Source organism: Lysinibacillus sp. NPDC086135 (assembly GCF_044746345.1).
Taxonomy (GTDB): Bacteria; Bacillota; Bacilli; order Bacillales_A; family Planococcaceae; genus Lysinibacillus.
The window spans coordinates 1-57,671 of the sequence record NZ_JBIVCA010000018.1 but is presented as its reverse complement, the minus strand read 5'-3'; the positions used below and the strand labels follow the sequence as shown (position 1 = coordinate 57,671).

Annotated in this window: 56 protein-coding genes, 1 rRNA gene and 1 riboswitch (1 of these 58 running past the window's edge); of the genes, 42 read left to right on the top strand and 15 right to left on the bottom strand. The window is 37.7% G+C overall.

The window, feature by feature from the left end; all coding sequences use genetic code 11:
* Positions 1–254, bottom strand: partial view of a metallophosphoesterase family protein gene (locus tag ACIPKN_RS20575; protein ID WP_400939701.1) — the start only. The gene continues 343 nt to the left of window position 1, outside the view; the window shows 254 of its 597 coding nt (coding positions 1–254); the start codon lies at positions 252–254; its stop codon lies off the left edge, out of view.
* Positions 255–850: 596 nt separating this feature from the next.
* Here ACIPKN_RS20575 and ACIPKN_RS20570 point away from each other — a divergent pair.
* The 10 genes from ACIPKN_RS20570 (at position 851) to ACIPKN_RS20525 (ending at position 13,816) form a co-directional block, all read left to right on the top strand.
* Positions 851–2,353, top strand: coding sequence for a class I adenylate-forming enzyme family protein (locus ACIPKN_RS20570; protein WP_400939699.1), 1,503 nt, complete (start codon positions 851–853; stop codon positions 2,351–2,353).
* Between the two features lie 6 nt (positions 2,354–2,359).
* The gene (locus tag ACIPKN_RS20565) at positions 2,360–2,536 is read left to right on the top strand and encodes a hypothetical protein (protein WP_400939595.1); all 177 of its coding nucleotides are present in this window, start codon (positions 2,360–2,362) and stop codon (positions 2,534–2,536) included.
* A 217-nt stretch (positions 2,537–2,753) separates the two neighbouring features.
* A complete protein-coding gene (locus tag ACIPKN_RS20560; RefSeq protein WP_400939592.1) occupies positions 2,754–3,743 on the top strand; it encodes a C39 family peptidase in 990 nt (329 codons plus the stop codon).
* A gap of 120 nt (positions 3,744–3,863) precedes the next feature.
* Positions 3,864–5,093: a carboxylate--amine ligase gene (locus ACIPKN_RS20555; RefSeq protein ID WP_400939589.1), complete on the top strand. Its 1,230-nt coding sequence runs from the start codon at positions 3,864–3,866 to the stop codon at positions 5,091–5,093.
* A complete protein-coding gene (gene cuyB / locus ACIPKN_RS20550) occupies positions 5,093–5,806 on the top strand; it encodes a cysteate racemase (RefSeq protein ID WP_400939586.1) in 714 nt (237 codons plus the stop codon). Before ACIPKN_RS20555 ends, cuyB begins: the two co-directional genes overlap by 1 nt.
* Before the next feature lie 235 nt (positions 5,807–6,041).
* Positions 6,042–7,190, top strand: coding sequence for a DEAD/DEAH box helicase (locus ACIPKN_RS20545; RefSeq protein ID WP_387085170.1), 1,149 nt, complete (start codon positions 6,042–6,044; stop codon positions 7,188–7,190).
* Position 7,191: 1 nt separating this feature from the next.
* The gene (locus ACIPKN_RS20540) at positions 7,192–8,421 is read left to right on the top strand and encodes an aminopeptidase (protein WP_400939582.1); all 1,230 of its coding nucleotides are present in this window, start codon (positions 7,192–7,194) and stop codon (positions 8,419–8,421) included.
* Positions 8,422–8,451: 30 nt separating this feature from the next.
* Entirely contained in the window at positions 8,452–9,390 is a 939-nt protein-coding gene (locus ACIPKN_RS20535) for an SGNH/GDSL hydrolase family protein (protein WP_400939579.1), read from the top strand.
* A 191-nt stretch (positions 9,391–9,581) separates the two neighbouring features.
* Entirely contained in the window at positions 9,582–10,739 is a 1,158-nt protein-coding gene (locus tag ACIPKN_RS20530) for an exonuclease SbcCD subunit D (protein ID WP_400939577.1), read from the top strand.
* Positions 10,736–13,816, top strand: coding sequence for an AAA family ATPase (locus ACIPKN_RS20525; protein WP_400939574.1), 3,081 nt, complete (start codon positions 10,736–10,738; stop codon positions 13,814–13,816). The genes ACIPKN_RS20530 and ACIPKN_RS20525 overlap by 4 nt, the downstream gene beginning before the upstream one ends.
* 211 nt (positions 13,817–14,027) lie before the next feature.
* On the opposite strand, the gene ACIPKN_RS20520 is transcribed toward ACIPKN_RS20525, so the two are convergent.
* Positions 14,028–14,363 (bottom strand): magnetosome magnetite crystal formation protein family, encoded by a 336-nt coding sequence (locus ACIPKN_RS20520; RefSeq protein WP_400939571.1) that lies wholly within the window; start codon positions 14,361–14,363, stop codon positions 14,028–14,030.
* Positions 14,364–14,488: 125 nt separating this feature from the next.
* A riboswitch (TPP riboswitch) is annotated at positions 14,489–14,597 on the top strand.
* 127 nt (positions 14,598–14,724) lie between these two features.
* On the opposite strand from ACIPKN_RS20520, the gene thiT reads away from it, so the two are divergent.
* The 5 genes from thiT to map all read left to right on the top strand — a co-directional run bounded on the left by thiT (position 14,725) and on the right by map (position 19,788).
* Positions 14,725–15,285, top strand: coding sequence for an energy-coupled thiamine transporter ThiT (gene thiT / locus ACIPKN_RS20515; RefSeq protein ID WP_400939569.1), 561 nt, complete (start codon positions 14,725–14,727; stop codon positions 15,283–15,285).
* Between the two features lie 139 nt (positions 15,286–15,424).
* On the top strand, positions 15,425–15,742 hold the full coding sequence (locus ACIPKN_RS20510) for a hypothetical protein (RefSeq protein WP_400939566.1): 318 nt from the start codon (positions 15,425–15,427) through the stop codon (positions 15,740–15,742).
* A 339-nt stretch (positions 15,743–16,081) separates the two neighbouring features.
* A complete protein-coding gene (locus ACIPKN_RS20505; RefSeq protein WP_142510140.1) occupies positions 16,082–16,276 on the top strand; it encodes a hypothetical protein in 195 nt (64 codons plus the stop codon).
* Between the two features lie 691 nt (positions 16,277–16,967).
* Positions 16,968–18,530 carry a glycoside hydrolase family 10-like protein gene (locus ACIPKN_RS20500; protein ID WP_400939563.1) on the top strand — a complete coding sequence of 521 codons (1,563 nt, stop codon included), beginning with the start codon at positions 16,968–16,970 and terminating at the stop codon, positions 18,528–18,530.
* A 502-nt stretch (positions 18,531–19,032) separates the two neighbouring features.
* A complete protein-coding gene (map, locus tag ACIPKN_RS20495) occupies positions 19,033–19,788 on the top strand; it encodes a type I methionyl aminopeptidase (protein ID WP_400939697.1) in 756 nt (251 codons plus the stop codon).
* Positions 19,789–19,814: 26 nt separating this feature from the next.
* Here the strand turns inward: map and ACIPKN_RS20490 are convergent, their stop codons facing one another.
* Positions 19,815–20,528, bottom strand: a complete 714-nt coding sequence (locus ACIPKN_RS20490) for a hypothetical protein (protein WP_323655633.1) — start codon at positions 20,526–20,528, stop codon at positions 19,815–19,817.
* Positions 20,529–20,728: 200 nt separating this feature from the next.
* Between ACIPKN_RS20490 and ACIPKN_RS20485 the strand changes: the two genes are divergently transcribed.
* On the top strand, positions 20,729–21,553 hold the full coding sequence (locus ACIPKN_RS20485) for a polyphosphate kinase 2 family protein (RefSeq protein WP_400939560.1): 825 nt from the start codon (positions 20,729–20,731) through the stop codon (positions 21,551–21,553).
* Positions 21,554–21,715: 162 nt separating this feature from the next.
* Positions 21,716–22,303 carry a GNAT family N-acetyltransferase gene (locus tag ACIPKN_RS20480; RefSeq protein WP_142510759.1) on the top strand — a complete coding sequence of 196 codons (588 nt, stop codon included), beginning with the start codon at positions 21,716–21,718 and terminating at the stop codon, positions 22,301–22,303.
* A 49-nt stretch (positions 22,304–22,352) separates the two neighbouring features.
* On the opposite strand, the gene ACIPKN_RS20475 is transcribed toward ACIPKN_RS20480, so the two are convergent.
* Both ACIPKN_RS20475 and ACIPKN_RS20470 read right to left on the bottom strand, forming a co-directional pair.
* Positions 22,353–22,916, bottom strand: a complete 564-nt coding sequence (locus tag ACIPKN_RS20475) for a beta-class carbonic anhydrase (RefSeq protein WP_142510760.1) — start codon at positions 22,914–22,916, stop codon at positions 22,353–22,355.
* A 203-nt stretch (positions 22,917–23,119) separates the two neighbouring features.
* Positions 23,120–23,254, bottom strand: a complete 135-nt coding sequence (locus ACIPKN_RS20470) for a hypothetical protein (protein WP_255505301.1) — start codon at positions 23,252–23,254, stop codon at positions 23,120–23,122.
* Between the two features lie 868 nt (positions 23,255–24,122).
* Here ACIPKN_RS20470 and motA point away from each other — a divergent pair.
* Complete coding sequence (gene motA / locus ACIPKN_RS20465) at positions 24,123–24,926, top strand: flagellar motor stator protein MotA (protein ID WP_400939556.1); 804 nt, start codon at positions 24,123–24,125, stop codon at positions 24,924–24,926.
* Positions 24,910–25,680: a flagellar motor protein MotB gene (gene motB, locus ACIPKN_RS20460; protein WP_400939553.1), complete on the top strand. Its 771-nt coding sequence runs from the start codon at positions 24,910–24,912 to the stop codon at positions 25,678–25,680. Before motA ends, motB begins: the two co-directional genes overlap by 17 nt.
* A gap of 67 nt (positions 25,681–25,747) precedes the next feature.
* Here the strand turns inward: motB and ACIPKN_RS20455 are convergent, their stop codons facing one another.
* Positions 25,748–25,969 carry a DUF1128 domain-containing protein gene (locus tag ACIPKN_RS20455; protein ID WP_142510762.1) on the bottom strand — a complete coding sequence of 74 codons (222 nt, stop codon included), beginning with the start codon at positions 25,967–25,969 and terminating at the stop codon, positions 25,748–25,750.
* Positions 25,970–26,404: 435 nt separating this feature from the next.
* Between ACIPKN_RS20455 and ACIPKN_RS20450 the strand changes: the two genes are divergently transcribed.
* Positions 26,405–26,731, top strand: a complete 327-nt coding sequence (locus ACIPKN_RS20450) for a YtxH domain-containing protein (protein WP_400939551.1) — start codon at positions 26,405–26,407, stop codon at positions 26,729–26,731.
* A 23-nt stretch (positions 26,732–26,754) separates the two neighbouring features.
* The gene (locus ACIPKN_RS20445; protein WP_400939548.1) at positions 26,755–27,693 is read left to right on the top strand and encodes a YihY/virulence factor BrkB family protein; all 939 of its coding nucleotides are present in this window, start codon (positions 26,755–26,757) and stop codon (positions 27,691–27,693) included.
* A gap of 55 nt (positions 27,694–27,748) precedes the next feature.
* Here the strand turns inward: ACIPKN_RS20445 and ACIPKN_RS20440 are convergent, their stop codons facing one another.
* Together ACIPKN_RS20440 and ACIPKN_RS20435 are read right to left on the bottom strand one after the other, a co-directional pair.
* A complete protein-coding gene (locus ACIPKN_RS20440; protein WP_400939546.1) occupies positions 27,749–29,653 on the bottom strand; it encodes a heavy metal translocating P-type ATPase in 1,905 nt (634 codons plus the stop codon).
* A gap of 512 nt (positions 29,654–30,165) precedes the next feature.
* On the bottom strand, positions 30,166–31,704 hold the full coding sequence (locus tag ACIPKN_RS20435) for a fumarate hydratase (protein WP_400939544.1): 1,539 nt from the start codon (positions 31,702–31,704) through the stop codon (positions 30,166–30,168).
* Between the two features lie 263 nt (positions 31,705–31,967).
* On the opposite strand from ACIPKN_RS20435, the gene ACIPKN_RS20430 reads away from it, so the two are divergent.
* Positions 31,968–32,759 carry a YwqG family protein gene (locus tag ACIPKN_RS20430; RefSeq protein WP_400939541.1) on the top strand — a complete coding sequence of 264 codons (792 nt, stop codon included), beginning with the start codon at positions 31,968–31,970 and terminating at the stop codon, positions 32,757–32,759.
* A gap of 188 nt (positions 32,760–32,947) precedes the next feature.
* On the opposite strand, the gene ACIPKN_RS20425 is transcribed toward ACIPKN_RS20430, so the two are convergent.
* Entirely contained in the window at positions 32,948–33,133 is a 186-nt protein-coding gene (locus tag ACIPKN_RS20425; RefSeq protein WP_049668848.1) for an SE1561 family protein, read from the bottom strand.
* A gap of 364 nt (positions 33,134–33,497) precedes the next feature.
* Between ACIPKN_RS20425 and ACIPKN_RS20420 the strand changes: the two genes are divergently transcribed.
* The 3 genes from ACIPKN_RS20420 to ACIPKN_RS20410 are packed head-to-tail and all read left to right on the top strand — an operon-like array spanning position 33,498 to position 34,647.
* Positions 33,498–33,725 carry a hypothetical protein gene (locus tag ACIPKN_RS20420; protein ID WP_400939539.1) on the top strand — a complete coding sequence of 76 codons (228 nt, stop codon included), beginning with the start codon at positions 33,498–33,500 and terminating at the stop codon, positions 33,723–33,725.
* A complete protein-coding gene (locus ACIPKN_RS20415; RefSeq protein WP_400939537.1) occupies positions 33,713–34,216 on the top strand; it encodes an MFS transporter in 504 nt (167 codons plus the stop codon). Before ACIPKN_RS20420 ends, ACIPKN_RS20415 begins: the two co-directional genes overlap by 13 nt.
* Positions 34,114–34,647 (top strand): MFS transporter, encoded by a 534-nt coding sequence (locus ACIPKN_RS20410; protein ID WP_400939534.1) that lies wholly within the window; start codon positions 34,114–34,116, stop codon positions 34,645–34,647. Before ACIPKN_RS20415 ends, ACIPKN_RS20410 begins: the two co-directional genes overlap by 103 nt.
* Before the next feature lie 411 nt (positions 34,648–35,058).
* Here ACIPKN_RS20410 and rlmD read toward each other — a convergent pair whose 3' ends face one another.
* Positions 35,059–36,438, bottom strand: coding sequence for a 23S rRNA (uracil(1939)-C(5))-methyltransferase RlmD (gene rlmD, locus ACIPKN_RS20405; protein ID WP_400939532.1), 1,380 nt, complete (start codon positions 36,436–36,438; stop codon positions 35,059–35,061).
* 44 nt (positions 36,439–36,482) lie between these two features.
* Positions 36,483–37,301, bottom strand: a complete 819-nt coding sequence (locus ACIPKN_RS20400) for a polysaccharide deacetylase family protein (protein WP_400939529.1) — start codon at positions 37,299–37,301, stop codon at positions 36,483–36,485.
* A 258-nt stretch (positions 37,302–37,559) separates the two neighbouring features.
* On the opposite strand from ACIPKN_RS20400, the gene recX reads away from it, so the two are divergent.
* Genes recX through ACIPKN_RS20385 form a run of 3 tightly spaced genes read left to right on the top strand, consistent with a single transcriptional unit; the run spans position 37,560 to position 38,959 of the window.
* On the top strand, positions 37,560–38,363 hold the full coding sequence (gene recX, locus ACIPKN_RS20395; protein WP_400939527.1) for a recombination regulator RecX: 804 nt from the start codon (positions 37,560–37,562) through the stop codon (positions 38,361–38,363).
* Positions 38,360–38,689 carry a YfhH family protein gene (locus ACIPKN_RS20390; RefSeq protein ID WP_142510770.1) on the top strand — a complete coding sequence of 110 codons (330 nt, stop codon included), beginning with the start codon at positions 38,360–38,362 and terminating at the stop codon, positions 38,687–38,689. The genes recX and ACIPKN_RS20390 overlap by 4 nt, the downstream gene beginning before the upstream one ends.
* Entirely contained in the window at positions 38,690–38,959 is a 270-nt protein-coding gene (locus tag ACIPKN_RS20385) for a YfhJ family protein (protein ID WP_142510771.1), read from the top strand.
* A 39-nt stretch (positions 38,960–38,998) separates the two neighbouring features.
* On the opposite strand, the gene ACIPKN_RS20380 is transcribed toward ACIPKN_RS20385, so the two are convergent.
* On the bottom strand, positions 38,999–39,985 hold the full coding sequence (locus ACIPKN_RS20380) for a metal-dependent hydrolase (RefSeq protein WP_142510772.1): 987 nt from the start codon (positions 39,983–39,985) through the stop codon (positions 38,999–39,001).
* A gap of 208 nt (positions 39,986–40,193) precedes the next feature.
* Here ACIPKN_RS20380 and mutY point away from each other — a divergent pair, with 208 nt between their 5' ends.
* From mutY to nikC, 9 genes are all read left to right on the top strand, one after another.
* On the top strand, positions 40,194–41,228 hold the full coding sequence (gene mutY / locus ACIPKN_RS20375; RefSeq protein ID WP_400939522.1) for an A/G-specific adenine glycosylase: 1,035 nt from the start codon (positions 40,194–40,196) through the stop codon (positions 41,226–41,228).
* Between the two features lie 84 nt (positions 41,229–41,312).
* Positions 41,313–41,492 carry a gamma-type small acid-soluble spore protein gene (locus ACIPKN_RS20370; protein WP_142510774.1) on the top strand — a complete coding sequence of 60 codons (180 nt, stop codon included), beginning with the start codon at positions 41,313–41,315 and terminating at the stop codon, positions 41,490–41,492.
* A 376-nt stretch (positions 41,493–41,868) separates the two neighbouring features.
* Positions 41,869–42,414 (top strand): nucleoside tri-diphosphate phosphatase, encoded by a 546-nt coding sequence (ntdP, locus tag ACIPKN_RS20365; RefSeq protein ID WP_132363336.1) that lies wholly within the window; start codon positions 41,869–41,871, stop codon positions 42,412–42,414.
* 203 nt (positions 42,415–42,617) lie between these two features.
* Positions 42,618–44,363 (top strand): ABC transporter ATP-binding protein, encoded by a 1,746-nt coding sequence (locus tag ACIPKN_RS20360; RefSeq protein ID WP_400939519.1) that lies wholly within the window; start codon positions 42,618–42,620, stop codon positions 44,361–44,363.
* Positions 44,364–45,129: 766 nt separating this feature from the next.
* Entirely contained in the window at positions 45,130–46,143 is a 1,014-nt protein-coding gene (locus ACIPKN_RS20355; protein ID WP_400939517.1) for an ABC transporter ATP-binding protein, read from the top strand.
* The gene (locus ACIPKN_RS20350; RefSeq protein ID WP_400939515.1) at positions 46,118–47,107 is read left to right on the top strand and encodes an ABC transporter ATP-binding protein; all 990 of its coding nucleotides are present in this window, start codon (positions 46,118–46,120) and stop codon (positions 47,105–47,107) included. The genes ACIPKN_RS20355 and ACIPKN_RS20350 overlap by 26 nt, the downstream gene beginning before the upstream one ends.
* Before the next feature lie 21 nt (positions 47,108–47,128).
* A complete protein-coding gene (locus ACIPKN_RS20345; RefSeq protein WP_400939513.1) occupies positions 47,129–48,745 on the top strand; it encodes an ABC transporter substrate-binding protein in 1,617 nt (538 codons plus the stop codon).
* Between the two features lie 282 nt (positions 48,746–49,027).
* Positions 49,028–50,032 (top strand): ABC transporter permease, encoded by a 1,005-nt coding sequence (locus tag ACIPKN_RS20340; RefSeq protein WP_400939511.1) that lies wholly within the window; start codon positions 49,028–49,030, stop codon positions 50,030–50,032.
* A 15-nt stretch (positions 50,033–50,047) separates the two neighbouring features.
* A complete protein-coding gene (gene nikC / locus ACIPKN_RS20335) occupies positions 50,048–50,941 on the top strand; it encodes a nickel transporter permease (protein ID WP_142510780.1) in 894 nt (297 codons plus the stop codon).
* A 169-nt stretch (positions 50,942–51,110) separates the two neighbouring features.
* Here the strand turns inward: nikC and ACIPKN_RS20330 are convergent, their stop codons facing one another.
* Positions 51,111–52,199, bottom strand: a complete 1,089-nt coding sequence (locus tag ACIPKN_RS20330; RefSeq protein WP_400939508.1) for an FUSC family protein — start codon at positions 52,197–52,199, stop codon at positions 51,111–51,113.
* Positions 52,200–52,393: 194 nt separating this feature from the next.
* Positions 52,394–53,680 (bottom strand): glutamate-1-semialdehyde 2,1-aminomutase, encoded by a 1,287-nt coding sequence (locus ACIPKN_RS20325; RefSeq protein WP_400939506.1) that lies wholly within the window; start codon positions 53,678–53,680, stop codon positions 52,394–52,396.
* A 131-nt stretch (positions 53,681–53,811) separates the two neighbouring features.
* On the opposite strand from ACIPKN_RS20325, the gene bcp reads away from it, so the two are divergent.
* The 3 genes from bcp (at position 53,812) to perR (ending at position 55,778) form a co-directional block, all read left to right on the top strand.
* The gene (gene bcp / locus ACIPKN_RS20320; RefSeq protein WP_400939504.1) at positions 53,812–54,288 is read left to right on the top strand and encodes a thioredoxin-dependent thiol peroxidase; all 477 of its coding nucleotides are present in this window, start codon (positions 53,812–53,814) and stop codon (positions 54,286–54,288) included.
* A complete protein-coding gene (locus ACIPKN_RS20315; RefSeq protein WP_400939502.1) occupies positions 54,285–55,229 on the top strand; it encodes a D-2-hydroxyacid dehydrogenase in 945 nt (314 codons plus the stop codon). The genes bcp and ACIPKN_RS20315 overlap by 4 nt, the downstream gene beginning before the upstream one ends.
* Before the next feature lie 105 nt (positions 55,230–55,334).
* On the top strand, positions 55,335–55,778 hold the full coding sequence (perR, locus tag ACIPKN_RS20310; RefSeq protein ID WP_142510785.1) for a peroxide-responsive transcriptional repressor PerR: 444 nt from the start codon (positions 55,335–55,337) through the stop codon (positions 55,776–55,778).
* Between the two features lie 25 nt (positions 55,779–55,803).
* Here the strand turns inward: perR and ACIPKN_RS20305 are convergent, their stop codons facing one another.
* Positions 55,804–56,154, bottom strand: coding sequence for a YgzB family protein (locus ACIPKN_RS20305; protein ID WP_400939499.1), 351 nt, complete (start codon positions 56,152–56,154; stop codon positions 55,804–55,806).
* A 209-nt stretch (positions 56,155–56,363) separates the two neighbouring features.
* On the opposite strand from ACIPKN_RS20305, the gene ACIPKN_RS20300 reads away from it, so the two are divergent.
* Entirely contained in the window at positions 56,364–57,257 is an 894-nt protein-coding gene (locus ACIPKN_RS20300; protein WP_400939497.1) for a nucleotidyltransferase-like protein, read from the top strand.
* 341 nt (positions 57,258–57,598) lie between these two features.
* Positions 57,599–57,671 (top strand): 16S ribosomal RNA (locus ACIPKN_RS20295); the annotation flags it as partial.

Sequence of the window (57,671 nt, the reverse complement as noted above, 5' to 3'; positions counted from 1 at the left end):
CGTGTAATACGCTCTTCCTGATTGCCACGAATAGAGGGGAATGTTAGTAAAACTTCAAAATCATTTTCTACTATTGCAGCTTTTTGTAGCGGTATACCCGACATTGTTTGAGCCTTTTTCTTACTTACAGTACATTCGTATAAATCACCTAATCCCAATACCTTTGCATCTTTCGCACATTGCTGAATATGGGCTAGAACCGCCTTAGTATCTTCTATATTAGAATGTAAATCTCCTAAAAGTGCGTACAGCATTTTAATCATGCCTTTCATTAATTATGCCTCGGCATAATTCTGTAACATCCGCCGGGCTTTAACTTCTTTCAACAAGTGTTTGGACACCTACTGAAAAGTGACTTAAAACCGCTTTCATCTCGAGGCTACGCTTTCGCTACAAAAGACACTTGTTGAAAGAAGTTAATCATTATACAAATATCATACACCTAACAGAAATTGATAGAAAAGTAAAATGTATAAATATATTTAGTTACATATGGATTATATGTTGGTTCATCACCATAACCGAGTTGATTTCCGTTCTGAGCTGTATGCTTTCCTAGAATCGTCCGATGAGCCGCTTAGGCCAATAGATGTTAGTCACAAAGGCGTTATCATAGGACGTGATGTATTTAGCCTTCATTCCTCTATTGCTAATCGCAAAGAGTCATCTGTCTCCCTCCATTCAATTTTTCCGTATGACAAATGATTTAACAAAATGAGCCTTAATAAGTGTAGAAAAATTGCCAACAATTTCATAGATTGATAGAATATAATTGTAATTTTCTGAATTTTTTAACAGTAATTCTACATGGTATGAGGGACATGAATATTAATAATTTGGGGGGCTTATGATGACGATGTTAATGACAGATATTCTACAAAAATATGCTATACAGCAACCAAATAGGATTGCAACAGTTTACGATGGGACAAAGCTATCCTATAGTGAATTTTATAAAAGTGCAGAAACATTTGCTGCATACTTACAAGAGCAAGGTTTTAAAAAAGATGATGTAATTGCATTATATATGCTCAACTCAGATTTATTTTTAATCGCTTATATCGGTGTTCAGTTAGCGGGCTATGTTGTCATGCCCATTAATACAAAACTAGCAGCTCCAGAGGTCGAATTTATTTTTAATCATTCAGAAGCTAAAGGGCTTATTAATGATGAAAGGTTAGAGGATGTACTTGCAACTATTGGCTATCCGTTTCAACATATTGTAGGGCTCGAAGAGATGAAAGACGTCATTAAAAACTATCCAGGTCAAAGAAAAGCTGTCAAATTGGAGCCTCATGATACTAGTGTTGTTATGTATACTTCTGGGACGACGGGTAAACCAAAAGGAGTAATGCTAACTCATCAAAATATTGTATCAACTGCGGAAATATGGTCGTCCTCAATGGATATGACCAATGAGGATAGAATGTTTATTTGTACGCCTTTATTTCATTGTGCAGGTCTTCATGTATTTGCGATGCCGATGTTTTATAAAGGCGGTTCAATGGTTATAGAAGAGGCTTTTTCTTCGACAAACACAATAGAACAATTAGTCGTTACAGATTCAACAATTTTCTTTGGTGTTCCGTCAATGTATACAATTATTTTAAATACACCTAACTTTAAGGAACATACATTTAAAAATTTACGTTTATTATGTTACGGAGCGGCACCGATGCCTTATGAGCTTGTTAAGCAAGTGAAGGAGGCATTTCCTAATGTGAAAGTACAAAACCTGTATGGACAAACTGAAAATACTCCTGCCACCACTTCTCTTTTAGATGCCGATGCATTGACAAAAATTGGGTCAGTAGGAAAACCATTAGCCCAAACGGACGTCCGTGTTGTTGATAGCTTTGGTGAAACGGTGCCAGCGGGTGAGGTAGGAGAAATTTGTGTCAAAGGGCCACAAGTCATGAAAGGTTATTTACGTAATCCTGAAGAAACAGCTAGAGCAATTAAAGATGGTTGGCTCTATTCAGGAGATTTAGGGCGTTTTGATGAAGACGGTTATCTCTATATTGTTGATCGTAAAAAAGATATGATCATTCGAGGTGGCGAAAATATTTATCCTATCGAGGTTGAAGAGGTTTTATATCAACTGCCAGAAATTTTAGAAGCAGCCGTTGTAGGTTTTCCACATGAAGTATATGGCGAAGTTCCGAAAGCATTTGTCGTATTGAAGGAGGGAAAGTCTTCTGATGAAGAGGCGATATTGGCGTATTGTCGGACTCAGCTGGCAAAGTATAAAGTGCCACATGAAATTGAATTTTTAACTGAATTACCACGTAATGCTTCTGGGAAAGTTTTGAAACATACATTACGACCAAGAGTAAGTACGCCAAACGTGTAAAACGGTTTGAGAAAATTCGAAAATAGCAAACAAAGTAATACCTTAATCGGACGCACACTAAATTTAGAGATGCTTTTGTGTAGTGGAAATATGTTAGGTCTCTGCGCAATTGCGTTCGAGGCTTTAGGTCAACAGATGTTTATGGCGCAAAAGCGTAGTGCTATCGTAGCGGCAGCGGCATGAAATTGGTCACTCAGTCGTTGTTGTTGTTGTTGCTGTCGCTTCGCTTTCGCACAGATAAATTGCCACAGGACGTGACGTTCTTAGAGTGTTTGGACAACCGCTTATAGAAGTTAAAAATAGGAACGTCTATGAAATTAGCGTATAATAGAGTCTGCGACAAATTGAAATAATAGAATTGAAGTAATTGTCTTCAAACAAGATAGGAGCGGAATTTGTCTTGTGGACGCGGGATAAACGCCTTTTACTAATAGGTTTAATGATAATCATGCTACTACTTTCGGGTTGCCATCCGTTTTCGCAGCAGGAAATACAAAACAAAGGATTAACTGTGTTAACGGTAGAGTTTAACAGTGGTGCGCCCATACCTAACCTTTATATAACTGCTACAGATGTAGAGTCAGGTGAGGTAGTAGAGGATGCGGTTGGCTCTGAAGAGGGTGAAGCAATATTTTCGAAGCTAATAGCGGGACGGAAATATGCTATAGCTGCAACTACGCTTGAAAATAGTACGAAAAATGATGGTTATACGACAATCGAAAATTTTACATATGATGCGACAAAGCCGTATTATCGATTGGAGACACATTTTTCAAGGGACGAGCAAGAGCTGGATGTACCAGTTGTTATGCAAAAACCTGAACTACCACATGGCTGTGAAATAACATCATTAACAGCTGTATTAAATTATTATGGGCTAGATGTTACGAAGCTGGAAATGGCTGATAACTATTTACCAAAGCAAAAGATTAGAACTATAGACGGACAACGATTTGGTCCAAATCCAACTCAGGCTTTTGCAGGGAATCCTCGTGAAAAAGCCAGCGGTATGTATGTCTTTGCAGCGCCAATTGTCAAAGCCGCAGAGGCGGTAATAGCAGATAAACAGGCAGATTTACGAGTGACAAATAAGAGTGGTGCCACGCAGGACGAAATTTTACAGCTTGTTCGAGAGGGAGTCCCTGTTGTAACTTGGGTTACATTAGATTTATCAGAGCCAAAAAGAAATCTAGCTAAGGGCTGGATCTATGAAGGTGAAAAAGTGCCGCATGCCGCGTATATGAACTTGCATGCTGTTGTTTTAACCGGGCATTTAGGCGATAAAGTTGTTGTTATGGACCCATTAAAAGGCTTTGTCACTTATAATGTGGATCAGTTTTTTAAAAGCTATAGAGAGTTAGGTGAACAAGCTGTAGCCGTTCATAAATGATTCAAAGAAGAGTTATAAGGCGTACAAGGAAAGTATGATACACTTGTAAAAAAGGCTTGTTACTGGGGATGCCCCCACGTTATGTGAGAGCCTAATAAAAGCTAAAGTGAGTTGAGTAGAATGGCCATTGAGCACGCTTTTTTACCGGTTTTATTAGGAGATGAAATGAATGCTTACGGCATGGCAAGAGCATTTTACGAGTCCTATGGCGTTAAACCACTTGCATTAAATCATACGAATATGGAGAAAATACAGCAGAGTGATTTATTAATATTTCGTGAAGTTCCAAAACTCCATATTGAAGAACGTTTTATCGTTGCGTTAAAGGCAATTGCAGAGGAATTTGCAGGTAAAAAATTGCTGTTATTAGCCTGCGATGAATTTTACGTGAAAAAAATTGTGCAACATAAAGCGGAGCTAGCAGAGTATTTTGTAATTCCTTATGTGGATGCAAACCTTGCTAACGAGCTATTAACACGTGAGAGCATGTATGAACTTTGTGCGAAGTTCGGCTTTCACTATCCGGCAATGCATGTTTGCACCGTCAATGATTACGAGGAATTTGTCATCCCTTTTGAATTCCCAGTTGTCATTAAACCTTTGAATATGACAAAGTATGCTACATGTATTTTTCCGGGCAAGAAAAAAGTGTATATTGCCAAAGATAACGACGAAAAGGATGCTATTTTCCATGCCATTTATAAGGAATCGGCATACCGAGATGATTTAATGTTACAGCAATATATTCCTGGCGAAGATGCTCATATGTACGTCGTAAATGCTTATGTTGGGCAAGATAGTAAAGTACAGCTATTATCTGTAGGTAACTCAATTTTAGAGGAGCATTCCCCAGAGGGGATTGGTCGCTATGTAGCCATCATGACAGCATACGATAAAGACTTAATGGACCGCGTAAAATTGTTTCTAGAGGAAATGCGATTCCAAGGCTTTGCCACGTTTGATATGAAGTACGATGAACGTGACGGTCAATATAAGTTATTAAGTATTGAATTACATAATGAACTTTCAAATTATTATGTGACAGCAAGTGGCTATAATTTAATGCAATATGTTGCGGATGATTTTATCCGTGGAAGTAAAAAACAGCTAACATATGTTCAGAATAAGCATCTTTGGACAATTGTGCCGAATGGTGTCCTCTTTAAATATGTACAAAATGAACAGCTTGTGATTGAAGCGAAAAGTCTTATTCGCCAAGGGATGGCTACGGATTCCATCTTTAATTATAAGGATATGAATGCGAAGCGTTGGTTAAATATAACACTAGATAATTTAAGCTTTTATCGCCAATATAAGAAATATTTTAACAACAAAGGTCTGTCAAACTAATGAAAAAACAAACTTTAGGTATAATTGGTGGCGTTGGTCCACTAGCAACGATGTTTATCGGTGAAATGATTGTAAGACGTACGAAGGCAACGAAAGATCAGGAGCATTTACATACAATCATTGATAATGATACGAATATTCCTGATCGTACTGCCTTTATTTTAGATAGTACAAAAGAAAATCCCGTACCAGTGATAGTCGCAGATGCTAAAAAGCTTGCTTCTGTTGGAGCAAATCTGATTGCTATTCCATGTAACACGGCACATACCTTTTATGATGAGATAGTTGAAGGTTCTCCAGTTCCCGTCTTACATATGATAAGGGAAACAGCAAAGCGAGCTTCTGACTTAGGGGCAGAGCGTGTAGGGATTTTAGCGACAACGGGTACATTAACCTCACGCATGTATCAAGATGCGTTAGAGGAATTTGGTATAACACCTGTTGTTCCAGACGATGTGATGAAAGAGAAAGTCATGTCTATTATTTACGATTATGTAAAGGCTGGAAAAGATGTCTCTTGGGAGGATTGGCAGCCGATAGAAGAAGCAATGCTTGCACTTAATTGTGATCGTATTGTATTAGGATGTACTGAATTATCAATCGTCAATCGAGATTTAAAACTAAGTGACAAATATATCGACTCATTAATCGTTTTAGCAGAACGTGCCATATTAGCATGTGGCTATGAAATTGTAGATGAACAATCGTATTAACCAAATAAAATCTGCACGCTTTTCGCAGGTAAGTTGTAAACCTTCAAAAGATCTCAAGTATATAAGAGCTTGAAGGCTGGCAACCCCGTGATAAGTCGTGCAGATTTTTTTATCTGTAGGGAGATTAAGAAAGCCTCATTTTTGAAACGATTATACAAAGGTTTACGTACATATGAAGTAGGAAAATGATTAGTGTGTTAAACTAGTGTCAAGCAGATAGAAGGTGGGAAATTACATGTCAGTAATAAATTTATTAAATGAAGATTTACAAGCAAAATGGAAATTTGAAGAGCCGATGAAAATTCAAGAAGAAATGATTCCAGCAATGCTTGAGGGCAAAGATATTGTAGCCGAGTCGCCGACAGGGTCGGGGAAGACTTTAGCTTATGTACTTCCTTTATTAAAAAAAGTAAACGGTTCAAAAAAACAAACACAAGGACTTATCGTAGCTCCATCACAGGAGCTAGCGATGCAAATTGTAGAGGTTATCCGTGAATGGACAGCAGGTTCTGATATTACGGTTCAACAACTAATTGGTGGCGCGAACTCTGCACGTCAAATTGAAAAGTTAAAGAAAAAACCGACGATCGTTGTAGGTACACCTGGCCGATTAAATGAATTAGCGCGTGCTGGAAAACTAAAGTTAAAAGAAATTGAAACAGTTATTTTAGACGAGTGCGATCAGTTACTAAGTCGTGAATACCGTGTTGTCGTAAAATCTTTTATCGAAGGGTCAGCATATGGGCGACAAGTAGTTGTTGTTTCAGCAACAATTACGGAGGAAATTGAATTAGTGGCTAGTCGTATGATGTTCGAGCCAGTACGCTTCAAAATTAAACCTGAGGATATGTTAAAGGTTGGTAAAGTTGTACACTCTTTCGTGAAAGTAGAGGAGCGAGATAAAACTGATTTCCTACGTCGACTATCACATACAGAAGGATTACGTGCACTTGCTTTCGTCAACAATATCGATCAATTGCTGATGAAAGAAACGAAATTACAATATCGTTCGGCACCGATTGTGACATTACATTCTGACATGAAGAAGGAAGAACGTAAAAAGGCGTTAGATGCATTCCGTAAAGGTGACGCGCGTATTTTAATCGCTACAGATATTGCAGCACGCGGTTTAGATATTGAAGGTTTAACACATGTTATTCATGTTGATGTACCGAGAACAATTGAGCAGTATTTGCATCGTTCTGGTCGTACGGGTCGTGCTGGAGCAGATGGTGAAGTATTAACATTATTATCTTATCGTGATGAGAAAACGTACAAAAAATGGACAAGAGAAATTTCTGCGAAACCTGTACAGAAAATATGGCATGAAGGCAAGCTAGTGGAGGGTAATTCAAAAACAATTGGACAGAAGCGAGGTAAATAATATGACGTTTGAAGAAAAATTACAAGCATATGCAGAACTTGCGGTAAAAGTCGGTGTCAATATTCAACCTGGGCAATACTTATTAGTTAATACTTCCGTGGAAGCATTAGATTTCGCCCGTTTAGTCGTGAAAGAGGCTTATAAAGCTGGTGCAGGACGTGTTCATGTTAATTTTTCAGATGATGAAATGGATCGTGCTTACTTTGAGCATGCTTCAGATGAAGAATTTAATCGTTTCCCAGAATGGGTAGTTAAAATGCGTGATGAGGTAATCGAACGTAAAGGAGCAATATTATTGATCGATGCTGCAGATCCTGATAAATTAGCAGGTATTTCAGCAGATCGTCTAGCTACCCATCAAAAAGTATCAGGCGCTGCTCTTAAAAATTATCGCAACGCCGTAATGAAAGATTTAATAGCTTGGTCAATTGTTGCTGTCCCTTCACCAAAGTGGGCATCGAAGGTATTCCCAAACTTAGCGGCTAAGGAACAAGTACCAGCATTATGGGAAGCTATTTTTAAAACTGTTCGTATTGGTGAAGGCAATGCTGTTGAAAACTGGCATGAGCACGTAGTAAATTTAGAATCTCGCGCGGCCCTACTGAACAATAAAAAATATGCGAAACTTCACTATACAGCACCAGGTACTGACTTAACAATTGCCTTAGCGCCACAGCATAAATGGCTTACTGGGGGTAGTAAAACGCCAGGTAATACTACCTTTATTGCTAATATGCCGACAGAAGAGGTCTATACGTTACCGATGAAACAAGGTGTAAATGGCTATGTAAGCAATACAAAACCATTAGTTTATCAAGGGAATATTATCGATGGCTTTAAACTGACATTCGAAGAAGGAAAAATTGTTCAGGCTGAAGCACAGGTAGGACATGATTTATTACAGGAGCTTCTGAATGTGGATGAAGGCTCTTGTTATTTAGGTGAGGTCGCACTTGTACCGCACGAATCACCAATTTCAGCATCGGAGATTTTATATTTTAATACATTGTTTGACGAAAATGCATCGAACCATTTAGCGATTGGCGAAGCTTATCCAACTTGCTTAGAAGGTGGAAGAGATTTAGAAAACGGACAGCTTGAAGCGTTAGGTGCCAATATTTCAGTGACACATGAGGACTTTATGATTGGTAGCGGTGAGATGGACATTGACGGTATTTTACCAGATGGAACTGTAGAGCCAATTTTCCGCAAAGGTAGCTGGGCATTTTAAGTTCTTCATTTGAAGAAAGGAGCTGAGCAGATGAAACGATTACTAAGCATAATTGGTGCAACTATACTCATAATGGCATTAGGTGTTTCATCTGCTTTTGCTCAGATTGAAAACTACCTATCAATCGGAGATTCCTTGGCGGCTGGTCAAACACCTTATCAACAGATTGATACAGGCTACAGTGATTTAATTGCCATGAAATTAGGAATGACTGGGCAATTACATTTCTATACAAAGGAGCTCGCTTTCCCAGGCTATACAACAGCTGATGTCTTGAAACGAGTGCAATCAGAGGAAGCAAGTGACTTACTAGCTAATGCAACACTTATTACTGTTTCGGCAGGTGCCAACGATTTACTGCGTCTAGTGCAGGTCAATCCAACAGCAGGTACATTAGCCTTTACGCAGTTGCAAACGGATTATGCATTAAACATTGCCAGAAAAAATATGGCGGAGATTTTGGATGAGTTGAAAGTGCGCGCACCTAAGGCAAAGATCTATGTAATGGGCTATTACTTTGCGTATCCAAATGTTCACGCTACGCAAAAAGAAGGCACAAATGCACAGCTTGTAAAGCTAAATAAGATTTTACAGCAACAGGCAGAGCATGCTGGAGTAGTTTATGTAGACGTCTATGATGCTTTTGGGATAAACGCTACAAACTTTTTACCCAATATCTCTGACGTACATCCAAATTTTGAAGGCTATCGCCAAATGGCAAATGCTTTTTTACATGAATATAGCGGAAATAAAGCACTAGCCATTGCTTCAAAAGAACTGCCAAAGCCTAACCCTATGTCATTTGAGCACATTTTAGAACAACTAGCGAAGGCAGAGCAGAAACAAGAAGCAAAAGAGCAAGAAAATGAAAAGCCAAAACCTACTGCGCGTACCATTCAAGGTTTTACAGGATACGCTGCTTTTATGGAGAAGGTAAGAGCAACACGTTTTAATCATAACTATTTGTAACAGGGCATCGACAGTGATGCTCTTTTTTATGTTAAATATCTATAAAAATCAGCGACGGAAAGGACTGAAGCGACGGATAGCCCGCCCCTTAGTTCCCCACGTTATGATGAGGAACCTTTATCAAACTAATAAAAGGAAAAACAATCAATCCATCAGCCGTGATAAAATAAAATAAACAGGAGGCGCAAAGAATGAAAATATTTCATACAGCAGATTGGCATTTAGGAAAGCTTGTACAAGGCGTCTACATGACAGAGGATCAACATTATATTTTACAGCAATTTATGCTAGCCATTGATGAGGAAAAACCGGATGTTATCGTTATAGCAGGTGATTTATATGACCGTTCGATGCCCCCTATTGAGGCAGTGAATTTACTAAATGATATTTTGGCGGAAATTGTACTTGATAAAAAAATTCCTGTGTTAGCGGTTGCGGGGAACCATGATAGTGCAGGTCGATTGAATTTTGGCAGTAGTTTAATGAGTGATAGTGGATTACATATTAAAGGCCAATTTACGAAAGATCATGCGCCGATAGTTCTCCATGACGAGTATGGTGAAGTACATTTTCACCTCGTACCATATGCAGAGCCGGCTTCAGTACGGACTATTTTAGAGGATGATTCCATTCGATCTCATCAAGAGGCGATGGAAAAAATTATCGACCATATTGGGCAAAGTTTAGATCCAACAAAACGTAATTTTTTTGTAGGACATGCCTTTGTGACGAAGTATGGGGAAGAGGAAGCGAACACGAGTGATTCTGAGCGGCCCTTATCAATAGGAGGCTCGGATTGCATAAATGCAGCGTTATTTAAGCCTTTTAATTACACAGCACTTGGCCATTTGCATAAAGCACACTTTGTGTTGAATGAAACGATTCGATATGCCGGTTCTCCTTTGAAATATTCATTATCTGAGCACTTACATGAGAAGGGCTTTTTAATAGTGGAGCTAGATGCACAAGGGGAAGTCACTATCACAAAACGTAAGCTTATAGCGAGACGGGATTTACGTGTGGTAGAGAGCTTAATGGATGATTTATTGCAATTACCACCTAGTGATGATTATGTATTTGTACGTTTAACAGATGCTACGTCAGTAACCTCGCCGATGGAACGTATTCGTACGGTGTTTCCTCATGCAATGCATGTTGAGCGCAAAGTAGCACGCCAAGAGGTATCACATGAAATTCAGACGGTTGAGACAGAGAAAATAGAAGACATCGATTTATTCCGATCATTTTTTACAGATATAATTGGCGTACAGCCAGATCAAGATACAGAACGTCTATTTACAGAGATGCTACAAGAATTATTAGATGAGGAGCGGGAGACAGTAAAATGAAGCCTTTAAAGTTAACGATTACTGCATTCGGTCCATATAAAAATACAGAGGTTATTGATTTTCAACAGCTTGGTGAACATCGTCTATTTGCGATTTCCGGAAAAACAGGCGCAGGTAAAACGACGATTTTTGATGCGATATGCTATGCACTTTACGGATCGGGTAGCGGTGAAGATCGTCAGGATACTGCTATGCTTCGAAGCGGGTTTGCGGATGATGATGTGTATACTGCAGTGGAGCTCGTTTTTGAAATGCATGATAGAGTCTATCAAATTTTACGTCAGCCAGGTCATATTAAAGCAACAAACAAAAGTGTCACTGGCAAGAAAATTGAACTGGCTGAAATCAAAGGAACCACGCTTGATTATAATATTGTAGAAAAGCAGCAAACGCTTGAGGTAGATAAAAAGCTACAGGATATAATCGGCCTCACAAAGGATCAGTTTAGTCAAATTGTTATGCTACCACAAGGTGAATTTCGCAAGCTGTTAACCTCAGATTCTACGAATAAAGAAGTTATTTTACGCAAAATTTTTAAAACAGATCGCTTTGGTGCGATGACAAAAAGACTTGATGCGAAACGAAAAGAGGCGGAAAGTGATTTACTGCATGCTCAACAATTAAAGGAACATCTTCTTGGCCAAATTGCAGGTGCTTTACCACAGCGTTCGTCATCTTTATTTACTTGCATTACTAATAATACTGACAATATGCATCAGCTGAAGAAGGCTCTAGAAGAGGAGCAAACCTATTATACGGAATGTATACAATTGGAATTGCAACGCTATAAAGAGGCTTATGCGCATCATCAAAAAGAGCAGGAATTTTATAGTAGAGCGAAAACACTAAATGAGCAATTTGATGAGCAAACTAATCGTCAGAATCGCCTACAAGCATTGCTACAAGAACAAGATATATATAGCGCAAAAGAACGCGAAATTGCATTAGCAGAGAAAGCAGAGCGACTTGTCATACTTGAGCAACAATGTATCGATTTACGTGCTGAGCAAAATCGTAAAGAACAATCCTATCAGCAAGCAATGACAGAGCAGAAAAACACAGAAGCTCAGTTAAAAATAGCGCAGGAAAAGTTTAACGTTGAAGAGGCGAAAGAATCTGAGCGTCAACACGTTTTACAGCAGGAATTACAGCTACAAGCATTATTACCGACGTTCGAGACGTATGAGAATAATCTGCAGCAAATGCAAATAGCTGAACAATATGTTGCAACAGCAAAGCTAGCTGTAGACGATAATAGTAAAATCGTAGAAACAGGACAAATGCAAGTTCAGCAATTAACAAAAACAATTGAACAATATGAAAAACAACTTGAGCCATATGAAAGTTATTTAGAACAGCTACCTAAGTTAAAAGAGCAAGTATCATTACTAGCGCAAGTTGAAAAATATACGAGAGCAGTTGCAACAGCGGAGCAGGATGTAGCCACTACTAATGTCCATTATCAAGAAAGTAAGCAGGCTCTTCAAAAGTTGGAGCAACAATGGATTGCGAGTCAAGCAAGTATTTTAGCACAGCAACTTAAGGACGGAAAGCCTTGTCCAGTGTGTGGTAGTACAACACACCTCGAAACACATCGTGAGCAATTAGAGATGATTGAATTAGCAGAGGTGGAGGCTTTACGAGCAAAGGCTAGTACTGATGAGCGCAAGTTTTTAGAGAAAGAAGCTTTATTGAATTCTACAAAGCATCTTCTACAAGAGGCGCTAGAACAGTTAGACACGAATGAGATTGATCAATCGAATCAAGCACAAATTGTAGCTTCTTTGCAAAACGTAGAGCAACAAATAACGATCTTAAAAGTAGTGAGCCATCAATTATCTGATGTACGTATGCAACAAAAGGATCATCGTGCACGAATGGAGCAGTTACAAGAAAAGCAAATAAAACTTGAGCAATATTTAGTTGAGAAGACGAAGGAATTGACTAAACAACAAGCAATTGTAGAAGAGCAGCAAAAGCATATTCCAGAAAATCTTACGACGCTACAAGCATTGCAACAGGCAATCGCTCATATAGGATCACAAAAACTTGCATTACAAACTGCGTGGAATAGTAGCCAACAAAGTTTGCAATCTGCCAAGGAAGCCGCAAATAATGCTAGAATGACCGCAGAAATAGCGAAACAGGCTTTTGAGGAATTAAAGCTGAAAATGGATGAAAAGCGCGAGCAATTTTCAGTGAGTATGAAGGAAGCAGGCTTTGAAAGCTATGATGAATTTGCTACTGGGAAGCGTAGCGCGTTGCAAATAGAAGCTTTACGGAAATCTTGCAATGAATATGCACTACAAATCCACACATTACAAGTACAAATTACTGAGGGAGAGAAGCATCTTAAAGGGCAAGAGAAGCAAGATTTAACGACCATGGAAGAAAAGTTAGAGATGCTTCGTGTCACATATGAGGAAGCTTTTAAAGTATTGCAACAAATGGAAGGATTTGCGAAGGCTTGTGCAGACTTTATCAAAAAAGTTGAGGAGACCGAACAGGAGATTCATTTACTTGAAAAAGAAGCGGGGCGAGTAAAGGAGCTCTATGCAATGTTAAATGGACAGAATGTGAAAAAGCTGTCTTTTGAGCGTTATATTCAAATCAATTATTTAGATAAAATAACAGAGGCGGCAAATATTCGACTTTATCATTTATCCAACGGTCAATTTGAGCTACGACGTTCAGATCGCTTAGAAAAGCATGCCAAGCAAAGTGGGCTAGGACTAGATGTGTATGATGCTTATACAGATCAATTACGAGATGTGAAAACATTATCAGGGGGAGAAAAGTTTAATGCGTCTTTAAGTCTTGCCCTTGGGATGGCAGATGTCATTCAAAGCTTTCAAGGTAATATCCGTATTGAAACGATGTTTATTGATGAGGGCTTCGGTTCTCTCGATGAAGAAGCATTAAATAAGGCGATTGATACGCTTATTGATTTACAAGATTCCGGACGTATGATTGGAGTCATTTCTCACGTTGCGGAGTTAAAAGCTACAATGCCTGCTGTGTTGCATGTTGAAAAAGCAATGAACGGTCATAGTCAAACATATTTTGAAGTGAAATAACAAAGAGGCGTATCTCCGTTTTTGGAAATACGCCTCTTTGTTATTTTTTTTTAGTTACGTTAGGATTTGTTCCTTTTTTTGCAGCGATTACTTTTTTGACAATTGGGATAACGATAGGTGCTAATTTTACAGCGGTTTTAACAACTTTAGATACTTTCACAAATAACAGCCCCTTAAGTACTATGTGTTCAAGGAGAGGTTAAGATGAAACTTATCGGATCACCCGAACAGCTTGAATAATATTCCAAATAACGACTCCTAATGAAACGAGAATATAAATTGCGAATGAAACAAACCAAATGATAAGGAAATTATTACTATCTGAATTTAGATCAAAATTAGTGTTGAATGATAAAGTTGAGAAAATAAAGACTGCAAAGAAAATTATTCCGAATGCGACTGGGATTAAATGTGATATTAGTGCTCGAATAGAGTGCCTCTTTACGTCGCTATCTTTTGTCACAAAGTAAACGACTAATGGCACAATAAAGGGTGCGAATAAAATACTGAGATAACTAAAGGCAGATAAAATTTTTTGGTTCTCCATAGTAGTACCTCCTTTTTTAATATTTACGCATGAAAAACGATAAAGTTTCAAAAAAAAAAATGTGGAAGAGGTTGTAATCATAACAGTGTTTGCGTACAATGAGGTTGTTCAATAAAATTAAGATGTACGACCACAAGGGGAGCTGATGATGTCAGCTGAGACTGGGCACGTAATGCCTTGACTCTTCGAACCTGTAAGTTAACACTTGCGTAGGGATTGTGGATAGAAACCGACACTTTTACGATGTGAGGCTCTGTCCTGGCATCGTTTTTTATTTTTTTGATGCCAGATAGGGACATATTTGCCAACTGATTTCTATTCCTGCTCTTGTATCCTACATCGGAACAAAGGAGAGAATATTATGGACAATAAAAAACTGTTAATGCTTGTGGAGATTGCGATATTCGCTGCGATTGGCCTTGTGCTCGATCAGGTTTCCTTTAAAGTATGGGCACAAGGCGGCTCTGTTAGTCTAGTGATGGTACCAATAATTTTAATAGCATTCCGCTGGGGCCTTATTCCAGGCATGACAACCGGTTTACTCATTGGTGTAATGCAAACAATGTTTGGTGCTACAATTGTGCATTGGCTACAAGGAACACTTGATTATGGTGTTGCCTTTACAGTAGTGGGCTTAGCGGCCGTTGTACGTCGACCGGTGCTTGAGGCTGCAAAAAATTTAAACAAAAAGAAAATGGCGATTTATATTATTTTAGGAACTGTATTAGCAGGTTTTTTACGCTATGCAGCACATACCATTGGTGGCGCTGTATTTTTCGCAGAGTATGCAGGCGATCAAAATGCGTGGATTTATTCAATCATCTATAATGGAACATATATGCTACCAGCAACGATTTTAACAGCGATTGTCGGTGTTCTGCTATTTACGGCAGCACCTCAATTAATGCAACGAAAATCATAACTATTATGCCCTTCACATGAGTGAAGGGCTTTTGTTTTGGCTGTTTTCGCAAAGATTGTTGCTATTCAACGAACGGAGCAGTTTACTTCCAATGTGTGCCTCGTCATGCTTGAAAAAACGCCGTATTCAGGAGGGTCTAATGGGGAAGGAATTCTGCAAAAGAACTAAAGAGATAATTGTAGATGGTTTTCAATTCCACTGCGTTATTAATGAGATCCCTAGTAACAAATTTGTGAATTTTAAAGTCTATTCATCAAAAACATCATATTTTGAAGTCTTGTTTACATGGGAAGGTAGCTGGAACTTCATCCCACATAAGCCAAGCAATTGTGAACGTTTAATTAGATATGCGATTGAAAATGGATGGGAATTTAGTGTTGAAAAGAAAACGTTTAAAATAGAACAAGGTAATTTTCTCATTGATAAATTAGGACTAACCTCACACATTTCTCATTAAGCTAACGTAGTGCTTTCCTTCAATAAGAATAGGACTTGCGTGTATGATTGAATCCCATACGCACAAGTCCTTTTGTTATGCTTTCACAACCTCTCCTGTAGCTTCACACATGGCTCTATAGCAACAATTAGAACTGTTTCCCTCTGCTCCACTAACCACACTCACAGGTTCGTTAAAGGCTCGTTCAACTCTGCTTAGGTACTTGTTACTCAGTTCTTGTAGCTGTCAATCTCATTTGTTGCACATTTACCATTTCTCTACCAACCCAAACTCTGCTATGTTACAATTTCGATATAGAAAAAATTTTAAGTTAGTAAAAAAAGTGGGAGGATTTGAGTTTTGAATAGTTATTATACAGAAGATATGAACAGTTTTAATTCAGGAGATATTTTATTTAGTGCTTTCTCGATTTTCGGGTTATTATTTTCTCTTATTCCATTTATTTTTTTCCTTTGGTTTGCTATCAGTACAACTAAGCAATTAAAAAGGCAATCTTTATTATTGGAAGAAATCAATGAAAAATTAAAACGTTAACAAGGACTATAATCTCCTTTTAACAATCAAACCAATTGCCACCACGCTTAAATCTTAGGGACTTGTGCGTAACACTACTACAAGTCCTTTTGTTATGCTTTCTCTATCACTCCTATAGCTACACAAATGGCTCTGTAGCACCAATCAAACAAAAAGATGTGCTACCGTAATCTCATCATAACTTGCTTTATAAGCTCACACAGTCATCTATCACTATTTGCAATCGTTCTACACTTCACCAATCAACTGATTATCAGTTATTGAACTAAACTAGCTAATAGATTGTCAATAAAAATCTTTTAAATTAAAAAACACTTCATGCTAAAAAGCGCAACTCAAATAATCCTCCGAATTCAATTTGGAAGGTTTTTGTTGAATTTGAAAATGCTGTGGGCGTCAAGAATTTAAATAAATGAAAATTACCGGTGAAGGGAGAATAATTGGGTATTTGTGGTATTATATAGTGAGCGAAGAAACAGAATAAAATTTTCCAACGAGCTTCGCAAACAATTGAAATTACCAATAAAGGGTCCTGCCGACAAAATGCTACAGACCTAATTACTGTAAGACACTTTTTGGAAGGATAAATCAGTTCCTACTTTTATAGAATAGGCTGAAATGGTATTTACTTAGATTATAGTAACAGCTAGGTTTTAATAGCTGAGAATTAAAAGGAGAGATTTCATTATTTATGTTTAAAAATTTTTTTGGAAAGTGCTTAGTAACTTTTTTTGTTTTACTTTTACTTATTCCTGTTTTTACAAATCAAAAGGCTACAGCTAATTCACTACCTCAAAATGAAATGCGTGCAGCCTGGATTGCAACAGTATCTAATATTGATATGAAGGCAGGTATGAGTAAAACCCAATATACTCAATGGGTTCAAAGTACCTTAGACAAATTAAAAGCTGATAACTTTAATACAGTTATTTTTCAAGTTAAGCCATTAAATGATGCACTGTACCCGTCTAAGCTTGCTCCATGGTCATCGTATATAACAGGCAATACACAAGGGACCAATCCGGGTTTTGATCCATTGCAAATAATGCTGGACGAAGCACATAAGCGAGGATTAGAACTTCATGCTTGGGTAAACCCATATAGGGTCACTATGCCTTCGCAATCTTTGACTAATCTTGCTGCCGATAATGTAGCCCGTAAAAATTCTAATTGGGTAGTGAAATACGGTAAACAATACTATTTAGATCCTGGTTTGCCGGAAGTTCAAAATTACTTATTATCAACCATAGAAGAATTAGTAAGCAACTATGATATCGACGCTGTACATATGGATGATTACTTCTATCCTTATAAAATAAAAGGAGAGACTTTTCAAGATCAACAAACTTTTAAAAAGTATGGTGGCTCATTCAATAATATTGAAGACTGGCGCAGAAATAATGTTAATCAATTAGTAAAAAAGGTTTATGCAAGCATTAAGGCAATTAAACCTCATGTTCAATATGGAATATCTCCGTTTGGAATTTGGCGAAACAAAGGGCAAGATTCTACTGGTAGTAACACGAATGGAATGAGTAACTACGATGATCTTTATGCTGATACAAGACAGTGGATTAAAGATGGAAGTATCGATTATATTGCTCCTCAAATCTATTGGTCCAGAAATCATAAAGCAGCAAATTACTCTGTTTTATTAGATTGGTGGGGAAGAGAAGTTCAAACGTACGCAAAAGTCCATCCTGTTAATTTATATATTGGCATGGCCAATCATAAAGTTGGAAATGATTCTGATACTGCATGGAATAACAAGACGGAACTTATCAGCCAAGTAATCGCCAACAGAGCAAATAAAAATGCTCAAGGACAAATGCATTTTTCTCTAAGAAGTATTAACAATAACGCTCTTGGATATGCTTCTTATCTAAATCAGCAACTATACAATTATAAAGCTTTAACACCTACAATTTATTGGAAAGGCTCTGCAATACCTTTATGTCCAACTGATGTTAAATTGAGTAAAGAGTCTTTCGGCATGAAGCTTACTATTACAGATGAAAATAGTACTCAACCAAGGAAATATGTAATATACCGATTTGATGGAACAAAAGAAGGATCATATGAAGACGTTAAAAATATAGTAGACGTGGTTTATAACACACAAGGTAATACTGTTTATGTAGATACTATTGCAAATAATAGTAAAGCATACACATATGGTATAAAGTCTATATCTGCTACAGGTGTGGAAAGTAAAACTGCTTTTGTTCTAAAAGAAGGAAATCCTTACCAGTAGCAATAGAGCCAACACCTGAAGGGCCAGAGAAATCAGAAAAACCTGTAGATCCAAGCCTATTGGTAGAAAATAATCGATCATTTTTATAAAAACCAATCTTAAATTTGAGGGATAAGAATCCATTTTGATCAATCTTTTTGTTGAAGAAGGTAGTCAAACCAGAAGCAACAATCTTTGAGAAAACAGCCTTTGTTTTTTAGCTAGCAAGGGATGACATTTGTTGAAAAGTATACATTGTATATTTGTTGATTGGAGTGGAGGATGGGCGACTCCTCGGGGATTAGCGTCACAGATGAGACCCTGCAGCGAGCATCGCGAGTGAAGCGGCTCATCGGACGCCCCCAGGAAAGCGCCCAGCCGGAACGGAAATCAACCTCACATTATGGAGATGTCGGCACTTTACAATTTATGATGGCATATAATATTTAAAGCGTTTAGCGTTTTATGTATAAAAAGTTATGTTATATTAAATAGTAGATATTAGATGAAAGGGACGTTAAAAATGATTGTAAAAACGCAAGAAGAGATTGAAGCATTTAAAAAAATCGGCCGTATTTGTGCTGAAATTCGTGAGGCAATGAAGGCTGCTACAAAACCAGGTGTAACAACACTTGAATTAGATGAAATTGCAGGTCGTATGTTTGCTGAAGCAGGAGCAATTTCTGGACCTAAAGGGGAGTATGATTTCCCAGGCTACACATGTATTAGTGTGAATGAGGAAGTCGCACATGGTATTCCTGGTAAACGTGTGATTAACGAGGGAGATATCGTAAATATAGACGTATCTGGGTCACTAAATGGCTACTTTGCTGATACGGGCATTTCATTTGTAGTTGGCGAAGGCTATGAGGATAAAGAAAAGCTATGTCACGTAGCCAAAAGTGCTTTCGACCGTGCGATGACAAAAGTAAAAGCTGGATCAAAATTAAACCAAATCGGTAAAGCTGTTGAGCGTGAAGCATATGCCAATGATTTAACAGTGATTATGAACCTAACAGGTCATGGTTTAGGTCGTTCTTTACATGATGAGCCAAATCATATTTTAAACTACTATGATGCTTGGGATTCAACAATTATGAAAGAAGGCATGGTGCTTGCAGTCGAGCCATTTATCTCAGCGAAAGCGGAGCATATTGTAGAATCTGGTGATGGCTGGACATTCATTACGCCAGACAAATCATTAGTCGCTCAAATTGAGCATTCAATTATCGTTACTAAAGACAAACCAATTATTTTAACTTCTCTAGATGAACAATAAAAAAGCTGAAAATCCTGCTAACCAATTTATTTTTGGTAGGCAGGATTTTTTTTAATAAATAATATACCGACAAGTAGCACTCCACATAAAAACAAGGCTGCAGTTGTCACAAGTAGCTCATCGAAACCATTATGTAATGCGACCCCGATATAGGACCAGATAAATACACTTGGGTAGATAATATCAAAATAATGGAATCGAATATGTAGCGCTATTGCCGCTCCAATGGTCAGTAAAATAACTGCCCAAAGTGGATCACTAAGGCCAAGACCATTCCATTGATAAGATGTTAACATGAAGCTTACATTTGTCATTAGGCTAAATGTAATCCATGCTAAATAAACCGAGAAGGGTATACGACCTGTGAGTGAATTATTGCTAAGAGGGTACGCTTTGTACAACTTAAATAAATACAGTACTAAAACAAACGTACTGATAATTGACATGATAAATAGTTCGTGATGCCAAACAACAATTGCTAACGCCTGCATGATACATATGCTACTAAAGAGAACAGTCTGTTTAATAGATGTCTTTTTTAGGTTCATGACTAACCAATAACCAAGTAACATGTAAACCACAATCCAAATCATATAACTAACATTAAACGGTGCAAATATTACTGGAAAACGATTTAAGATCTCTAAAAAAGAATGATCGTTTATTTTCATGAAATAGGATGAAAAGGTTAGGATGAGTGAGACAATAAAAGTTATTGTCATCAAAAAAAATCGAGGCATGTTTTCTCTCCCTTCGTGTTAAATTGTATAGGGAAAAGACAAATAAGTATAGGACTGAACATTATATTTTCATTATAACGGAAATTTCCAACGATGTATCGCGTGTTTCGTTAAAAATATCTACAATTTACCATTTGGATAGTTATCCATATACTTCTTTAGTACAATGAAAATATTCGAATGTAAGGAGTGAAGTTTTAATGACTCAAAATTTAAATGATCTAGATTTATCAGTGAAACTGGATAAGAAAATGTACAAAAAGAAATTAAAAGTACTCCAATATGAAATGTTAAATGCTCAACAGTTTTTATTAAAAAATAAAATTGGATTAATTCTAGTATTTGAAGGTATGGATGCTGCTGGTAAGGGTGGCGCTATTAAGCGTCTAATTGAACGTGCTGATCCGCGTGGCTATGTCGTGCACCCAATTGCAGCACCTCAGCCTCATGAACTACGCTACAATTATTTACAACGTTTTTGGCGAAAGCTGCCACAACATGGACAAATCGCTATTTTTGATCGCTCATGGTATGGTCGTGTATTAGTTGAGCGAATTGAAGGATTTGCAACAAATGAAGAGTGGTCTCGTGCATACGAAGAAATTAATAACTTTGAAAAGATTTTAACAGCAGGGGATTATATTGTTATTAAGTTTTGGCTTCAAGTATCTGATGAGGAGCAGCTTAACCGTTTTAGAGAACGTGAAGAGGATCCATATAAGTCTTGGAAGCTAACAGATGAAGACTGGCGAAATCGCGAAAAAACACCTCAATATATAGAAGCTGCAAATGAAATGTTTGCGAAGACCGATAAGAAAAGTGCTCCGTGGGTTCTAATACAAGGAGATGATAAAAAATATGCTCGTGTTCAAGTGCTGCAAGAAACACTAGCACATATCGAATGTGAGGCAAAAAAACGTGGCCTACATTTAACGAATGTTTTAGACACAGCACATTTAGAAGATGCGGAATCGTCTAGCCTTGAATTGCTAGAGGAGAAGCCTAAAAAACAAAAAGTGAAATAATGATATAGATGCTGTAACAACAAGACGAGATGTTTTAGTTGTAGCAGCATCTTTTTTTACATACAATAAAGTAAAATTGCAATTAGTGGGTGTTTCTTCCATTGGTAAATGAACGCAGGCATTAAAACGTATTGATAATTATCGGAAGGTTAGTGTGGAAAAATGGTGCTTAAAATTTGGAGATTATTAAGGAAAAAGGGTGAAAATGTGGTATCAATTCAAGGAGGGAAATGCTACATTCGCACATTTTATGAAAAAGATGCACAAAGTTTAACCGATCTCGTAAGTCGCAATAAATACTTTTGGTCTACACATGAGCCGTTACAACGCCCTGAATATTATACAATTAATGCTCAATATAAAAAAATTCAAGAATGCTTATACTTAATGGACTCAAAGAGGGAATTTTCCTTTGGTATTTTTGAGCCGGGTACAAATAATTTAATAGGACATATTGCTCTTTATGCAGTAAAACGTTTACCGTATTCTAGTGCGTTTGTTGGTTATGCGATGGATGAAATTTATATTGGAAAAGGGATCGTCACGGAAGCAGTTAATATGGTCGTGCAATTTGCGTTCGAGCAAGTAGGCTTACATCGAGTAGAGGCTTATGTTTCAACACAAAATAATTCTTCTATCCGAGTCTTAGAAAAGGCTGGATTCCAGCGTGAGGGTCTTTTGAGAAAGCTGCTGTACATTAATGGTAAATGGGTGGATCATTATATGTATGCACGTTTAGAGGGTCAATAAAAAGAAGCGTCTATCTTTCAGTATTGAAGGATAGACGCTTCTATTTTTATTATTGTTTGCTACCGTCTATGATTAAATCAAGGCGACCTGTATTTGGATCAATCACTAATCCATGAACAGGTACGTCTTTAACCATTAACGGGTGATTGCGAATAGTATCAACGCTTTTCTTTACACTTGTTGCTACGTCACCAAAGCCACGTAAAAACTCTTTTAAATCAAAACCTGAATATTCAATCGTGTCGATAGTTTCAGGGGTAATCCCTCTAGCAACCATTTTATTTAACATGGCTTCTGGGTCAACTGCACTCATACCGCAGTCGTAATGTCCAACAACATACACCTCATCTGCTTGTAGTTCATAAACAGCTACAAGTAAACTACGCATAATTGCACCAAAAGGGTGACTAACTAATGCCCCAGCACTTTTAACGATCTTTACGTCGCCATTACGCAAATTCATAGCTTTAGGTAACAGCTCTACAAGTCGTGTATCCATACAAGATAACACAACGATGCGCTTATCAGGATACTTTGTTGTAATAAAAGGCTCATATTTCTTTTCTTGAACGAAATCTTCATTAAACTTAAGAATATCTTGTAACATTGTCATGAAAGATTGCTCCCTCCCTTACAGGAATTATTTTAGAGCAAAACTTTAAATATGCAAATAATAATGACAATATTCACGCGATTTTTTACGAAAAAAAAAGAAGTTTAGTAATTTATTTAGCGAATCGAAATAATTAAATAGCCGTAAAATCTGCCGGAAGATAATAAAAAAACAGCTACTTACTGTAGCTGTTTTCAACAAAATTAAAATTTTTCGTTTGGTTTTGGATCTACAGTCACTGAAGACTTAGAATCTAAACCAACTTGTAGGTAGTGGATGAAGAATGCCAAAGAGATTAATAATACGACACTAAAGCCTAGTACAGTCGTTACGAACATAATAAAAGCCCCTCTCTACTAAAATAATCTACAATATTATCTAAAGTAATTATACAATAGGTTACTAGGAAAATCTAAGGAGAATTTATGACATCCACAACACACCTAGTTCAGACTAATATTAGTAGGGATAAATTACTTGAATTGTCCAGTTGATAATATGGAAAAGTGATTGTTTTTACCTAATAGTAGTGGCGCTTTCTATATTCTGTTGCCTAGAAATAATCATAAAGTAATGTACTGAGCTTTGTGCATTTCGTCTGTTGAAATAATTGATTTTAAATTTTCTTGTCCGTGCTTAGCCGCGACGTTTTTTGTACCGAAAGCGTAGCGGCAGGTATAGAAGTCTCTCCGTCTTTAGTTGGTGAAAGAAGTTCTTTGTGCCAGCACAAAGCCGAATGATGCAATTATGCCGAGGCATAATTGATTAAATATGGGAAGAAATTAAATGAGTCTTTTGGAGCGTTTTCATAGCGAGTGCGAAAAAAGTATGTTGTCGGATAAATAGACATTAAACTGTTTTATACCATTTTTATGCGATGTTTTAGCGATTATTTGAGGTGGTTTTTTGTTTTCAGTCGAATTACTCATATGAATGCGTGGATTTTTTTGGATATTTAATCCTAATTTTATGACTAATCAAGCATTTTTTAGTAATTTTGTGTCGAAGAATAATAACAAATTCTTAATTTTTTTCAAATGAAGACAATTTAGTGTATTATTCTTAATTCAATATAATCAAATATGGTCGAAAGGTGAATAAAAAGTATTTATTTCATCGAAAAAAATGTGAAATACATTTATACTATATTAAAATTATGGAAAAAAGGACGAAATAAAGCTTAATAGGAGATTTGGAGGTTCTAGAATGGATATATCGTCGATTGTAGGGTTAATACTTGCGCTAGTAGCGCTATTAACAGGAATGGTGCTAAAGGGTGTAAGTTTAGGTGCATTTTATAACCCAGCTGCCATTCTAATTATCATCTTCGGTACAATTTCCGCAGTAACAATTGCCTTCCCAATGAAGGAGTTAAAGCGTGTACCAAAGCTATTTAAAATTCTTTTTAAAGAAACAAAATTAGCGGATGATATTGAGATTATTAAGATGTTTTCACAATGGGCTGATTTAGCTCGCCGTGAAGGTCTATTGGCGCTTGAGAGTAAAGCTTCAGAAATAGAAGACCCATTCTTAAAAAATGGGCTTACATTAGCAATTGATGGTCAGAATGCGGACTATATTCGTGATGTCTTAACAGAAGAAGTCGAAGCGATGGAAGAACGTCATGCTAGTGGTGCTGCAATCTTTACACAAGCTGGTACATATGCCCCGACTTTAGGGGTACTTGGTGCGGTAGTAGGGTTAATCGCCGCATTAGCAGATTTGAATGACATAGAAAAGCTTGGACATGCTATTTCAGCTGCTTTTATGGCTACATTATTAGGTATTTTTACAGGTTATGTTTTATGGCATCCATTTGCGAATAAATTAAAACGTAAATCAGCTATCGAAGTTAAGCAAAAAAGAATGATGATTGAAGGCATCCTTTCTGTCTTAGAAGGGGAGGCTCCACGCGTTATCGAACAAAAATTATCTTCTTACTTAACAATGGAAGAACGTCGTCAAATTTCTCATGAAAGTGGGGCGGGCGGCCTTGGCAAAGAAAGCTAAGAAAAAAAAGCATGATGAACATATCGATGAGTCTTGGCTAGTTCCGTATGCAGATATTTTAACACTGCTATTAGCTGTATTTATCATATTGTTTGCATCCAGTTCAGTAGACCAAGAAAAGCTAGAGAGAATGTCAGCGGTGTTTAATCAAGTATTTGATGGTGGAACAAGCTTTTTAGATCAGCCTTCACCGGTAAAAAGTCCGAATGCGGATAGTGACCAAACACCACAAACGCAACAAAATTCAGCTTACTTGAAGGATCAGCAGGAGTTAGCTCAAATTAAAGATAGTGTTGATAATTTCATTGCTGTTCATGAGATGGAAGGTCAATTCGCAACAGCGATGACTGATGAAGGGTTACTTGTTACAATTCGTGATAGTATCCTGTTTGATTCTGGGAAAGCGGACATTAAACCAGAGTATAAGACAATAGCAAAAGAGCTTGCAGATGTGTTGGTATCTAATCCACCACGTAGTATTGTTATTACTGGTCATACGGATAATGTTCCAGCTGGACCAAACTTCTCTTCTAACTTACAGCTCTCGGCGTTACGTGCGGTGAACTTCGCAGAAATTTTATTGCAGAGTAACTCGAAGTTAGATGGTCGAAACTTTAGTACACAAGGTTTCGGTGAGAACCGTGCCGTTGCACCAAACGATACTAAAGAAGGACGTGCGAAAAATCGTCGTGTAGAAGTGTTAATACAACCACTTGTAACTGAGGATGGTTCTGCCGTAAAAAGTACAAAATAGAAAAAAGCTATTAGCAAACGGCTTTGGTGCCTTTATTGCTAATAGCTTTTTGTTTAGAAACTTTTATTTATTTGCGTAAAGCGCCTAATTCAGCAACGATAGCTTGCATCTCGCTCGGACTAAATGTATCGCGCTTCATGATCATTTCGTATAAATAGACTAGGTCATCGTAATTAGCCTCATCGAAATTTTCCGATTTCATCGCATCAACATTAACCATGCGAAGCTTGTCTTTCATTTGATCAATCATATAAATAACGTTTTCTTTTGACGGTACTGATAAATCCATTATTTAAACCTACCTTTCGTTATCCTCGAAAATATCATTTCATTGAATAAAAAAAATGTCAACACTGTATTTTGACATTGCTTTAAAAATAGACTGTTATTGGGTAGAATAAGGGCAGTAAGTAGTTTAACATCTGTCGGCAGGTGTTCAAACATCCGCTTAATTAGAGGAACTCAGTCTAAGAACGCCGCGTCCAGTGACAATTTATCTGTGCGAAAGCGAAGCGACAGCAACAACAACAACGCACGACTGAGTGACCAACATCATACTAAAGTTGTCTCTACGCTTTCGAGCAAAAAACATCTGCCGCTGACGCTACGCTTTCGCGCAAAAAATATCTGTTGGCCTAAAGCCTCCGGACGTAATTATGCCGAGGCATAATTGATTTATTACTCTAAAAAACAAATACATTTACTAAAGCAGGGGGTATTTAATATGGGACAAAGTAAATTATTAGCATCTATCGTAGTTGGTGCCACAGTTGGTGCTGCGTTAAGTATGTTGGACCGTACAACGCGTGAAAAAACAATAGCTTCAACGAAAAAGATGAAAGAAGCAATATCGTATTATGCAACCAACCGAGAGGAATTACAAGTTCTAGTTGAGGAAAAAGTATTGGCCACTAAAGTGCTATGTGAAAGTGTTTCAGAAAATGTCAACTCAATCATTGATAAAGTTGATGAGTTTAAAGATTTACCTTCCACGATCGAAGGCATGATTAATGACACGAAATCAGCCTTTTCTTTACCTAATAAAGAATAGTTGTCGTACAGGAGGGAATTTGTATGGAGAAGAAAAAAGCTTCGATACATTCAGCTGTCGGTGTGGTGAAATCATTTGTCTCACCGGACGAAGATACTGTAGATGTGATGACATCAAGAGGCTTTATGCAAGATTTACTACTACGCTTACGACGAGCAGAAATATCAGCTCTTGCAGCGCAATTGGCTTATTTCTTTTTACTGTCTTTTTTCCCGTTACTAATTTTTCTAGTTACATTACTACCATATTTGAATTTAAAGTCGACGCAAGTGTATTCATTTCTAGTGAATATAATGCCGGACGAAGTGTATAGGCTTATTGAAAGTACATTGGATGAAATTTTAACAAGCCGAAATAGTAGTTTATTATCTGTCGGGGTACTTGGAACAATTTGGTCTGCCTCCAAAGGAATTAATGCATTGATTAGAGCCTTGAATAAGGCTTATGACACAGAAACTAGGGCGAGTCTACTAGATCGAGGGCTATCCCTTGTTTTCACCTTGGTATTTGTCGTTGTTATTGCTGTCGTTCTACTGTTACCGGTTTTTGGGCAACAAGTGGGGCATTTCTTATTTTCGATTGTTGGCATTGAGGAGCAGTTTGAAATAATCTGGCATAGAACACGTTGGTCGATCCCACCGCTACTTATTTTTATAGTTTTAATGGGGATTTATAGATTTATTCCAAATACAATTCCTCGTTTGAAGTTGAGGGGAGTTTGGCCAGGTGCATTATTTTCAACTATTTCCTGGGTGGCAGTAACATATGCTTTCTCCTTTTATATTAATAATTTCGCGAATTATTCCGCTACATATGGCAGTATTGGTGGCGTTATTATTTTAATGCTGTGGCTATATTTCACGGGAATTATTTTAATTTTTGGTGGCATTTTAAATGCGACGATGCAGAAAAAAGTATTGAAAAAAGAACTTATGAGGCAGGAGACACTAGCAAATAGGTAGGAATATGAAAAGAATAGCCTCGTATCACGCTTTGTGATACGAGGCTGTTTGTGTTTTAGGCGTTTTTATTAAGCATACGTAAGCCATTTAAAATAACTAAAATAGTGCTTCCTTCATGTCCGATTACGCCAAGAGGTAAATCGACGACCTGTAAAAAGTTTGAAGCAATTAATAAAACGATAACGCCTATAGAGAAGAAAATGTTTTGTTTGATGATGCGTTGCATTTTACGTGATAAACGTACAGCATAGGCAATTTTTGATAAGTCATTTTTCATTAAAACGACATCTGCTGTTTCTAAAGCAACATCTGTTCCTTCTCCCATCGCAATTCCGGTAGTTGCAGTTGCTAATGCAGGTGCATCATTAATACCGTCACCGACCATCCCTACAAATTTATGTTCAGAAAGGAGTCGTTTCATCTCAGTCACTTTTGTTTCAGGGAGACATTCTGCAACGTATTCTGTCACGCCTGCTTCTTTGGCAATTACCTTTGCAGTCTTCTCGTTGTCGCCTGTTAACATGACAACATCAATGCCTAGCTCTTTTAGTAATGATATTGCTTTTTTTGCTTCACTGCGAACTGTATCTTTTAGGGCTGCCAATGCGACAATGCCGTCTTTGTCACGAATGAAAATAACACTTTTTCCTTCTGAGGCAAGGCTTTCTGCTGCGCCATTTGCAAATTCGATTGCCTCATCTAGACCAACAAAGTCTGGTTTCCCAACAAGATATTCGACCTCATTAATGTTACCTTTGATACCCCAACCTGGGATATCTTCAATAGTGGCTTGAGGAAACTGTGTGATACCTTCTTGTCTTGCGAATAAAGTAATTGCTTGTGCGAGTGGGTGGTTCGATTGTGCTTCAATACCTGCAAGGATTGTTATTGCATGTTCACGGTCTAATCCTTCTCGAACAATAAAATCAGTAATGGTTGGTTTACCTTGTGTTAAAGTACCTGTTTTATCTACTGCTAATGCACGTAATACACCTAGATGCTCTAAATGTAAGCCTCCCTTGAATAATACACCGTGTTTAGCACCATTTGAAATTGCTGCAAGTGTTGCCGGCATAATGGATGCCACAAGTGCGCATGGAGAAGCAACTACTAGGAGTACCATTGCACGATAGAAAGTTGTTGTCCAGTCCCAACCGAGAACGAAGTGAGGTAGAAACATCATAATGGCAACGGAGAGTAGCGCAATTTTTACATAAGTACCTTCGAATTTTTCTATAAACTGTTGAGATGGAGACTTTTCACTCTGAGCACTTTGTACAAGTTGGATAATTTTTTGGAAAAGTGTTTCTGAATTTGGTTTTGTCATTTCCATCGTAATGGCGCCATTTAAATTCACAGTACCTGCAAATACCTCGTCGCCTTCATGTTTTGCCACTGGGAGTGGTTCACCGCTTATTGCGGATTCATCGATAGAAGACTGTCCTTTGAAGATCACGCCGTCTGCTGGAATACGTTCACCAGGTTTTACGAGTAGGTGATCTCCAATTTGTAATGTAGAGATAGAAACTTTCATTGGTTCAAAGTTCCCTCGTACAAGCCAAGCTTCTTCGGGTTGTAAGTTCATGAGTGCAGAAATTTCACGATGACTTTTATTCATTGCGTATGTTTCCAGAGCACCACTTACGGCAAAAATGAAAATTAGAATAGCGCCCTCTGTCCAATAACCGATTGCAGCTGAGCCAACTGCAGCTAATACCATTAATAGTTCAACATTAAGTTCTTTATTTTCAATGGTTTCTTCGATGCCTTCTTTTGCTTTAGCGAATCCGCCGACACAAAATGCAACTATATATAAAATAATAGAAGCTGTCGTTTGCCCGCTAGTATCTAAACGCCATGCAAGCAAAATAAACAGACCTGCTATCAGGGCAGCAATTAATTCAGCATGCTCTTTTGTTTTCTCAATTAAATTAGAATTTTCTCGTTTAGAGTGTTCCACTTTTATTCCTCCTGATAATGAAAATCAATATCAAAACCCATATAAACCAATGTATATAAACAATGTCTAATTGAAAATCGCTATCGATTAGCTCCTCTCTAATTTAGAATTATTATAACAAAGGTATTTGGAAAAAGAAAGTAAGAAATTTGAAGGGATTTTTAAAGAGTGGGGATAAAAGCAGGCCGGGATTGAGATGGAGGCGATTTGAGGATTTTTAAAATAATTTTTGAACATAAGAAAAGCACAGTTATTCATAGGAATATTCTGTGCTTCTCAAACTTGTGCAGGCTTATCACTATAAAGTGGGGCTGATTTCCGGTCTGGCTAGGCGCTTGGGCGTCTAGTCTTCACTTCAATCAACTGACATACGTTTTAATAAATGTCATACCTAACTTTTGGTGATGAGCCATAAATTATTAAGTTATAAATTCGTTTTTGCAGTATAGCTGATGCTATGTGTACTCCACAGTTTAAAAACTATTGTTACTATTCAACGTAAAAAGCTCTTATTAGAATACTCGTTCTGCGTGTAGGGCAAGTTTTTCTAGGGATGATTTGTCTACATCTGCGTGTAATGAGTTACCGTGAGAGTCCATTGTTACAACAGCCGTGAACTTCTCAACGTTTAAATGCCACATTGCTTCTGGAATACCGAATTCCATTAGGTCAACGCCTTCAACACCTTTAATGCAGTCTGCGTAGTATTGTGCAGCACCACCGATTGCATTTAAGTAAACGCCACCGTGCTCTTCTAATGCAGCAAGTGTTTTTGGTCCCATACCGCCTTTACCAATTACAGCGCGGATACCGAATTTTTTCATGATGTCACCTTGATATGGCTCCTCACGAATAGAAGTAGTTGGACCAGCTGCTTTTACTGTCCAGTTACCTTCTTCGTCTTTTGCCATTACAGGGCCACAGTGATAAATAACTTGTCCATTAAGATCAACTGGAGCATCATGGCTCATTAAATGATGGTGAATTGCGTCACGGCCAGTATACATACGACCAGTAATCGAAACAACGTCACCAACTTTTAGAGCGCGAATTTGCTCTTCAGTAATTGGTGCAGTAAGTTCCACTACATCTGTAGTAGTATCTTCTGTTGTTGCTGCAACTTCATCTTCTTTAAATGTAATTTTTTCGCCTTCTTGATAATGCCAGTTAATAATTTCACCAGTTTGAGGATTGATGTCCACAGCCATACGACGGTATGCCCAGCAGTTATAAGCTACTGATACGTAGAATGATGCAGGGATACGGTGCATAACACCAATTTTACAGCCTAGTAATGTTGCTTCACCACCGAAGCCCATTGTACCGATACCAAATGTGTTTGCAGTTTTCACTACATACTCTTCTAATTTAGCAAGATCAGCATTTGGATTTGTATCTTCCACATGACGGAATAATTGTTCTTTCGCTAAGTCGTAACCAGAAGAGCGGTCTCCACCGATACCTACACCGATGAAGCCAGCTGAACAGCCTTGACCTTGTGCTTGGTATACTGAGTGAATGATACATTTACGGATACCATCTAAATCACGACCAGCGCGGCCAAGACCTTCAAGCTCACATGGTAGGCTATACTGAATGTTTTTGTTTTCACAGCCGCCACCTTTAAGGATTAACTTAATTGTGATGTAGTCTTTTTCCCATTGTTCGAATTTCATAACAGGAAGACCGTCACCAAGGTTATTACCGCTGTTTGCGCCTGTTAATGAATCAACCGCATTTGGACGTAATTTTGCATCGGCAGATGTATCACAAATAGCTTTTTTAATAGCTTCTTTAATTTCTAATTGGTTTACACCAACAGGAGTATAAATTTTGAATGTTGGTAGACCAGTATCTTGACAGATAGGTGATACATTATCTTCTGCCATAATAATATTAGTTGAGATTGTGTCTAAGCTCATTGCAGCACGAGTACCAGCATTCTCAGCATCTTTAGCTTTCTTAATTGCACGACGTACGTCTTTTGGTAGATTAGTAGATGTTTCAGTAATTAAATCGTAAAGACTTTTCTCCAAAGTTTGGATATTCATTTAGTATTGCCCCCCATAGAAAATTTGATTATTTCCACGATACATTATACTCTTTTCAACTAATGAAAAAAAGAGTTCAACTCATTGTGGTCGGAATTAAAGGTCTATTCTCAAAAAGAGGTCATTTAAATATGAAATTATGTATCTATTGTTTAGGTGGGCGGATCACTTTTGAAGCCGAGCTGATCAAATCACCATAAAGATTGCTGGCGAAGAACGTTTGTTCTATAATAAATATAAAATTTCCTTTAGGAGGTAATATTATGAAGTTACTTAATTTACCTGAAGTATTTGAACAATATCGGACTGTAATAGAGGAAACGATACAGCCCACTGTATTTATTGAAACGGAAGAACGAAAAACATCTTTATTTGAAAGTAAGTTTGCGGGTGATCCGTATTTTCCTCTTTCAATGGAATATCCGAAAAGTCCTGAGGGGCAACCATTAAAATTACTAGCACAAATTAATTTTGCAGATGTATCTAAGCATTTACCGAATTTCCCTGAAGAGGGGATTTTACAGTTTTTTATTGATGGCTATGATGATGTATTAGGGATGGACTTTGAGAATGGCCAAAATCAGGAGGGCTTCCGCGTCATTTTCCACGAACATATTGTCAGTGATGAGCTGCAATTAGTTCAAGACTTCTTATTTGTTGAAGAGAAAGAAAAAGAATTATTCTTTCCAGTTGAAAAAGAAATGGCATTGTCTTTTGGAACAAGCTACGAACCATTATCAGCACATGACTTTAGACGTGAAAAACTATATGCGAAGATCCTTGCTAATATAGAAGACAATGATATTTTAGTAGACTCATTTTATGAAACCTTAAATAGTTCAGGTCATAAAATTGGCGGATATCCATTCTTTACCCAAGAAGATCCAAGAGCATATGGCGACTATATAGATTCAACAATTTTGTTACTTCAGATTGATAGTGTAGGCGAACATATTGTGTGGGGGGATGACGGGGTTGGAAATTTCTTTATTACTAAAGATGACCTTAAACGAAAGGATTTTAGTAAAGTTCTATATAATTGGGATTGCTATTAACCGGAAATGGAACAGAAAAAAGCAAGTGGATATAGCACATCCGCTTGCTTTTATCTTCATTCAGCAAATCTTTTCTGTACGAAAGTGAAGAGTTAGTTATAAAAGACTTCCTGAAGATAAGCCTCCGGCGGATGTCTCGGGATTTTGATATTCGGACGCAATTACGCCAAGGAGAAATTGATTAGTAGTTATTGTTCACGAGCATTAAATTGCTCCATTTTGTCTTCTAAATCATCCATCATTTGAATTAAACGATCGATATCCTCTAATTCAGTTGTTTCAGGATCAATTGCATCTAAAACTTCTAAAAACATTTCAAGACGCTCTTTTAAGTAGTTCATTTGCTGTTTTTTATCAGTGATTGGATTTGACATAGATACACCTCATTTCATCCCCTTCATCTTAGCTGATTTGGGACTAAATTTCAATGTTTAGGTAAACACCTAGGACTAAGCGATTATTTTGCGAAAATCAATAGACCGAATATTTACAATATTGAGGGCGTGTGTTAAATTAATATTAAGAAAAAGTAAAGGAGCTGATTTCAAAAATCAAAAAACTCTAACTCGAAAAGGAGGGAGTTTAAACAAGTACTCGGCCGATGTAAAAGCCGAAATTCGTGTTTATACAATTAAATGGAGATAAGTGTTAGTTAGGCCTTAGCGTAAAATCACATGTGGTGAGCGCTAAGGCTTTTTGTATGCTGTTATTTGGAAAAACGACTTGATGTTGGAGGGAATGATGACATACTTCTCAGATTACAGCAAAAAAAGATTTGCCATTCTAGTGTTAATTGTATCTATTTCAGGCTTTTCACAAGGGATGCTATTACCGCTAATTTCAATTATTTTCGAACGTGATGGAGTATCCTCTGCGTTGAATGGATTGAACGCAACAGGTCTATACATAGGAACTTTATTAATCTCACCGTTTATCGAGCAGCCATTACGAAAATGGGGCTATTAATAGGCGATGCACTTGTCTTCGCTTCACTGCTTGCATTTCCCTTATGGAAGAGTGTGACTTTTTGGTTTACCCTCCGCTTACTCATTGGGATAGGGGATCATGCATTACACTTTGCAACACAGACGTGGATTACAAGCACTACGGATCATAAAAGCTTAGGAAAAGGTATGGCCATTTACGGCTTGTCTTTTAGTACAGGTTTTGCGGTAGGTCCTTTGATGGTGAAACTTATACAAGTTTCAGAAGCATTACCGTTTATTGTGTCCTCGATTATGTGCTTATTAGCATGGGCTTTTGTCTTCCTTTTACAAAATGAAAAACCAGAGAGATTAACGGGAGACTTACATGCAAGGGGGTGGCATCGTTATAAAATGGCTATTGCATTCGGGTGGATTGCATTTTTAGTGCCATTTGTTTATGGGTTTTTAGAATCTTCTTTAAATGCCTTGTTCCTAGTTTATGCGTTACGAAAAGGTTTCGTGTGGATATGATTCCTATTATTTTATCAGTCTTTACATTTGGTGCGATTTTGACACAAGTACCACTTGGAGCTATGGGGGATAAAGTAGGACGACGCAATGTCTTGCTGATAGGTTCATTTGGTGGGACTGTTATTTTTGGCATTGCAAGTTTTGTAGAGCATTCACAAATTGCAGTAGCTGTAGCATTTTTCTTTACAGGTACATTAGTCGGTTCGATGTTTTCATTGGGTATTACTTTTATGGCTGACTTAACACCAAAGGAGTTACTACCAACAGGAAATCTGCTTTGCGGTATTGCTCTTAGTATCGGTAGTTTAACAGGGCCATTAGGAGGCGTTTATTTAGAATATGTAAATTACAGCTTCCTTTTATTAGTGGCGATGCTTTTGCTAGCTATAGCCATTGTTTTATTAGTCTTTGGGCGTTGTTTTTTGGAATGATTCTTGAAGCGGAAAAAAGAGAGTCAGCTCGGAGACTTTTGGGTATTTTAGACAAAATAAAAGAGCGGGGCTCATCTTCCCGCTCATAAAACAAAAAAACGCCCAGCAAATCCGTGCTGTTATGGCGTTCTTTGCGTGACAAGGATGTTCCGTCCAAGTCACATAGGTTTGGCACCTAGAATGATATTATACAGACAAGTTAACATAAAATCAAATAATATTTGTAGATAAGTAATATTTGGACTTTGGATCTCTATATAATAGAAGAACACTAACTCAGATGAATTATAATGAGGAGATCGCAGAATATATATAAAAATTATCGATCCACGATGCAGCTGCTAAAGCAATAGAAATTCTCATTTAGAATGTTAAAGGGCGTCACTCATTTTTTGAGGACGCCCGTTTTTATTACTTATTTTTCAATACTAGCTTCGCCACACATTCCACCTGTGCGGTTTGTGCAAACATATCCACTGGCTGAATATACTCCACATCATAAAACTTCGATAAATCGTTTAAATCCTTCGCTAAAGTTGATGGATTACACGATGTATAGACAAAGCGCTTCGGTTTTAGCTTCAACACCGTGCGGATGAATTCTGGTGCTAGACCTGTGCGTGGTGGGTCAACTGTAATAACATCTGGTGTAAACCCTTCCCTGCGCCATTTTGCTAGGACACTTTCTGCTGTGCCGACTGCGTATTTTGTATGCTTGAAGCCATGGTTTCGTGCATTTTTACGTGCATCCTGAATGCTTTCTGGAATAACATCCATCCCGCGAACTTCTTTTGCTTTGTCAGCCAGCCATAAGCCGATTGTTCCAACACCGCAGTAAGCATCAACAACTGTTTCTTTGCCTGTTAATGCTGCTGCTTTTTTTATTTCATCATAAAGATGGACCGTTTGTGTTGGATTCAGTTGGAAAAAGGCGCGAGCTGATAAATCAAAGGCTAATTCTCCAAGCTCCTCATGAATTGTTTCCTTGCCATCAAGGACAATTGTTTCATCGCCAAAGATTAACGATGTTTTCTCACGGTTAATATTTTGGGCAATCGAAACAATACTTGGATCGATTTTTTTAATACGTGCAATGAGTTCCGCTTGATGTGGAATTTCCTTACGTGTTGTAACGAGCACGACTTGTGTTTCATCAGTACGAATTCCTGTACGTACAACAATCGTACGTACTAAGCCATCAAGTGTACGACCATCATAAATAGTAATATTCAGTTTTTGTAAAATTTTACGCGTTGCAACTGTGATTTTAGATGTAATCGGATGTTGAACAAGGCAATCATTGATGTTCAGTAACTTGTTACTACCTTCTGCAAATAACCCTGCATAGACACGCTTACCCTCTTTACGTACTTGATACTGACTTTTGTTACGATAATTCCATGGATTATCCATCCCTAAAGTTTTGCGAACTTCAACTGTATTAGCTAAAGGTTTAGCGTAACGTTCTAATGCTTGAATTACGATATCACGCTTTTCGATTAGCTGTTTTTCATATGTCATATGTTGAAGCTGACAGCCGCCACATTCGTTGTAGACTAGGCATGGCGCTTCTTGGCGATATTTTGAAACTTTGCGAATAGTTACTATTTCTGCTTCGGCAAAGTTTCGCTGTGTTTTAGTTACTTGTGCTGTAATTTCTTCACCAGGAATAGCGCCTTTTACGAATACCACATTACGCTTATAAAAGCCTACTCCTTCACCGTTAATACCAAGTCTTTTTATTGTTAGAGGAAATTTTTGTCCTACTTCCATTGTTGTTTGCTGCGTCAAGCGATCCACGTCCCTGTTCTTTTAATATCATCTCCCCATTATAACTAAGGAGTAGACGATTGCAAAGCGACAGGAGAATCTTCATATTCTAAAACTAAATCGTCAAGGGATAAAAATGTATAGCCTTGTTTTTTCGCTTCGGCAATAAACCTTGGGAGAGCTTCTGCATTATCTTGTGCAACTGTATGCATTAAAATAACAGCGCCAGGGTGAAGCTGTTCCATTAATGCATTATACGCATAATCTGCGCCACGACGGACATCCCTTTCCCAATCCTTAAAGGCAACAGACCAGAAAATATGACGATAGCCCTCAGCATTTGCTACCTCTAATAATTTCGCATTAAATGTACCTTCAGGTGGTCGGAAGTATGTTGTACGCTTTATACCAGTCAATCCCCGAAGTTTATCGTCAAATTTTTTCCATTCTGTACGCATAGCATCTGGCGTTAATCTCGCCATATTTGGATGTCCATATGAATGGTTGCCGATTGTGTGGCCATCTTTAATCATGCGTTTCACTATATCGGGGGCACTTTCTAAATAATGACCAGTTAAAAAGAAGGTGGCTGGTGCTTTTTCCTTCTTCAATGTATCCAAAATGCTTTCTGTAAACCCATTTTCATATCCGTTATCAAAGGTTAAATAAGCAATTTTTTTATCAGGCTTACCTTTATAAATAGCACCATATTTCTCAAGTAGCTGATCAAGCTGTGCTCCAGCTTCAGCTGGTTCACCGTTTTTTGCTTTCTTTAATCCCCAATGGTATTCATCAGAGCCAGAAGCTGAAAATGGATTAAAGCTAATCGCCGCGGCAATAATAAAAGTAGCGATGACCGCACCTACAATATGCTGTTTCCACATGTAAAAACGCATCCTTTCTTTTTCATTAGAATGCGTATTTTTAAAAAAATTATCCTATTTAATTTAATGCATAAATCTTGAAGAGGAAATTAAACGTAAAATGATGTTTTTCTAAAAGAATATCCTCGAAACTGGAAATTACTCGTGAAACGAGAGAATACCGAAATAAAAGTAAATACCCACGCAAAACGGGAGCATACCTCCCACAGAGCAATACCCTCGAAAAATGTTATAATGGTCAGTAGTGAGGTGTTACAAATGCGTATTATTACGAAAATTGCACGTCAAAAAAACAACCCAGAACGTTATAATATATATTTGAACGAAGAATACGCTTTTCCTGTAGATGAGGCAATTCTCATTCAATTTGGATTAACGAAGGGAAAAGTTCTTGAGGAATTTGACATTCAGGAAATTGCCTATGAGGATGAGATTCGAAAAGCTTTTAATAAAGGGTTAAATTTTTTGTCTTATCAAATGCGCAGTGAGCATGAGGTCAAGAAAAAGCTTCTCTCGTTGGAATTTGGGGAAGCGGTTATTTTAGAGGCTATCCAAAAGCTTAAATCATACGGCTTTTTAAATGATGAAACTTACTCCAAGGCGTTACTCGATACGAAAAAAGCTACGATGAAAAAGGGACCTAAGGCAATTAGGCAAGACCTTATGAAAAAAGGAATTGATAAAAGCTTACAGGATGAGGTTCTTGCTACGTATAGTCATGCGGAACAGGTTAAGCTTGCCACACAATTGGCTGAGAAGGTCGTTCGATCAGAAAAAAAGAAAACCCCAACACAAGTAAAAGCTAAAATTCAAGATTTTTTAATGCGAAAAGGTTATTCTTTTAATGTTGTAGATGATGTGCTCAGTCAAATAGAGATTGAGCAAGATGAAGATGAATGGCAACAGCTACTTGATGGACAAGGCGAAAAAGTTTGGAAAAAGTATTCATCGAAGTATACTGGTTATGAATTGAAAATGAAAATAAAGCAGGCTCTCTATCAAAAGGGGTTTCCTATAGAGGTTATAGATCGTTTTATAGAAGAGAAGGAGAATGAGGAATGAACGAAAAAAATTATGCTGCAATGTCAGAGCACGAATTACGTGAGGAAATAGCAATGATAAAGGAAAAGGCACGTAAGGCGGAACAGCTAGGTATCATTAATGAATTCGCAGTATATGAGCGTAAGGCTTTAATGGCTGCTGCTTATTTAGTAGATTTGGAGACAATAATTCCTGGAGAAATGTATCGTATTGACGGCTCTGAAAATGAATTTTTTCAAGTGGATTATTTAAAAGGTCGCTTTGCTTGGGGACATCGCTTGGGAGGCGAAAAATATCAAGAGGCTTTACCTGTTTCCATGCTATCTCCTGTAAAGGTGGGCAAATAAATGGAAGAAAAAATTGAAAAACTAACTGCTGAATTACTTGCAAAAAACCCGCAAATGTCAGTAGGACGTGCACGAGTATGGATTGAGCTTTTATGGAGTGATTTTGAATCGACTTCTGCAAAAGCAGGCTACTCCTATCGTGGTGCTGATTACACTGAAAATTTAGTGCGTCAATTAATTAACAGCTACGGTGATAAACTTCATGCATTTGCAGGACGCAATCCTAAATACGCACATTTACTCGATGCTAGTGATGATATGGTACAATAACAAAACCCTGACCAATATTTGGTCAGGGTTTGCTGATGTTTAATTACTTGCGCCAACCTGTAATTTTTTCTGGAGTTTATCTTCGGTAAAAATCCAGCCTGTGTATGAAGTGATAATCTCATTGTCATCGTTTAAATGGGCGACAGCAACAAACGGATAGCGATTATCACTACGGTAACGCAGATCAATTAATCTTACTTCTGTTAAGCCATTATCGAGTTCTGAAATTTCCCAGCGATACAATGGTGAGAATGACACGAAAGCAGCGAGATTGCGATCTTTCAATGCTATTTCGATAAGAGGCGTTTTCGGTAAAGGTTTTATTTCGAATTTATCATAAATATTAACAGTTCGCCCATAAGCGCGCCCAACGTAATAATGCGTTTTGGATTTTGCTGCAATTCGCCAGTGGAAGAATCTCATTGTAGGGGCTACAATGACATACTCTTCATCTTGTATGGTATTATGCACAGCGTTCTTTACAGCTTTTTGGACTGTAAAGCGTAAAAAGTAGTAAACGATAATAATGAGATACATGATACTAAATGTCCAAACTGGATTTGCACCAAATGCCCAAAGTAAAATGCCAAGGCAATGTAGTGTAAAAATAATTGGATCAAACGTATTAATGACACCAAGTGCAACCCATCTTCTAGAGAATGGTCGAAGTGCTTGTGTACCATAAGCGTTGAAAATATCAACAAAGACATGAAGTGCTACAGCTAAAAATGTCCAAAGCCATAAATGAAACACATTTGCGTCTTGAATAATAAGTGCTAAAACCGCTGTAATTAATATGGGCCAAAGAGCTACTGCTGGTAGTGAATGTGTAATACCTCGATGATGTCGAATATAAACGGCATTGTTGCGTAATTTTAACACTGTATCGACATCAGGTGCCTGTGAGCCAATAATCGTACCTGCCATTACTGCGGTAAAGGTCATTGAATGATCTGCTACAACGGGGTCGATTAAAGCAAGACCTCCGAGGGCAATACCCATAACGAAATGTGTACCTGAATCCAAAAATATCCACTCCTTGTATGCAACAAAAAAGAGTACAATTGCATACATGTATATTTCAATAATCCGTAATACGTGATATTTACAATTAAGAAAGTTGTTTTAAAGCTTGAAAAAATATGAAGTTTTTTGTCGTTTTTGACAGATAATCTTTTCTTAATTGTATACTCTTTTTACCATAAATAAAATCGTAAAGACGCAGGAGGTCACTGTGAATTATCCATATGTAACAGAATTTCGACAATCTTTAGTCGAATGGTTTAATGTTGAGAAACGTGATTTACCTTGGAGACATACTACGGACCCTTATAAAATCTGGGTATCGGAAGTGATGCTCCAGCAAACACGTGTCGACACAGTTATTCCTTATTACAATCGTTTCATGGAAAGTTTTCCAACATTAGAATTACTCGCGGAAGCTCCGCAAGAATACTTATTGAAGCATTGGGAAGGCCTTGGCTATTATTCCCGTGCACGTAACTTACAAGCGGGTGTCCGTGAGGTATTAGAAAACTACGGTGGGATAGTACCCGATAATCGCCACGAGATTTCAACATTAAAAGGCGTAGGCCCATATACTGCTGGAGCTATTTTAAGTATTGCCTATAATAAGCCCGAACATGCGGTTGATGGCAATGTTATGCGCGTTTTAAGTCGTGTGCTTACTATTCATGATGATATAGCAGTTCCAAAGACTAAAAAGGTTTTTGAAGCGGCTGTTGAAGAATTGATAGATCCCGAAAATGCATCGTCCTTCAATCAAGGCTTAATGGAGCTTGGTGCACTTATTTGTACGCCAACCTCACCAAAGTGTTTATTGTGTCCAGTTCGCGAATACTGTACCGCTTATAATGAAGGTGAGCCAGAAAAATTACCTATCAAATCAAAAAAAGTAAAGATGAAGTATATCACATACGATGTGCTTGTATGCCGAGATGACGAAGGTCGATTTTTATTAGAACAGCGAACAGCAGAAGGTTTACTAGCTAACCTATGGCAGTTTCCAATGCTTGAGCACGGTAAAGATTCAATAGATACATTTCTTAATGATTATGCTATGAATGTTCAATCGCAAGAAGATTTGCTAACATTTAAACATGTTTTTTCACATTTAACATGGCATATAAATAGCTATTTTATGAAATGCAATTCAGCAGTAAAGGGCGAATGGCTGACTCGAGAGCAAATAGAATTATTACCAATGCCCGTTCCAATGCTGAAAATTTGGCGAGAAATTAAGAGTTAATCAAGAAAATAAAATTTATAAAAATTTATGAGCATAAAAGCATTCACCTCGGTACACAATAATGAGCGTGGAGGTGAATGAATAATGAAAAAGCAAAACAACAACCAAAATTTACAACCGAATAAAAACATGCAACGTCAAAGTCAAGAATTTGGTTATGAAACAGACGTTAATGAAGTGCAAAAGCAAAATGCTAAAGCAGAGCAAAACAAAGCTCAAGCTTCAGGTAACTTCAATAAAACTAACCAAGATCTTGGTGAATAACACTTTGTAATTGCATAATTGCATTTACCTCTTAGGAGCTGTCTAAAATCGAAAAGATTAATAAAGGCAGCTCCTTTTTAATTTTTATATAGCAAGATGAGAAAATTGATTGGGTAGTTGAGGAAACTGCTCAGATAGAACGAAGAACTGATCGGAAGCGAGGAAGAAAGGCTTTGATTCAGAAAATCCGATTTGTTTATAAACACAAGCAAAAAAAATCCAATTGAAAGGTTGTTATGATCGAAATTTTGTACAAATTTAAAAGAGCGCAGGGAAATTTTGTGGTTTTCTAACTACACCTTTCGCGTACACATTGCTATAATATACTAGAGACTGCTAGATTTAGGTAGCATAGACGAAAAGGTGGGCTTCAAAAATGGCAATACCGGTAGAAGGAGAAACGATACAAATACATAGTTATAAGCACAATGGCCGTATCCACCGTGTTTGGCAAGAAACAACGGTTTTAAAAGGGACGAAAAATATAATTATCGGTGCGAATGAACGGACACTTGTGACAGAATCCGATGGTCGTACTTGGCTAACGAGAGAGCCTTCTATTTGTTATTTCCATGCGGAGCACTGGTTTAATATCATTTGCATGCTACGTGAGGACGGTGTGTATTATTATTGTAATCTAAGCTCACCATTTGTTTTCGATAATAATGCCATTAAATATATTGACTATGATTTAGACATTAAAGTTTTCCCTGATATGTCTTATTCACTCTTAGATGAGGATGAATATGAGCTACATCGTAAGGAAATGTCTTATCCAGATGTCATAGATAAAATTTTAAAGCGCAATGTCGATAAATTAATTAGCTGGATTCAACAAAAAAGAGGACCTTTTGCACCTGATTTCATCGATGCCTGGACAAGTCGTTATAAGTTTCAGCTCGATATGCAAGCAGATGATTAATTGCACCTATTAGTTTTACTAATGGGTGTTTTTTTTATGTCTTAAACAATCGAATTGTAAAATAGTTAGTAATAAAGCTAAATTAAATGTACTTGAAGCAAAATATTGCTATAATACGTTTGGGCATTCAATTTGTGGATGTCTATTTCTTTTTATGTGCTATTTACTTAAGAGAGTCTTATTAATAAGGATGTGATAATAAATTGGGTAGTATTAAACGTTATATGAAATTTGTAAAACCATATACATGGGAAATTATTTTAACGATTATAATTGGTATAGTGAAATTTGCGATTCCGTTATTTATTCCATTACTCATAAAAATTGTGTTAGATGATATTATCGATGCAAAAAGTCTAACGGATGCAGAGAAGACAAAGGAACTGTTTTATTGGTTAGGTGGAACGATCATTGTATTCTTTATTATTCGACCACCGATTGAGTATTACCGTCAATATTTCGCTCAAAATGTCAGTAACAAAGTGCTTTTCGATATTCGAAAACAAATATATGCACATTTACAGCGATTAGGTTTAAGATACTATGCCAATACAAGAGCTGGCGATGTTATTTCAAGAGTGATTAATGATGTGGAACAAACAAAAAACTTTATCATGACAGGCTTGATGAATGTTTGGCTAGACTTTGCGACAATTGTTATTGCTATCGGTATTATGTTTGCCATGGATGTTAAGCTTACGCTAGTAGCATTAGTTGCGTTCCCATTCTATGCATTTAGTGTGAAGTACTTCTTTGGTAAACTTCGATCTTTAACACGTAAACGATCACAAGCGCTTGCAGGTGTGCAAAGTTATTTACATGAACGTGTAGCTGGAATGAGTATTATTAAAAGCTTCACGCTAGAAAAGCATGAGCAAAAATTATTCGATGAAGCAAATGGTGAATTTTTAGAAAAGGCACTAGACCATACGAAATGGAATGCTAAATCCTTTGCGGTGGTAAATACTATCACGGATGTAGCACCTCTCCTAGTAATTGCTTATGCAGGTTATCAGGTTATTAATGGTTCTCTTTCAGTCGGGACGATGGTGGCCTTTATCGCCTATATCGAACGACTTTATGGTCCACTTCGTCGTCTTGTAAGTTCATCAACGATGTTAACACAGTCAATAGCATCAATGGATCGAATGTTTGAATTAATAGATGAACCTTATGAAATAAAAAACAAGGCTAATGCCTTAGAGCTACCTCGAGTAAAGGGTGAAGTTCGCTTTGACAATGTGAACTTTCAATATGAAGAAGAGGGCTCACAAATTTTAAACAACATCAATTTCACGATTAACCCTGGAGAGACAGTTGCATTTGTAGGAATGAGTGGTGGAGGAAAATCAACTATTATTAGTTTGATCCCTCGCTTTTATGATACTACTAGTGGCGCGGTGCGTATTGATGGAAATGATGTACGAGACGTAACTTTACATTCTTTACGCTCACAAATTGGAATCGTCCTACAGGATAATATTTTGTTCAGCGATTCGGTAAAAGATAATATTTTAATGGGCAAGCCGGGTGCTTCTGATGAAGAGGTAATTGCTGCAGCAAAAGCGGCAAATGCACATGATTTTATTATGAGCTTGCCAAATGGCTATGACACAAAAGTCGGGGAGCGCGGTGTGAAGTTATCAGGTGGACAAAAGCAGCGAGTAGCAATCGCTCGTGTATTTTTAAAAAATCCCCCTATTTTAATACTGGATGAAGCAACTTCTGCGTTGGATTTGGAAAGTGAGGCACTTATTCAAGAATCATTGGATGTACTTGCACATGAACGCACAACTATTATAATTGCTCACCGACTTTCTACGATTACACATGCAGATAAAATTATTGTTATAGATCATGGACAATTAATTGAAAGTGGAACCCATGAGCAATTAATGCAAAAAGAGGGAACTTACTTTAATTTATTCCAGGTGCAACATTTAGATTGATATACCACGTTATAATAGAAAAATTCTGGCTCACCATAATGTGGGGTTGATTTCCGCTCCGGTCAGGCGCTTTGTAGCTGCCGCTTCGCTTTCGCACAGAAAAAACATTTGTAGCTGCCGCTTCGCTTTCGCTACAGAAAACATTTGCCGCTGACGCTTCGCTTTCGCGCAGAGCAGAGCTTCCTGGGGGCGTCCGATGAGGCCGCTTCACTCGCGTTGCTCGCTCCAGGGTCTCATCTGTGACGCTGATCCCCAAGGAGTCGCCTGGCCTTCACTCCAATCAACTTATTCTCATGACATACGTTTTAACAAAATGTCACCCTCGGTTTTAAATGATGGACCAAAATTTATTGGAAATTTAGCCATCATCATAACGTGGGTTGATTTCCGTTCCGGTTAGGCACTTTGTTGCTGCCGCTTCGCTTTCGCACAGAGCAGAGCTTCCTGGGGGCGTCTGATGAGCCGCTTGGGCAATAAGATGTTTTTTGTGCGAAAGTGAAACGACGTCAACCCTATCTAATCATTTAAAAATAGCTTTCCGTTTAAATATAAACAGAAGGCTATTTTTTTGTCTTATTTATAAAATATTATCGATTATTAAGATATTATTAATATAGAACTCGAACGATGTAGAAAATCTATGTTAATTGCAGAATAATTATGATTGAAAGAGCAATGTTTTTTGGTTAGAATTATCTGAAAATAGGGAATTGAGTGACAGAGAATGTGATTAAGTAAAAATATAGGTAGGATGGGGCGATTGATCATGAGAAAAAAGCTGCTAGAAATAAAAGGTTTAAAGACAACCTTTTTTACAGATGATGGACAAATTCCTGCCGTAGATGATATCGATTTTTCTGTTCGTGAGGGAGAAATATTAGGGATTGTAGGGGAATCGGGAAGTGGAAAAAGTGTCACATCACTGTCCATTATGGGGTTAATACCATCGCCACCAGGAAAAATAACGGGTGGAGAAATACTATTAGATGGCAAAAACCTCGTCACATTATCTGATAAACAAATGCAAAAAATTCGTGGGAAAGATGTGGCGATGATTTTTCAGGAGCCTATGACATCCTTAAATCCTTTGTTTACAATTGGGGATCAGCTAAAAGAAGCGATTTTAATTCATAATCCAAAATGGTCTAAAAAGGAAGCATTTGCAAGGGCAATTGATATTATGAAACTAGTAGGTTTACCACGAGCTGAGGAATTATTAAAAGATTACCCACATCAACTATCAGGGGGGATGCGACAACGGGTTATGATTGCGATGGCACTTGTCTGTGATCCGAAGGTATTGATTGCTGATGAGCCGACTACTGCATTAGATGTTACGATTCAAGCTCAAATCTTGCAGCTTATGAAAGATTTAAATAAACGTTTAAATACAGCCGTATTATTAATTACACATGATTTAGGCGTTGTAGCAGAAACATGCGAGCGGGTTATTGTGATGTATGCGGGCCAAATTGTAGAGGAGGCACCTATTCAGGAGATATTCGTAAATCCAAAGCATCCTTATACACAAGGGCTTATTAAATCAGTACCGGATATGCGTTATAAAAAGGACAATCTTTACTCTATACCAGGTAGTGTACCTAAGCCTGGTAGTATTCAGGAAGGTTGTCGTTTTGCAGCGCGTTGCGAATTTGCGATGGACCGCTGTGTACAAGAAACACCACCTTTATATGAAGCGACAGAGCGGCATAAATCGAGATGTTTTTTACTAGAGAAACAGGAGGTGAAGCAACATGTCGAAAGTGTTATTGAAAGTTGATGGTTTAAAAAAGTATTTCCCTATTCGGAAGGGTGCCTTGAATACACAGGTTGGAGACGTAAAGGCAGTGGATGATGTTTCCTTTGAAGTTTTTGAAGGAGAAACATTAGGTATCGTTGGTGAATCAGGGTGCGGTAAATCAACGACTGGTCGACTTTTAATGCGATTGCTTGAGCCAACAGAGGGCGAGATTGAATTCGCAGGTAAAATGATTTCAGATTTTTCGAACAATGAAATGCGCAAAGCCCGTAGAGACATTCAAATGATTTTCCAAGATCCTTATGCTTCTCTTAATCCTAGGCATAATATTGGAAAAATATTGGAGGAGCCTCTTATTGTTCATGGAATGGGCAACGCAAAGGAACGGAAACAGAAGGTATTAGAGCTTCTCGAAATTGTTGGGTTAAATGAATATCATGTGAAACGGTATCCACACCAATTTAGTGGTGGTCAAAGGCAGCGTATCGGCATTGCCCGTGCTCTGATGACGAATCCACGTTTGATTATTGCGGACGAGCCCGTTTCTGCACTCGATGTGTCAATACAGGCTCAAGTATTAAATTTATTGCAAAACTTACAAAAGGATTTAAAGCTAACTTATATTTTTATTTCCCACGATTTAGGGGTTGTACGTCATATTAGTAATCGTGTAGGTGTAATGTATTTGGGGAAATTAGTGGAGCTGACAGCAAGTGAGGATTTATATGCTGAGCCACTTCACCCATATACACAGGCATTGCTATCCTCGGTACCTGTTCCAGATCCTACGTTTGAACGTGAACAGCTCATTATTTCTGGAGATATCCCAAGTGCTTCGAATCCGCCAAGCGGGTGCACTTTCCATACAAGATGTCCATTTAAAAAAGAAGAATGCTCTCAAGTAGTTCCAAAAATGCAAGAAGTGAAACCGGGTCATTATGTTGCGTGCCATCTATATGATGCAATCCAACATTCAATGATATAAAAAAACTTAGGGGGAAAATCAATGAAAAAAAAGAAGCTTTGGACTTTGGGTGTAATGCTTATCCTTGTTCTTTCGACGATGTTAGCAGCTTGTGGCGGCTCAGATACTAAGGATACGGGTAGTAAAGATACTTCAAGTGGTGGCGATAAAGCTAGCGGTGGGCCAAAAACATTAGTATATGGTCGTGGCGGTGATTCCACTGCTCTCGATCCAGCGACAGTAACAGAAGGTGAATCATTTAAAGTAACGGTTAACCTCTATGAGACTTTAATTAACTTTGGAGAGCAAGATGTAACATTGCAGCCAGGGCTGGCAAAATCTTGGGAACCTTCAGCAGATGGATTAACGTATACGATGCAACTTGAAGAAGGGGTTAAGTTCCATGACGGTACTGATTTCAATGCTGAAGCAGTCGTGAAAAATTTTGAGCGCTGGAAAGCTGGTGGTGCTGATAAATTCCCATACTACGCCTCTCAATATACGGTAGATGACAAGCAAGTAATTGAGTCGATTACTGCTGATGGTGATTATAAAGTTATATTTAAATTATCCCAACCACAAGCAACATTCTTGAAAAATTTAGCGATGTCTCCATTTGCTATTGCTTCACCAACAGCTTTTGAAAAAGATGATGAGGCACTTAAAGATCATCCAGTAGGTACTGGTCCATTTAAATTTGTTGAGTGGAAACGAAATGATTCCATCACAATAGAGAAAAACCCAGATTACCGTATTGCAGATTTGCCGAAATTAGATAAAGTTATTTTCCGTTCTATTCCAGATAACTCCGCACGATTCAATGCATTAACTAACAATGAAGTTGATGTAGTGGATGGTTTAAGTCCATCTGATAAAGCTTCAATCGAATCAAATACAGATTTACAACTAATCGAACGTCCATCTATGAATGTTGGTTATCTTGGATTAACAGTAACTCGTCCACCGTTCGATAACGTAAAAGTTCGTCAAGCAGTAAATTATGCAATCGATAAGCAAGCATTAGTAGATGCATTTTATGAAGGCTTAGGAGAGACGGCGAAAAATCCAATGCCTCCGTTAGTTGCAGGCTACAACGATGCCATTAAAGGCTATGAATATGATCCGGAAAAAGCAAAAGCATTATTAGCAGAGGCTGGCTATGATGGTAAAGAAATCGAACTATGGGCAATGCCTGTGCCACGTCCGTATATGCCTGATGGTCAAAAAATTGCGGAAGCCATTCAGAAAAATTTTGCAGATGTTGGTATGAAATCTAAAATTGTAACGTTTGAATGGGCTACGTATTTAGATAAGGCAGAAAAGGGAGAGGCGGATGCGTTCTTACTTGGTTGGACAGGTGATAACGGTGATGCGGATAACTTCCTTTACACTTTATTAGACGGAGATAATATTCATTCTAACAACTATACATTCTATGACAACAAAGAAGTGCACAAACTATTAGTTGCAGCACAAACTGAAATGAATGAGGACAAGCGTAATGCCCTTTACAAGCAAGCACAAGAGATTATCTCTAAAGATGCACCGTGGGTTCCGCTTGCTTACTCTACCCCAATTTTAGCTGCTAACACTAAAGTTACAAACTATATTGCACATCCAACAGGCTCTGACCGTTTAGAGTCAGTAGATATGAAGTAGGCTTATAGGGCTGTCTTAAACAGGTTTTAATTTAAGAGGGAATTATTTTAAAGAATCTGCTTGCTTTCTGCGGGTAAGCCGTAGGAATCTAGCGGATTCTTTTTACAAGCTAGAGGTATTTTTTTCTGTATGAAAGACCAATCATCTAAACGATCAATTATGCCTCGGCATAATTGCGTCCGGAACCGTTTGGTGAAGGCTGATCCTTTCTACAGTATGTGTAAAGACTTCAATGCTTTTCATACAAAAGTATATTTTGAAAATAACAGAGGGGTGAAGAAAATGCTTCGCTATATGGGAAGACGTTTATCTCAATTAATCCCAGTTTTGCTTGGAATGACTTTTATCGTTTTCATGTTAATTCGTGCAATTCCTGGTAATCCAGCACAAGTAATTTTAGGGCAGCAGGCAACGAAAGAAGCGGTCGAAGCGTTAAACGCAAGTTTAGGATTAAATAAGCCATGGTATACACAATATTTTAGTTATTTAGGTGGCATTTTCCAGGGGGATTTAGGAGTATCGTTACGTACTAAATTGCCCGTATCGGAGGAAATTTTCCTGTATTTAGCGGCAACAGCTGAACTAGCGCTATTTGCCATGATTATCGCAGTGATTGTTGGCGTGAATGCAGGCATTATTTCTGCATGGTTTCAAAATTCTTGGTTTGATTATGTGGCAATGGTAGTTGCTTTAATCGGAGTATCTATACCCGTTTTCTGGCTCGGCTTAATGGAACAATGGGCTTTCAGTAATCAGCTTGGCTGGTTCCCGACGTCTGGGCGAGAAGATGTGCGAAATCCAATAACCACCATTACTCATTTTTATTTACTGGATACGTTAATACAAGGCCGCTTTGATCAATTTACTGAAGTATTAAAGCGATTAGTATTACCGGGCATAGCTCTTGCGACAATCCCAATGGCGATTATTGCAAGAATGACTAGGTCGTCTATGCTTGAAGTAATGCGCTCTGACTATGTACGCACCGCTAGAGCAAAAGGGCAAAAAATGTTTATTGTTGTTTATAAGCATGCATTGAAAAATGCAGTTATTCCGGTATTAACAGTAATCGGTTTGCAAACAGGGTTACTGCTAGGTGGCGCCATTTTAACGGAGACGATTTTCAGCTGGCCTGGAATAGGTCGTTATATTTATGATGCTATTGGCTTCCGAGACTATCCTGTTATTCAATCAGGTATTTTAGTAATTGCTTTTATTTTTATTATGATTAACTTAATTGTGGATTTACTATATACGGTGATTGATCCACGGATTAAATACAAATAGAGGGGAGAAGCAAAAATGACTGGAGCGATAAATATAAAAACAGATGTAGCACCAAGTCGTGAACGAGCGGTAGGTCCTTGGAGAGAAGGCTGGCGTAGCTTTAAAAAGAGCAAAATCTCCCTAGTAGGTGCAGGCATTGTACTATTTTTTATTATACTTGCTATATTTGGCTCGATGATTGCTCCTGAAGGAATGAATGAACAAAATCTTTCGAATCGGTTATTAGCACCGTCAAGTGAGCATTGGTTTGGAACAGATGACTTTGGGCGGGATATTTTCTCAAGAGTTATACATGGGGCTAGTATTTCTTTGAAGGTAGGTTTTTTTTCGGTTATTCTTTCTGTAATTGTAGGTAGTTTCCTTGGCATTATTGCGGGTTATTATGGAAGATGGATTGATACGATAATCTCGCGTATTTTTGATATTCTGTTAGCATTCCCTAGTATTTTACTAGCTATTGCGATAGTAGCAGTACTTGGACCATCATTACAAAATGCATTGCTTGCCATTGCCATTATTAACGTGCCGAATTTCGGGCGCTTAATTCGTTCGAAAGTATTGAGTGTTAAAGAAGAGGAATATATTGTGGCAGCAAAGGCCATCGGAATGCGTGATTCAAGAATTTTGTTCTCGCATATTTTGCCCAACTCGATGACGCCAATTATCGTACAAGGAACGTTAGCGATAGCGACAGCGATTATTGAAGCGGCAGCACTAGGCTTTCTTGGATTAGGAGCTCAAGCGCCAGCACCAGAATGGGGTAAAATGCTAGCGGATTCCCGTATTTATTTAATAAAGGCTCCGTGGACTATGATTTTCCCAGGTCTAGCTATTATGTTAACGGTACTCGGTTTTAATCTAATGGGGGACGGCCTACGTGATGCGCTTGACCCGAAAATGAAAAGCTAATAAAAAAGGGCGAAGGGTGGATATAATGCCAACCCTTCGCTCTTTTACATGCTTCAACTAAGCAATTATGCCTTGTTATAATTCTGTGACATCCGCCGGAGGCTTTAACTTCTGTCAGAATGACTTACATCTCACCACCTATGGAGATGGGAGACTTTTGCTTAAGAAGTTAAATAAACTCTTCTTCAAACTCCACATTGATCTCTTGGCCATGATGAGTTTGATACGAAACGATGAGCGTATCTAAATGCTCTAGGTTTTCTTCATAATCTAAAATACGCGATAAAATATAAAGCAAGTGATAGCTCGAGAATTCAGTATCGCCTTCATCATGCGCATAACTGATCTGCTTGATGAATATTTCCATTAACTCGTTACGCTGAACATAATCGATGTTTTTACTCCACTCTGAATGTTCGGGCTTTAACTTCCCTGTATATTTTAACAGTAGCTGCTCATGGTAAGTTAGCAGGAAATCGAGTCGCTCTTGAATCATTAAATGAAATTGTGTCGGTAGCTGGGCTATTTCGTTTTCATGATTATGAAGACGATGAAGCAGCTCTAAACTTTTCTTTGATGTTGTGATCATTTGACGATAAACAACTAATTTACGTGCTTTTACAAACTTTTTATTTTTAAAATAATTACGCTCTTCCTTATAAAAATCATACAGTGTGTCAACTCGTTGCATACGAGCCTTAAATTTGCTTAATGCTTCTTTTGTAGAAGTATGCTCAGATGCCTGGCGAACAGCAAGTCGCGTCCATCGAATAATATCATCCTGTAAAAAGTAAATTTTACGGAAAAGCTTTACTTCATATTTTGGTGGCAAGAAGAACAGATTGACAACAAATGCTGCTAACACCCCAACTAATATGGTGAAAAAGCGAATAAGACCAAATGTAAGAAAGTCATCTCCTTGAAACTCCATAATAGCTACAACTGTAACGAGTGCTAGAGACAATGATTTTTCAAGTTTGAATTTTAACATGATACCGATCGCAACAATGACTGCAATGCCGACGGCTACTACATGGTGACTAAAAAGCAAGCCAAAAATGACCGCGATGGTAGCTCCTATAATATTGGCTTGTACTTGCTCAACAATTGTTTGATAGGAACGATAAATAGATGGCTGAATCGCGAAGATCGCTGCAATTCCTGCAAAAACAGGTGAAGGTAGCTCTAGCAGCTCAGCAATAAATAGTGCAAACACGATGGCGACACCAGTTTTAAATACACGGGCACCTAATTTCATAGAAAATGGATGTCCTTTCTGTCTAAAATTTTAAGCTTCTTTACATTATAGAAGGAAGTGCTCATAAAATACATAGATTTGTATGTCATTTACAGAAAAAGACGGCTCACAGGGGAGTCGTCTTTAAAAGTTAACCTTAGAAACTGTTCTATATTGCTCTTCTCACTAAGCGTTTAGCCGTTACATTTTACAAATTACAATTGTGAAAATGCAATATCTACCGCTTTGATTGTTTCAAGAATATCGGCTTCTGTATGCGCTGTTGTTAAGAACCATGCTTCATATTTTGATGGCGCTAAATTAATGCCTTGTGCAAGCATTAATTTAAAGAAGCGACCAAAGATTTCACCGTCTGAGTTTTCAGCTTGCTCATAGTTTTCTACTGTCACATCTGTAAAGTAAATTGTAAGAGCTCCTTTAAGGCGATTAACAGTAATTGTTACATCATGTTTTTTTGCTGCAGCCAAGATACTTTCTTCTAAAATGGCTCCAAGACGGTCCATTTCATCATAAATACCTGGAGTTCGTAATACTTCTAGGCAGGCAATACCAGCTTGCATGGATGCAGGGTTTCCTGCCATTGTGCCTGCTTGATAGGCAGGTCCAAGTGGAGCCACTGTATCCATAATCTCTTTACGACCGCCGTATGCACCGATTGGTAAACCACCGCCGATTACTTTACCAAGGGCAGTTAGGTCAGGTGTTAAGCCTAATAAGTTTTGAGCACCGCCGTAGTGGAAGCGGAAAGCAGTGATAACTTCATCGTGAATTGTTAACGCACCTTTTTCCTTTGCTGTAGCATGCACTAATTCTAGGAAGCCAGGTTTAGGCTCTACAATACCGAAGTTTCCAACGATTGGCTCGATTAAAATAGCGGCGATTTGATCGCCCCATTTATCCATTGCTTCTGTAAATGCTTCAGGGTTGTTAAATGGTACAGTTATTACTTCCTCTGCAGTAGAAGTTGTAACACCTGCTGAGTCAGGAGTACCTAATGTCGCAGGTCCTGAACCAGCAGCTACTAGTACTAAGTCAAAGTGACCATGGTAGCAACCAGCGAATTTCATAACTTTTGTACGGCCAGTATAAGCACGTGCAACACGAATTGTTGTCATGACAGCTTCTGTACCAGAGTTATTAAAGCGTACTTTATCCATGGAGGGGATTGCTTCTTTTAGCATTTTAGCAAAAGTAACCTCGTATTCAGTTGGAGTTCCAAATAAAGTGCCGTTTTCAGCTGCGTTTGTAATAGCTTTGGCGATGTGTGGATGACCGTGACCAGTAACGATTGGACCGTAAGCTGCTAGATAGTCGATATAACGGTTGCCATCAACATCCCAAAAATAAGCACCTTTCCCACGAGCCATTGCAACAGGTGAACCTCCGCCAACTGCTTTATAAGAACGAGAAGGGCTATTTACACCACCAACGATATGCTGTAGCGCTTCTGTGTGTACTGCTTCAGATTTTGTGTGATTCATATATATTGCCTCCTAAATCTTTATACTTCATCTATTGTAGACCTATCGGTGTAAGAAATCCAAAGAAATTAAGGGATATGATTTGTTTTACTATTTAGAGTAAAATAGAGCGTACAGAGGAGGAGATTGATATGGCTTTAATAGAAGGTAAAAAAGCACCTGATTTTTCCCTTATAAATGAAACCGGAGAAACAGTAAAGTTAGCGGATTACAAAGGACAAAATGTTATTTTATATTTTTATCCTAAAGATATGACACCAGGCTGTACGACGGAAGCTTGTGACTTCCGTGATAAGCACGAGGATTTTAGTAAATTAAATGCAGTTGTACTTGGGATTAGTCCTGACGATGCAAAAAAACATACCAAATTTATAGATAAACACGGATTACCATTCTCGCTATTAGTGGATGAGGATCATGCTGTAGCAGAAGCGTATGGCGTGTGGGTGCTGAAGAAGATGTATGGACGTGAATATATGGGGATAGAACGTTCGACATTTTTAATTGATACAGCAGGAAACCTAATAAAGGCTTGGCGTAAAGTACGTGTGAAAAATCATATTGAAGAAGTATATACATATTTAGCAGAATGGGAGGCGAAGCAATGAGAATTTATTTTACGTTTGAACCAAGAACGGATTTACGTGAGCCACTAGTAGCTGAATTTCCACAAGTTGATTTTATTTTTGAAAATGGCTTATCCAACGATGAGCTACAACAAGCGGATGTACTTGTCACATACGGTGAAGATTTACATGATGAAAATATACAGTATGCGACAAAGGTTAAATGGATTTTTGTAGCTTCGGCGGGGATCGAAAAAATGCCAGCTCAAGCCATTATAGAACGAGGGATACTCGTTTCGAATGTGCGTGGCATTCATAAAACGCCAATGGCAGAATCAATGCTTGCCCATATTTTAGCGATTAAGCGTGCGTTGCCTTGGATGTATGAACAGCAGAAGAAAAGTGAATGGTCAAAAAAAGCGAAACAAACCGAGTTGCGGGATAGTACAGCACTTATTTTAGGACCTGGGGCTATTGGCTCGGAAGTAGGTCGCTTATTGCAAGCTTTTGGTGTTGCGACAATTGGCTGTAACCGTTCGGGGGACGAAGCAGCATATATGAATGAGATAGTGAGCTTTGATCAATTAGCCGAAGCTTTACCAAAGGCTGATATTGTCCTTTCCGTATTACCTAAAACAGAAGAGACGACGCATTTATTGAAAGAAGACCATTTTAAAGCGATGAAAAATGACGCAATTTTCATGAATTTTGGTCGTGGAAACTTAGTAGAGGAAAACGTTTTGGTGCATGCCATTCAAGCAGGTGAAATTGGTTATGCTGTTTTAGATGTATTTGAACAAGAGCCTTTAGCTGAGGATCATCCTATATGGACTTTACCAAATGTCATTGTATCTCCGCATATTTCAAGTCACTCATCTCGTTATGTTGAACGTAGCCTAGAGATTTTTAAGCCAAGTTTAGAGAAGTGGTTACGTGGTGAAACGGATGTAGAAAATAGGGTGGATTTATCACGAGGTTATTGAAGCTTAAACTGAAATGTGTATGATTGTTGACAGAAGTAAGCTTAATTCGATACACTAATTATAACTATTATCAATTAATAATCTTTATGGAAGAGGTGCATGACGATGTCTGAAACGCATTTACAGGATGCACTTGACACGTTAAAAACAACTGGTGTTCGTATTACTCCTCAGCGTCATGCTATTTTGGAATATTTAATTCAAACAATGGCACATCCAACTGCCGATGAAATTTATAAAGCACTTGAAGGGAAATTTCCGAATATGAGTGTAGCGACTGTCTATAATAACCTTCGCGTATTTCGTGAAGTTGGCCTAGTGAAAGAACTAACTTTCGGTGATGCTTCAAGTCGCTTTGACTTCGTTACAAACGATCATTATCATATGATTTGTGAATGCTGTGGAAAAATAGTCGACTTCCATTATCCTGGTCTCGACGAAATTGAACATTTTGCATCACAAGTAACAGGCTTTGATGTGCATTCGCATCGTTTAGAAATTTACGGCACTTGTCCATCGTGTAAAGATGTATCTGCAAAAGTACAATGAAAAAATCCTAGCTCTTATCGAAGGGCTAGGATTTTTTTGCCTTATTATAAGATTGGTCGAACTCTTTTCCTTCTAGAGTTGGATCCAGTGTTAATGGTTCATTGCAGTACATACACATATCTACACGGCCTAATACTTTTGTGTGCTTATGGCAATTAGGGCATTCCACTTGAACAGCTTTTGTTGAGAGCAGTCCAATCCATACATATACGACTGTACTACCAATAATACAAAGTACACCAAGGGTCATGAAAATTAATACTAGAATAGGATAGTTTTTAAAGAAGATTCCCCCATACATAACTACAAAGCCAATAAAAATAAGTGCTAATGCAAATGAACGGATTTTATTAATTTTACTTTTGTAAGGTTTCATTTATCATCTTGCCTCCCAATCTAAAATCTACTATAACATATAAGAACAAAGTATTTTAGCTTTGATAACGTGGAAAGAAGGAATACTTTTAGAGTATGTCGAATTTTTAACGAAATCAATTTCGTATTGGTGTAATTGAGTACGGTGAAAATCCGTGACATCCATTGAATGAAGTTAAAAGGTAACAAGTAAATAGAGGGGGACTGAACATGGAACAAGTTTTGCGTCCGATATACCAGGAACGTGCAAGTCAGTCGAATACGTTAGGCGTTATTTTAGTGGAAAAACGCGAGGAAAAAAGTAATGTGACAGATACATTTGATACAGTCTTACTTATTATTGTAAAGGAAGCAGAAAAGCCAGTCTTTTCGAAGCATTACTTATATGAAGGAAATAAAGTAGCTTTACATACTGTTACCGAGAAAATAATACGAAAATGGCTACTCATTGGCTCAAATAAAAAAGTGGTCGATTGGATTTTCTTTGGTAAAGTATTATTTGATCGTAATGAATTTCTTCATAAGTTAAAAATTGAATTACAGGAGTTTCCGTTTTGTGGTCGTAAAATCAAAACTGGTATTCAATTTTCAAAGTTAATTCGACGTTACTTAGAAGGAAAAGAATACTTTGATAAGGGTAGCTATCTCGATGCTTATAATCATGTAGTAGATTCATTACATCATTTGGGGCGTTTATCCATTATTGATAGTGGACTTTACCCTGAAGTAACTGTTTGGGCGCAGGTGAAAAAAATAGAACCAGCGATTTATAAATTATACGAGGAGCTCGTTACAAGTAATGAGCCGATAGAAAAACGTTTAGAGCTATTATTTTTAGCAAGCGAGTTTTTAATACATTCACGTACTCGAGACGGCGCTCAACATATTTTAGAAGTAATGCAAACAAAAGAGACTTGGACAATTCAGGAATTGCACGATCATAATGAGCTCATGAACTACTCAGTAGATTTAGAAGTGTTTGTCGAATATTTAGTGGACAAAGGTTATATTCAAATTGAACCTATCGTTGCGAAAAGTGACATGATATTCCACCGTCATTATAAGGTAAATAAAGACGCTCTAGAAATGGAGCAAGGACTGTAGTATGCTAGTTATCGAGGTATGAAAAATACCTCGATATTTTTTTATAAAAAGTTATTGACTTTTAATTAATTGATATTGTATTATATTAATTGTCGCTAAGACATAACAAAATAACTCAACGAACGGAAAAACTTTTTAAAAAAGTTGTTGACATGAAATGAGTTAAATGTTAATATAAAGAAGTCGCTGAAAACAACGACATCAACATGAACCTTGAAAACTGAACAAGCAAAACGTAATCAATAAAGTTTTTAGTAGCTAACCTTGAGTTGGTGAACGAAACAAAATTTTGGACATCAAACATGATGCCAGCAAAACGATTTGAGCTAATCAAATTTCTTTTTATGGAGAGTTTGATCCTGGCTCAGGACGAACGCTGGCGGCGTGCCTAATACATGCAAGTCGAGCGAACAG

Excerpts from the sequence above, each read along its gene's own strand:
- cuyB (WP_400939586.1), top strand. The coding sequence starts at position 5,093 with ATGAAAAAACAAACTTTAGGTATAATTGGTGGCGTTGGTCCACTAGCA.
- thiT (WP_400939569.1), top strand. The coding sequence starts at position 14,725 with ATGGACAATAAAAAACTGTTAATGCTTGTGGAGATTGCGATATTCGCT.
- ACIPKN_RS20545 (WP_387085170.1), top strand. The coding sequence starts at position 6,042 with ATGTCAGTAATAAATTTATTAAATGAAGATTTACAAGCAAAATGGAAA.
- ACIPKN_RS20535 (WP_400939579.1), top strand. The coding sequence starts at position 8,452 with ATGAAACGATTACTAAGCATAATTGGTGCAACTATACTCATAATGGCA.
- ACIPKN_RS20490 (WP_323655633.1), bottom strand. The coding sequence starts at position 20,528 with ATGCCTCGATTTTTTTTGATGACAATAACTTTTATTGTCTCACTCATC.
- ACIPKN_RS20300 (WP_400939497.1), top strand. The coding sequence starts at position 56,364 with ATGGAACAAGTTTTGCGTCCGATATACCAGGAACGTGCAAGTCAGTCG.
- ACIPKN_RS20445 (WP_400939548.1), top strand. The coding sequence starts at position 26,755 with ATGGAGAAGAAAAAAGCTTCGATACATTCAGCTGTCGGTGTGGTGAAA.
- ACIPKN_RS20475 (WP_142510760.1), bottom strand. The coding sequence starts at position 22,916 with ATGACAATGTTACAAGATATTCTTAAGTTTAATGAAGATTTCGTTCAA.
- ACIPKN_RS20325 (WP_400939506.1), bottom strand. The coding sequence starts at position 53,680 with ATGAATCACACAAAATCTGAAGCAGTACACACAGAAGCGCTACAGCAT.
- ACIPKN_RS20355 (WP_400939517.1), top strand. The coding sequence starts at position 45,130 with ATGAGAAAAAAGCTGCTAGAAATAAAAGGTTTAAAGACAACCTTTTTT.
- ACIPKN_RS20425 (WP_049668848.1), bottom strand. The coding sequence starts at position 33,133 with ATGTCAAATCCAATCACTGATAAAAAACAGCAAATGAACTACTTAAAA.
- ACIPKN_RS20305 (WP_400939499.1), bottom strand. The coding sequence starts at position 56,154 with ATGAAACCTTACAAAAGTAAAATTAATAAAATCCGTTCATTTGCATTA.
- ACIPKN_RS20435 (WP_400939544.1), bottom strand. The coding sequence starts at position 31,704 with ATGAATATCCAAACTTTGGAGAAAAGTCTTTACGATTTAATTACTGAA.
- ACIPKN_RS20420 (WP_400939539.1), top strand. The coding sequence starts at position 33,498 with ATGATGACATACTTCTCAGATTACAGCAAAAAAAGATTTGCCATTCTA.
- motA (WP_400939556.1), top strand. The coding sequence starts at position 24,123 with ATGGATATATCGTCGATTGTAGGGTTAATACTTGCGCTAGTAGCGCTA.
- ACIPKN_RS20450 (WP_400939551.1), top strand. The coding sequence starts at position 26,405 with ATGGGACAAAGTAAATTATTAGCATCTATCGTAGTTGGTGCCACAGTT.
- ACIPKN_RS20345 (WP_400939513.1), top strand. The coding sequence starts at position 47,129 with ATGAAAAAAAAGAAGCTTTGGACTTTGGGTGTAATGCTTATCCTTGTT.
- ACIPKN_RS20370 (WP_142510774.1), top strand. The coding sequence starts at position 41,313 with ATGAAAAAGCAAAACAACAACCAAAATTTACAACCGAATAAAAACATG.
- ntdP (WP_132363336.1), top strand. The coding sequence starts at position 41,869 with ATGGCAATACCGGTAGAAGGAGAAACGATACAAATACATAGTTATAAG.
- ACIPKN_RS20385 (WP_142510771.1), top strand. The coding sequence starts at position 38,690 with ATGGAAGAAAAAATTGAAAAACTAACTGCTGAATTACTTGCAAAAAAC.
- ACIPKN_RS20315 (WP_400939502.1), top strand. The coding sequence starts at position 54,285 with ATGAGAATTTATTTTACGTTTGAACCAAGAACGGATTTACGTGAGCCA.
- ACIPKN_RS20330 (WP_400939508.1), bottom strand. The coding sequence starts at position 52,199 with ATGAAATTAGGTGCCCGTGTATTTAAAACTGGTGTCGCCATCGTGTTT.
- ACIPKN_RS20555 (WP_400939589.1), top strand. The coding sequence starts at position 3,864 with ATGGCCATTGAGCACGCTTTTTTACCGGTTTTATTAGGAGATGAAATG.
- ACIPKN_RS20510 (WP_400939566.1), top strand. The coding sequence starts at position 15,425 with ATGGGGAAGGAATTCTGCAAAAGAACTAAAGAGATAATTGTAGATGGT.
- ACIPKN_RS20470 (WP_255505301.1), bottom strand. The coding sequence starts at position 23,254 with ATGTTCGTAACGACTGTACTAGGCTTTAGTGTCGTATTATTAATCTCT.
- ACIPKN_RS20480 (WP_142510759.1), top strand. The coding sequence starts at position 21,716 with ATGGTGCTTAAAATTTGGAGATTATTAAGGAAAAAGGGTGAAAATGTG.
- ACIPKN_RS20455 (WP_142510762.1), bottom strand. The coding sequence starts at position 25,969 with ATGGATTTATCAGTACCGTCAAAAGAAAACGTTATTTATATGATTGAT.
- ACIPKN_RS20415 (WP_400939537.1), top strand. The coding sequence starts at position 33,713 with ATGGGGCTATTAATAGGCGATGCACTTGTCTTCGCTTCACTGCTTGCA.
- ACIPKN_RS20485 (WP_400939560.1), top strand. The coding sequence starts at position 20,729 with ATGACTCAAAATTTAAATGATCTAGATTTATCAGTGAAACTGGATAAG.
- ACIPKN_RS20530 (WP_400939577.1), top strand. The coding sequence starts at position 9,582 with ATGAAAATATTTCATACAGCAGATTGGCATTTAGGAAAGCTTGTACAA.
- ACIPKN_RS20570 (WP_400939699.1), top strand. The coding sequence starts at position 851 with ATGACGATGTTAATGACAGATATTCTACAAAAATATGCTATACAGCAA.
- ACIPKN_RS20430 (WP_400939541.1), top strand. The coding sequence starts at position 31,968 with ATGAAGTTACTTAATTTACCTGAAGTATTTGAACAATATCGGACTGTA.
- bcp (WP_400939504.1), top strand. The coding sequence starts at position 53,812 with ATGGCTTTAATAGAAGGTAAAAAAGCACCTGATTTTTCCCTTATAAAT.
- ACIPKN_RS20500 (WP_400939563.1), top strand. The coding sequence starts at position 16,968 with ATGTTTAAAAATTTTTTTGGAAAGTGCTTAGTAACTTTTTTTGTTTTA.
- perR (WP_142510785.1), top strand. The coding sequence starts at position 55,335 with ATGTCTGAAACGCATTTACAGGATGCACTTGACACGTTAAAAACAACT.
- nikC (WP_142510780.1), top strand. The coding sequence starts at position 50,048 with ATGACTGGAGCGATAAATATAAAAACAGATGTAGCACCAAGTCGTGAA.
- ACIPKN_RS20400 (WP_400939529.1), bottom strand. The coding sequence starts at position 37,301 with ATGTGGAAACAGCATATTGTAGGTGCGGTCATCGCTACTTTTATTATT.
- ACIPKN_RS20520 (WP_400939571.1), bottom strand. The coding sequence starts at position 14,363 with ATGGAGAACCAAAAAATTTTATCTGCCTTTAGTTATCTCAGTATTTTA.
- ACIPKN_RS20540 (WP_400939582.1), top strand. The coding sequence starts at position 7,192 with ATGACGTTTGAAGAAAAATTACAAGCATATGCAGAACTTGCGGTAAAA.
- recX (WP_400939527.1), top strand. The coding sequence starts at position 37,560 with ATGCGTATTATTACGAAAATTGCACGTCAAAAAAACAACCCAGAACGT.
- map (WP_400939697.1), top strand. The coding sequence starts at position 19,033 with ATGATTGTAAAAACGCAAGAAGAGATTGAAGCATTTAAAAAAATCGGC.
- ACIPKN_RS20525 (WP_400939574.1), top strand. The coding sequence starts at position 10,736 with ATGAAGCCTTTAAAGTTAACGATTACTGCATTCGGTCCATATAAAAAT.
- ACIPKN_RS20390 (WP_142510770.1), top strand. The coding sequence starts at position 38,360 with ATGAACGAAAAAAATTATGCTGCAATGTCAGAGCACGAATTACGTGAG.
- ACIPKN_RS20350 (WP_400939515.1), top strand. The coding sequence starts at position 46,118 with ATGTCGAAAGTGTTATTGAAAGTTGATGGTTTAAAAAAGTATTTCCCT.
- ACIPKN_RS20340 (WP_400939511.1), top strand. The coding sequence starts at position 49,028 with ATGCTTCGCTATATGGGAAGACGTTTATCTCAATTAATCCCAGTTTTG.